56 protein-coding genes, 3 tRNA genes and 1 riboswitch (1 of these 60 running past the window's edge) are annotated in these 54767 nt (G+C 71.8%); of the genes, 41 read left to right on the top strand and 18 right to left on the bottom strand.

The genetic code is table 11. The annotated features are described in order from the left end of the window. Positions 1-37: 37 nt before the first annotated feature. Positions 38-661: a zinc ABC transporter ATP-binding protein AztA gene (gene aztA / locus ACWGPF_RS07695; protein WP_452332271.1), complete on the bottom strand. Its 624-nt coding sequence runs from the start codon at positions 659-661 to the stop codon at positions 38-40. A 55-nt stretch (positions 662-716) separates the two neighbouring features. On the opposite strand from aztA, the gene aztB reads away from it, so the two are divergent. The 9 genes from aztB to ACWGPF_RS07740 all read left to right on the top strand — a co-directional run bounded on the left by aztB (position 717) and on the right by ACWGPF_RS07740 (position 7957). Beyond that, a complete protein-coding gene (gene aztB / locus ACWGPF_RS07700) occupies positions 717-1643 on the top strand; it encodes a zinc ABC transporter permease AztB (RefSeq protein WP_452332272.1) in 927 nt (308 codons plus the stop codon). A gap of 14 nt (positions 1644-1657) precedes the next feature. Further along, positions 1658-2863, top strand: coding sequence for an ABC transporter (locus ACWGPF_RS07705; protein ID WP_452332273.1), 1206 nt, complete (start codon positions 1658-1660; stop codon positions 2861-2863). Beyond that, a complete protein-coding gene (gene aztC / locus ACWGPF_RS07710) occupies positions 2860-3780 on the top strand; it encodes a zinc ABC transporter substrate-binding protein AztC (RefSeq protein WP_452332274.1) in 921 nt (306 codons plus the stop codon). Before ACWGPF_RS07705 ends, aztC begins: the two co-directional genes overlap by 4 nt. 24 nt (positions 3781-3804) lie before the next feature. Next, positions 3805-5022: a zinc metallochaperone AztD gene (gene aztD / locus ACWGPF_RS07715; RefSeq protein ID WP_452332275.1), complete on the top strand. Its 1218-nt coding sequence runs from the start codon at positions 3805-3807 to the stop codon at positions 5020-5022. A gap of 96 nt (positions 5023-5118) precedes the next feature. After that, positions 5119-5192 (top strand) — tRNA-Ile (locus ACWGPF_RS07720). A 13-nt stretch (positions 5193-5205) separates the two neighbouring features. Then, positions 5206-5278 (top strand) — tRNA-Ala (locus ACWGPF_RS07725). Between the two features lie 405 nt (positions 5279-5683). Next, positions 5684-6742, top strand: a complete 1059-nt coding sequence (locus ACWGPF_RS07730; protein ID WP_452332276.1) for a hypothetical protein — start codon at positions 5684-5686, stop codon at positions 6740-6742. A gap of 228 nt (positions 6743-6970) precedes the next feature. Further along, positions 6971-7432, top strand: coding sequence for a hypothetical protein (locus ACWGPF_RS07735; protein ID WP_452332277.1), 462 nt, complete (start codon positions 6971-6973; stop codon positions 7430-7432). Between the two features lie 51 nt (positions 7433-7483). Beyond that, a complete protein-coding gene (locus ACWGPF_RS07740; protein ID WP_452332278.1) occupies positions 7484-7957 on the top strand; it encodes a hypothetical protein in 474 nt (157 codons plus the stop codon). 34 nt (positions 7958-7991) lie between these two features. Here ACWGPF_RS07740 and ACWGPF_RS07745 read toward each other — a convergent pair whose 3' ends face one another. After that, positions 7992-8249 carry a hypothetical protein gene (locus tag ACWGPF_RS07745; protein WP_452332279.1) on the bottom strand — a complete coding sequence of 86 codons (258 nt, stop codon included), beginning with the start codon at positions 8247-8249 and terminating at the stop codon, positions 7992-7994. 88 nt (positions 8250-8337) lie between these two features. Beyond that, positions 8338-9309 carry a LacI family DNA-binding transcriptional regulator gene (locus ACWGPF_RS07750; RefSeq protein ID WP_452332280.1) on the bottom strand — a complete coding sequence of 324 codons (972 nt, stop codon included), beginning with the start codon at positions 9307-9309 and terminating at the stop codon, positions 8338-8340. 107 nt (positions 9310-9416) lie between these two features. Between ACWGPF_RS07750 and ACWGPF_RS07755 the strand changes: the two genes are divergently transcribed. Both ACWGPF_RS07755 and ACWGPF_RS07760 read left to right on the top strand, forming a co-directional pair. Continuing rightward, positions 9417-10616 (top strand): Gfo/Idh/MocA family protein, encoded by a 1200-nt coding sequence (locus ACWGPF_RS07755; RefSeq protein WP_452332281.1) that lies wholly within the window; start codon positions 9417-9419, stop codon positions 10614-10616. Further along, positions 10613-11626, top strand: coding sequence for a sugar phosphate isomerase/epimerase family protein (locus ACWGPF_RS07760; RefSeq protein WP_452332282.1), 1014 nt, complete (start codon positions 10613-10615; stop codon positions 11624-11626). The genes ACWGPF_RS07755 and ACWGPF_RS07760 overlap by 4 nt, the downstream gene beginning before the upstream one ends. A gap of 43 nt (positions 11627-11669) precedes the next feature. Here the strand turns inward: ACWGPF_RS07760 and ACWGPF_RS07765 are convergent, their stop codons facing one another. After that, on the bottom strand, positions 11670-12227 hold the full coding sequence (locus ACWGPF_RS07765; protein ID WP_452332283.1) for an NUDIX hydrolase: 558 nt from the start codon (positions 12225-12227) through the stop codon (positions 11670-11672). Positions 12228-12413: 186 nt separating this feature from the next. On the opposite strand from ACWGPF_RS07765, the gene ACWGPF_RS07770 reads away from it, so the two are divergent. The 15 genes from ACWGPF_RS07770 (at position 12414) to aroQ (ending at position 25999) form a co-directional block, all read left to right on the top strand. Next, positions 12414-13163, top strand: coding sequence for a Rossmann-like and DUF2520 domain-containing protein (locus ACWGPF_RS07770; protein ID WP_452332284.1), 750 nt, complete (start codon positions 12414-12416; stop codon positions 13161-13163). Further along, a complete protein-coding gene (panC, locus tag ACWGPF_RS07775; protein ID WP_452332285.1) occupies positions 13160-14011 on the top strand; it encodes a pantoate--beta-alanine ligase in 852 nt (283 codons plus the stop codon). Before ACWGPF_RS07770 ends, panC begins: the two co-directional genes overlap by 4 nt. Continuing rightward, a complete protein-coding gene (gene panD / locus ACWGPF_RS07780; RefSeq protein ID WP_452332286.1) occupies positions 14011-14400 on the top strand; it encodes an aspartate 1-decarboxylase in 390 nt (129 codons plus the stop codon). The genes panC and panD overlap by 1 nt, the downstream gene beginning before the upstream one ends. Beyond that, entirely contained in the window at positions 14397-15269 is an 873-nt protein-coding gene (panB, locus tag ACWGPF_RS07785; RefSeq protein ID WP_452332287.1) for a 3-methyl-2-oxobutanoate hydroxymethyltransferase, read from the top strand. The genes panD and panB overlap by 4 nt, the downstream gene beginning before the upstream one ends. A gap of 49 nt (positions 15270-15318) precedes the next feature. Then, a riboswitch (TPP riboswitch) is annotated at positions 15319-15426 on the top strand. Continuing rightward, positions 15425-17155, top strand: a complete 1731-nt coding sequence (thiC, locus tag ACWGPF_RS07790; RefSeq protein ID WP_452332288.1) for a phosphomethylpyrimidine synthase ThiC — start codon at positions 15425-15427, stop codon at positions 17153-17155. Its footprint overlaps the riboswitch before it by 2 nt. Continuing rightward, a complete protein-coding gene (thiO, locus tag ACWGPF_RS07795; protein WP_452332289.1) occupies positions 17142-18419 on the top strand; it encodes a glycine oxidase ThiO in 1278 nt (425 codons plus the stop codon). The genes thiC and thiO overlap by 14 nt, the downstream gene beginning before the upstream one ends. Continuing rightward, positions 18416-18655, top strand: coding sequence for a sulfur carrier protein ThiS (gene thiS / locus ACWGPF_RS07800; protein ID WP_452332290.1), 240 nt, complete (start codon positions 18416-18418; stop codon positions 18653-18655). Before thiO ends, thiS begins: the two co-directional genes overlap by 4 nt. Before the next feature lies 1 nt (position 18656). Further along, positions 18657-19448, top strand: coding sequence for a thiazole synthase (locus ACWGPF_RS07805; protein WP_452332291.1), 792 nt, complete (start codon positions 18657-18659; stop codon positions 19446-19448). 148 nt (positions 19449-19596) lie between these two features. Beyond that, the gene (locus ACWGPF_RS07810) at positions 19597-20706 is read left to right on the top strand and encodes a ThiF family adenylyltransferase (RefSeq protein ID WP_452332292.1); all 1110 of its coding nucleotides are present in this window, start codon (positions 19597-19599) and stop codon (positions 20704-20706) included. A gap of 63 nt (positions 20707-20769) precedes the next feature. After that, a complete protein-coding gene (locus ACWGPF_RS07815; protein WP_452332293.1) occupies positions 20770-22032 on the top strand; it encodes a histidine kinase in 1263 nt (420 codons plus the stop codon). Further along, positions 22020-22697: a response regulator gene (locus ACWGPF_RS07820; RefSeq protein WP_452332294.1), complete on the top strand. Its 678-nt coding sequence runs from the start codon at positions 22020-22022 to the stop codon at positions 22695-22697. Before ACWGPF_RS07815 ends, ACWGPF_RS07820 begins: the two co-directional genes overlap by 13 nt. Then, positions 22694-23572 (top strand): hypothetical protein, encoded by an 879-nt coding sequence (locus ACWGPF_RS07825; RefSeq protein ID WP_452332295.1) that lies wholly within the window; start codon positions 22694-22696, stop codon positions 23570-23572. Before ACWGPF_RS07820 ends, ACWGPF_RS07825 begins: the two co-directional genes overlap by 4 nt. Before the next feature lie 73 nt (positions 23573-23645). After that, positions 23646-25115 carry a threonine/serine ThrE exporter family protein gene (locus tag ACWGPF_RS07830; RefSeq protein WP_452332296.1) on the top strand — a complete coding sequence of 490 codons (1470 nt, stop codon included), beginning with the start codon at positions 23646-23648 and terminating at the stop codon, positions 25113-25115. A gap of 9 nt (positions 25116-25124) precedes the next feature. Continuing rightward, on the top strand, positions 25125-25544 hold the full coding sequence (locus ACWGPF_RS07835; protein ID WP_452332297.1) for an NUDIX hydrolase: 420 nt from the start codon (positions 25125-25127) through the stop codon (positions 25542-25544). A 14-nt stretch (positions 25545-25558) separates the two neighbouring features. Beyond that, complete coding sequence (aroQ, locus tag ACWGPF_RS07840) at positions 25559-25999, top strand: type II 3-dehydroquinate dehydratase (RefSeq protein ID WP_452332298.1); 441 nt, start codon at positions 25559-25561, stop codon at positions 25997-25999. A 39-nt stretch (positions 26000-26038) separates the two neighbouring features. Here the strand turns inward: aroQ and ACWGPF_RS07845 are convergent, their stop codons facing one another. Both ACWGPF_RS07845 and ACWGPF_RS07850 read right to left on the bottom strand, forming a co-directional pair. Further along, a complete protein-coding gene (locus ACWGPF_RS07845) occupies positions 26039-26596 on the bottom strand; it encodes an aminoacyl-tRNA deacylase (RefSeq protein WP_452332299.1) in 558 nt (185 codons plus the stop codon). A 154-nt stretch (positions 26597-26750) separates the two neighbouring features. After that, positions 26751-27281 carry a DNA helicase gene (locus ACWGPF_RS07850; protein ID WP_452332300.1) on the bottom strand — a complete coding sequence of 177 codons (531 nt, stop codon included), beginning with the start codon at positions 27279-27281 and terminating at the stop codon, positions 26751-26753. Between the two features lie 97 nt (positions 27282-27378). On the opposite strand from ACWGPF_RS07850, the gene ACWGPF_RS07855 reads away from it, so the two are divergent. The 3 genes from ACWGPF_RS07855 (at position 27379) to ACWGPF_RS07865 (ending at position 29809) form a co-directional block, all read left to right on the top strand. Continuing rightward, on the top strand, positions 27379-27936 hold the full coding sequence (locus ACWGPF_RS07855) for a peptidylprolyl isomerase (RefSeq protein WP_452332301.1): 558 nt from the start codon (positions 27379-27381) through the stop codon (positions 27934-27936). A gap of 13 nt (positions 27937-27949) precedes the next feature. Next, positions 27950-28846 carry a rhomboid family intramembrane serine protease gene (locus tag ACWGPF_RS07860; protein ID WP_345437878.1) on the top strand — a complete coding sequence of 299 codons (897 nt, stop codon included), beginning with the start codon at positions 27950-27952 and terminating at the stop codon, positions 28844-28846. Positions 28847-29167: 321 nt separating this feature from the next. Then, positions 29168-29809 carry a hypothetical protein gene (locus ACWGPF_RS07865; protein WP_452332302.1) on the top strand — a complete coding sequence of 214 codons (642 nt, stop codon included), beginning with the start codon at positions 29168-29170 and terminating at the stop codon, positions 29807-29809. A gap of 63 nt (positions 29810-29872) precedes the next feature. Here the strand turns inward: ACWGPF_RS07865 and ACWGPF_RS07870 are convergent, their stop codons facing one another. From ACWGPF_RS07870 to ACWGPF_RS07905, 8 genes are read right to left on the bottom strand one after another with little or no spacing between them, the layout of a single operon-like run. Beyond that, complete coding sequence (locus ACWGPF_RS07870; RefSeq protein ID WP_452332303.1) at positions 29873-30109, bottom strand: cell division protein CrgA; 237 nt, start codon at positions 30107-30109, stop codon at positions 29873-29875. Positions 30110-30151: 42 nt separating this feature from the next. Then, the gene (pknB, locus tag ACWGPF_RS07875) at positions 30152-31927 is read right to left on the bottom strand and encodes a Stk1 family PASTA domain-containing Ser/Thr kinase (protein ID WP_452332304.1); all 1776 of its coding nucleotides are present in this window, start codon (positions 31925-31927) and stop codon (positions 30152-30154) included. Positions 31928-31978: 51 nt separating this feature from the next. Then, positions 31979-33823, bottom strand: a complete 1845-nt coding sequence (locus ACWGPF_RS07880; RefSeq protein ID WP_452332305.1) for a serine/threonine protein kinase — start codon at positions 33821-33823, stop codon at positions 31979-31981. Next, positions 33820-35286, bottom strand: coding sequence for a peptidoglycan D,D-transpeptidase FtsI family protein (locus ACWGPF_RS07885; protein ID WP_452332306.1), 1467 nt, complete (start codon positions 35284-35286; stop codon positions 33820-33822). The genes ACWGPF_RS07880 and ACWGPF_RS07885 overlap by 4 nt, the downstream gene beginning before the upstream one ends. Further along, a complete protein-coding gene (locus tag ACWGPF_RS07890; RefSeq protein WP_452332307.1) occupies positions 35283-36656 on the bottom strand; it encodes an FtsW/RodA/SpoVE family cell cycle protein in 1374 nt (457 codons plus the stop codon). The genes ACWGPF_RS07885 and ACWGPF_RS07890 overlap by 4 nt, the downstream gene beginning before the upstream one ends. Then, on the bottom strand, positions 36653-38002 hold the full coding sequence (locus ACWGPF_RS07895) for a PP2C family protein-serine/threonine phosphatase (RefSeq protein ID WP_345437892.1): 1350 nt from the start codon (positions 38000-38002) through the stop codon (positions 36653-36655). Before ACWGPF_RS07895 ends, ACWGPF_RS07890 begins: the two co-directional genes overlap by 4 nt. 10 nt (positions 38003-38012) lie before the next feature. Further along, complete coding sequence (locus tag ACWGPF_RS07900) at positions 38013-38513, bottom strand: FHA domain-containing protein FhaB/FipA (RefSeq protein WP_452332308.1); 501 nt, start codon at positions 38511-38513, stop codon at positions 38013-38015. Then, the gene (locus ACWGPF_RS07905; RefSeq protein ID WP_452332309.1) at positions 38510-39244 is read right to left on the bottom strand and encodes an FhaA domain-containing protein; all 735 of its coding nucleotides are present in this window, start codon (positions 39242-39244) and stop codon (positions 38510-38512) included. The genes ACWGPF_RS07900 and ACWGPF_RS07905 overlap by 4 nt, the downstream gene beginning before the upstream one ends. Before the next feature lie 213 nt (positions 39245-39457). Here ACWGPF_RS07905 and ACWGPF_RS07910 point away from each other — a divergent pair. The 3 genes from ACWGPF_RS07910 to ACWGPF_RS07920 all read left to right on the top strand — a co-directional run bounded on the left by ACWGPF_RS07910 (position 39458) and on the right by ACWGPF_RS07920 (position 40313). Further along, positions 39458-39541 (top strand) — tRNA-Leu (locus ACWGPF_RS07910). A 93-nt stretch (positions 39542-39634) separates the two neighbouring features. Further along, positions 39635-39967 carry a DUF6804 family protein gene (locus ACWGPF_RS07915; protein WP_452332310.1) on the top strand — a complete coding sequence of 111 codons (333 nt, stop codon included), beginning with the start codon at positions 39635-39637 and terminating at the stop codon, positions 39965-39967. Positions 39968-40022: 55 nt separating this feature from the next. After that, a complete protein-coding gene (locus ACWGPF_RS07920; RefSeq protein ID WP_452332311.1) occupies positions 40023-40313 on the top strand; it encodes a DUF4287 domain-containing protein in 291 nt (96 codons plus the stop codon). Positions 40314-40352: 39 nt separating this feature from the next. Here the strand turns inward: ACWGPF_RS07920 and ACWGPF_RS07925 are convergent, their stop codons facing one another. Continuing rightward, positions 40353-41702 (bottom strand): protealysin inhibitor emfourin, encoded by a 1350-nt coding sequence (locus tag ACWGPF_RS07925; RefSeq protein WP_452332312.1) that lies wholly within the window; start codon positions 41700-41702, stop codon positions 40353-40355. Between the two features lie 322 nt (positions 41703-42024). Between ACWGPF_RS07925 and ACWGPF_RS07930 the strand changes: the two genes are divergently transcribed. The 5 genes from ACWGPF_RS07930 to ACWGPF_RS07950 all read left to right on the top strand — a co-directional run bounded on the left by ACWGPF_RS07930 (position 42025) and on the right by ACWGPF_RS07950 (position 47818). Then, positions 42025-43017, top strand: coding sequence for a LacI family DNA-binding transcriptional regulator (locus ACWGPF_RS07930; protein WP_452332313.1), 993 nt, complete (start codon positions 42025-42027; stop codon positions 43015-43017). Between the two features lie 438 nt (positions 43018-43455). Next, the gene (locus ACWGPF_RS07935) at positions 43456-45054 is read left to right on the top strand and encodes a xylulokinase (protein WP_452332314.1); all 1599 of its coding nucleotides are present in this window, start codon (positions 43456-43458) and stop codon (positions 45052-45054) included. Between the two features lie 7 nt (positions 45055-45061). Next, the gene (locus ACWGPF_RS07940) at positions 45062-45775 is read left to right on the top strand and encodes an L-ribulose-5-phosphate 4-epimerase (protein WP_452332315.1); all 714 of its coding nucleotides are present in this window, start codon (positions 45062-45064) and stop codon (positions 45773-45775) included. After that, positions 45772-47292, top strand: coding sequence for an L-arabinose isomerase (gene araA, locus ACWGPF_RS07945; RefSeq protein WP_452332316.1), 1521 nt, complete (start codon positions 45772-45774; stop codon positions 47290-47292). Before ACWGPF_RS07940 ends, araA begins: the two co-directional genes overlap by 4 nt. A gap of 319 nt (positions 47293-47611) precedes the next feature. After that, positions 47612-47818, top strand: coding sequence for a cold-shock protein (locus ACWGPF_RS07950; RefSeq protein WP_156242614.1), 207 nt, complete (start codon positions 47612-47614; stop codon positions 47816-47818). A 124-nt stretch (positions 47819-47942) separates the two neighbouring features. Here the strand turns inward: ACWGPF_RS07950 and ACWGPF_RS07955 are convergent, their stop codons facing one another. From ACWGPF_RS07955 to ACWGPF_RS07965, 3 genes are read right to left on the bottom strand one after another with little or no spacing between them, the layout of a single operon-like run. Continuing rightward, entirely contained in the window at positions 47943-49211 is a 1269-nt protein-coding gene (locus ACWGPF_RS07955) for a hypothetical protein (RefSeq protein WP_452332317.1), read from the bottom strand. Beyond that, on the bottom strand, positions 49208-49894 hold the full coding sequence (locus ACWGPF_RS07960; protein WP_452332318.1) for an HAD hydrolase-like protein: 687 nt from the start codon (positions 49892-49894) through the stop codon (positions 49208-49210). The genes ACWGPF_RS07955 and ACWGPF_RS07960 overlap by 4 nt, the downstream gene beginning before the upstream one ends. Before the next feature lie 44 nt (positions 49895-49938). Continuing rightward, the gene (locus tag ACWGPF_RS07965) at positions 49939-51171 is read right to left on the bottom strand and encodes an ROK family protein (RefSeq protein WP_452332319.1); all 1233 of its coding nucleotides are present in this window, start codon (positions 51169-51171) and stop codon (positions 49939-49941) included. Between the two features lie 120 nt (positions 51172-51291). Here ACWGPF_RS07965 and ACWGPF_RS07970 point away from each other — a divergent pair, with 120 nt between their 5' ends. The 4 genes in view from ACWGPF_RS07970 to ACWGPF_RS07985 are tightly spaced (at most 25 nt apart) and all read left to right on the top strand, a layout consistent with a single transcriptional unit that may run on beyond the window. Next, positions 51292-52638, top strand: a complete 1347-nt coding sequence (locus ACWGPF_RS07970) for an extracellular solute-binding protein (protein WP_452332337.1) — start codon at positions 51292-51294, stop codon at positions 52636-52638. Then, positions 52631-53587 (top strand): carbohydrate ABC transporter permease, encoded by a 957-nt coding sequence (locus ACWGPF_RS07975; RefSeq protein ID WP_452332320.1) that lies wholly within the window; start codon positions 52631-52633, stop codon positions 53585-53587. The genes ACWGPF_RS07970 and ACWGPF_RS07975 overlap by 8 nt, the downstream gene beginning before the upstream one ends. Further along, on the top strand, positions 53584-54426 hold the full coding sequence (locus tag ACWGPF_RS07980) for a carbohydrate ABC transporter permease (protein WP_452332321.1): 843 nt from the start codon (positions 53584-53586) through the stop codon (positions 54424-54426). The genes ACWGPF_RS07975 and ACWGPF_RS07980 overlap by 4 nt, the downstream gene beginning before the upstream one ends. A gap of 25 nt (positions 54427-54451) precedes the next feature. Beyond that, positions 54452-54767 carry the 5' portion of an alpha-mannosidase gene (locus tag ACWGPF_RS07985; RefSeq protein WP_452332322.1) on the top strand. The gene runs 2750 nt beyond the window's last position, so 316 of the gene's 3066 nt are visible here — the first part of the coding sequence; its start codon is at positions 54452-54454; the stop codon falls past the right edge of the window.

Below are 54767 nucleotides of genomic sequence, written 5' to 3' on the forward strand. Positions count from 1 at the left end.
CGGGATCCGCTCCCGGGGCCGGCTCTCTGCATCCCCGCTAGGCGACCAGCCGGCCGCTCTCGAGCCGGATGACGCGGTCGGCGGTGGCGATGGAGACCTCGTCGTGCGTGACGCACGCGACGGCGGCGCCTCGTGCCGCCTCCTCGGCGAGGATCTCCCGCGTGCGCTCCCTGCTGCGCGCGTCGAGTCCGGCCGCCGGCTCGTCGAGGAGCAGGATGGCGGGCCGCCGAACGATGCCCTGGGCCAGTAGCGCGCGCTGCCGCTGACCGCCGGAGAGCTCCGCGAACGGGCGGCGCTCGAGCCCGGACAGCTCGACCCGCGAGAGCGCGTCGGCGACCGCCGCGCGTCGCGCGCGCCTGGCCATCCGCCCGGCCCACGTGCCCATCGTGACGACCTCGGCGACCGTGAGCGGCAGGGCATCAGGGGCCTCGGGTCGCTGCACCACGAGTGCCAGATCGCCCTCGCGCGCAACGCTCCCGCTGCGCGGACGGCGCACACCTGCGAGCAGCTCGACGAGCGTCGACTTGCCCGATCCGTTCGCGCCGGCGACCGCGGCGACGGCACCGCGATCCAGGTGCACGGAGACGTCATGCAGCACGTCGGAGCCGTCGTAGGCGTAGCAGAGCGAGCGGGCGAGGACGGCGGGTCGGTGGGAGCGCATCCGCCCCACTATAGCAATTGATAATCGTTCTCATTTTGAGCTAGAGTCGGCGATCGTGTCCTGGCTCCTCGATCCCCTCCGCGCCGACTTCGTGCTGCGGGCGCTCCTCGGCGGCGCGCTCGTGGCCGTCATCTGCGGCGTCGTCGGAACGTGGGTGGTCATCCGCGGGATGGCCTTCCTCGGTGAGGCGATCGGGCACGGCATGCTGCCCGGCGTCGCTCTCGCGACCGTGCTGGGCGCCCCCGTGCTCATCGGCGCCGCGGTCTCGGCTGCCGTCATGAGCGGCGCGATCGGACTGCTGCAGCGGCGCGGCCGGCTGTCGTACGACACGAGCATCGGCCTGCTGTTCGTGGGGATGCTCTCGCTCGGCGTCATCATCGTGTCGCACTCGCGCAGCTTCGCCACCGATGCGACGGCGATGCTCTTCGGCGATGTGCTCGCGGTCGACACGGGCGACATCGTCGTGCTGGCGGGCGCGCTCGTCGTCACGATCGCGGTCGCCGTGTCGTTCCACCGCGCGTTCGTCGCGGCCGCGTTCGACCGGCGCATCGCCCGGACCCTCGGGCTCCGCCCGCAGGCGGCGCACGTCGCGCTCGTCGGGCTCGTGACCCTCGCCGTCGTCGCGTCGTACCAGGCGGTCGGATCGCTCCTCGTCGTCGGGCTGCTGCTCGCGCCGGCCGTGGCCGCGCGCCCGTGGACGACGCGGATCCCCGCCACCATGGCGCTCGCGTCGGCGGTCGGCGTGCTCGCCGTCGCCACGGGCCTGGTCGTGTCGTGGAACGCGGGGACGGCGGCGGGCGCGTCGATCGCGTGCGCCGCCATCCTCTTCGCCGGCGCGTCCGGCGTGCTCAGCGGGGTGCTCGACTCCGTGCGCCGCCGGCCCCACGGCCGGCAGGTGGGGGGAACCGACCGCCTCCTCGCCGCCGAGCCGGCCGGAACCACTCACCAGCGAGCCGTCGCGTCGTCGGCGGTGTCGCGATGACCCGGAAGGAATCCATGACCCCGCTCCGCTCGTCCGTCCTCCTGCTCGCCGCGGGTGCCGCAGCCGTGCTTCTCACGGGATGCGCCGCCGCGACGCCGGGCACGGCCGCGCCGACTCCGACGTCGGCTGCGGAGGGCGACGGCCACGGCGCGATCTCGGGAGCCGTCGAGGTGGCGGAGCCCCCTCTGCAGCTCGTCGCGGTCGACGACGCCGGCACCGTGGGCATCCTCGACCTGCTCGACGGGACGGCGGCGCCACTCGACGCGATCGGAGCGCCGCACGCGGTCGCCACCGACGGCCGGTACGTGTTCGCGACGACCGACGCCGGCGTCGAGATCGTCGACAGTGGCGTGTGGACGTGGGACCACGTCGACCACTTCCACTACTACCGGGCGACGCCGGCGGTGCTCGGCGCCGTGGAGGGGGCCGGGCCCGCCGTCGTCGCCACGGGACCGCTCTCGACCGCGGGGGCGACGGGCGTCTTCTTCTCCGGCTCGGGTGAGGCGGTCCTGCTCGACAACGCCGCCCTCGCCGACGGCGCGATCGTCGAGCTGTTCCGGCTCGAGACGGGCGCCGCATCGGGCGTCGTCGCGCCGATCGACGACGGGGCCGTCGTCGCGACGGACGACCGCGTCCGCGTCGTGACGTCGAATGGCGCGGACACGGGCGCCGAGACGTCGTGCCCCGACCCTTCCGGCAGCATCACGACGCGGGTGGGCCTCGTGATCGGATGCGCCGACGGGGCCGTGCTCGCGACAGAGGCGGATGGCGAGGTGGTGTTCGAGGACATCCCCCTGCCCGAGGGCATGGAGCGGCCGACCTCGTTCGACGGCAGGAAGGGCCGGCCGACGGTGGCGGGGCTCCTCCCCGGAACGGGCTACGCCCTCCTCGACACCCGGGAGCGGACGTGGCAGGTCGTCGAGACCGACCCCGACCTGGTGCGGGTGAGCGCCGTCGACGACGCGGACGGACACGTCGTCGCGCTCGACGCGTCGGGTCGCGTCAGGGTCTACGTCGACGGTGCCGAGATCGCCGCGACCGAGCCGCTCGTGGACGTCCTCGACGAGGGGGTCTCGCTCACGGTCGACGCGCAGCGCGCCTACGTCAACGCCCCCGGCGCGGGCGTCGTCCACGAGATCGCCTACGCCGACGGCGCGCGCGTCGCGCGCTCGCTCGAGACGCCCGTCGCCCCCGACTTCGTGGCGGAGGTCGGGCGATGAAGCGGATGGCGATGGTCGCGGCGGCGGTGCTCCTCGCGCTCACGGGGTGTGCGACCGACGCCGCGGCGGACGGGACGCCGCACGTCGTGGTGACGACGAACATCCTCGGCGACGTCGTGCAGGAGGTGGCGGGCGATGCGGTGGAGGTGACGACGCTCATGAAGCCCAACGCCGACCCTCACTCGTTCGAGATCTCCGCCCAGGAGGCGGCCCTCCTCCAGGAGGCCGACCTCGTCGTGTCGAACGGCCTCGGTCTCGAAGAGGGGCTGCAGCAGCACCTCGACCGTGCCGCGTCGGCGGGGGCGGACATGATCGTCGCTGGCGACGAGATCGACGCGCTCGCCTACTCGGAGGAGACGGCCGAAGGGGCGCCCGACCCGCACTTCTGGACGGACCCCGCGCGGATGGTCGACGTCGTCGACGCCCTCGAGGCCGCGCTCATCGAGATCGACGGCATCGACGTCGGCGCCGTGCGCGACGGCGCGGACGCCTACCGCGCGGAGCTCGCCGCGCTCGACGCGCAGATGACCGACGCGTTCGCGGCCATCCCCGCCGCCGAGCGTGCGCTCGTGACGAACCACCACGTGTTCGGATACCTCGCGGACCGTTTCGACTTCCGGGTCGTGGGTGCCGTCATCCCGGGTGGGACGACGCTCGCGGCGCCGAGCGCGGCCGACCTGCGCGATCTCGCCGAGGCGATCGACGACGCCGGCGTCGCCGCGATCTTCGCGGAGTCGTCACAGCCCGACCGCCTCGTGCAGGTGCTCGCGAGCGAGGTCGGCATCGACGTCGACGTCGTCGAGCTCTTCACGGAATCGCTCACGGAGCCCGGAGAGGGCGCCGACACCTACCTCGCGATGATGCGCGCGAACACCGAGCGCATCGCCCAGGGACTGACACCGGACCTCACGCACTGAGGGACATCCAAGGAAAGGGAAACGATGACACGACACACGCGCATCACGGCAGCAGCAGCCGCGCTCGCGGGGATCTCGCTCCTCGCGACGGCGTGCGCGAGCACGGCAGGCGAGGCGGCGCCCGAGGACGCCGCGGCCGAGGAGGTCACGGCGACGACGTCGCCGGAGGCCGCGACGGGCCGCGTCGCGGTGGCCTACGAGAACGGCATCGCGGTGCTCGACCCCGAGACCCTCGAGGTCGTGGCGGAGTTCGACTCCGAGGAGTTCACGCGCCTCAACCCGTTCGGCGACGGCCGCACCGTGGCCGTCACGACGTCGTCGGGCTTCCAGGTGCTCGACACCGCCGAGCCCGCGCTCACCGACCTCGTCTTCGACGCGACGACCCCCGGGCACGTCGTCATGCACCACGGCAAGACGGTGCTCTTCGACGACGGCACCGGCACCACGACCATCCTCGACACCGACGCGTTCGCGGACGGCTACGGCGCTCTGCCCGAGGGCGAGACGTACACGGCGGAGGCCGCGCACCACGGCGTCTCGATCGTGCTGGAGGACGGCACTCTGCTGACCACGGTGGGTGACGAGACCGGCCGGACGGGCGCCGTCGCGCTGCATGCGCACGACGACCACTGGGATGAGGCCGCGTCGAGCGACCAGTGCCCCGGCATCCACGGCGAGGGCACGGCGCAGGGCGAGGCGGTCGTGTTCGGCTGCGAGGACGGCGCGCTGCTGTACCAGGACGGCGCCTTCACGAAGCTCACGGCGCCCGACGCGTACGGCCGCATGGGCAACGCGTTCGTCTCGGACACGAGCCCGATCGTCGTCGGCGACTACAAGAACGACCCCGACGCCGAGGGGTACCTGCTGAACGCCGTCACGCTCATCGACACGGCGGCGGCCGCCTACGAGGTCGTCGACCTGCCGGACGAGGTGCAGTACACGTTCCGTGACGTGGCGCGCGGCCCCGGCGACCTCGCGTACATCCTCGCGACGGACGGGCAGATCCACGTGCTCGACCCGGAGACGGGCGAGCTGACCGACGCCTTCCCCGTCGTCGAGGCCTGGGAGGGCCCCGCCGAGTGGCAGGACGCGCACCCCGCGATCAAGGTCGACGGCGACATCGCCTACGTGACCGAGCCCGCCGCGAACACCGTGCACGCCGTCGACCTGACGACGGGTGAGACCGTGGCGAGCGTCGAGCTCGACCACACCCCGAACGAGCTCGCGGTCGCCCTGGGCTGACCCGGCGGCGACGCGCCCGGTGGGCCTGCGCCGATTGGCGTCGGCCCACCGGTTCGGGTATGCTCTTGCAGGTTGAGAACTTCGGTTCTCGCAGACGGGGCTATAGCTCAGGCGGTTAGAGCGCTTCACTGATAATGAAGAGGTCCCAGGTTCAAGTCCTGGTAGCCCCACTCTCCTCTTCTCGGGGCCTTAGCTCAGTTGGTAGAGCGCCTGCTTTGCAAGCAGGATGTCAGGAGTTCGAATCTCCTAGGCTCCACACTAAAAGCCAGGTCAGAGAAGTTTTCTGACCTGGCTTTCTCGTTGTCGCCTCGCGCGCCGTCCCGCTCGCGACCTCGCCGGTGTGAATTTCCGTGAGCGCTGGCCTGCGCCCGGCAGTAGCGATCGCGCTGGCTACGCGTGGAGATGAGCGTCCGCCACGACGACGGCTCGTACTCTGTCCTCTCGCGCAAGAGCACCTCAAAGAGTCGCTGGCACAGTTCGAGACCGCGTGGGCTGCATTCGAGGCTGGGACGAACGCCCGGCGCGACGAGAGCTCAGGGCGGTGATTGTCCGGCGACCCGCTTGCCGGGCCTCGGGAGGAGCAAGTTCGTGATTGAGGACGTGCCATATGCCGGTAGCTTGGATGAAGTCTCCAGTCACCCCGGGTAGCAGAGGAACCGAAATGACCGACCCAGCGCAGCCAGCTCAGCCGCAGCATCGCCCGGGGGACATCGTCAATGGATGGCTGCTCACAGAGGGCGGCCAGTGGGTCCCCGCGACGCCCCCGCCGGCGCCTACCGGAGGCGCTCAGCCCCTGCACGGTTCAGCCGTGCAACCGCCGGCATTCGGCAATGTGCCGGCAGCACCACCAGTCAAGCGTCGGCGAAAGTGGCCATGGATTGTGGCGGCTGTCGTGGTTGGTGCGCTGATCGTGGGGAACGTCGCCGATCAGCTGATCTCGTCGGCGATCACCACCGCTCGCGAGGAGGCCTCGAGCGATGAAGGCGCCGCCTCGTCGGGCGGCACCGCCTCGAGTGGGGAGGGAACTGCGGAGTCTGAGCAGGAGGAGTCCGCGGTCGTCGAAGAAGAGCCCGCCGAGTTCGCGATCGACCTGTCCGACTTCTCCGAGATCGATGCGGCCACATGGGATGCGATCGCAGCGGATGGCGAAAGCCATGTGGGCGAGTACGCGATCGTGTACGCGGAAGTGACCCAGTTCGATTCCAACACAGGTGACCAGGCTGTGCGCGCGAGTGTGGGCAGCAGTCAGCCCGGCGGCGAGTACGAGCTCGAGACGAACACGATCGTGAACGCGGAGGCCGATCTGCTCGATGGCGTGGTCGTGGGCGACGTCCTCAAAGTGCACGCGATCGTCGACGGAACGCTCGAGTACGACTCGACTTTCGGCGGCACGAACGTGGTGCCGTCGCTCACGGCCGTGGCGATCGAACGTGTGGGGTACAGGGACCTGTCAGCCGATGTCGTGCTCGGCGCGGCTGTTTGGAGCGGCTATGGCGGCGTCGATGTGCCCGTGACCATCACCAACTCGTCCACCGCCGCCATGGGCTACTCCGTCGAAATCGTTGCGGAGAGCCCGGACGGCGGTGTTCAGTATGACTCCAGCTACGCGTACGCCGATCATCTCCAGCCCGGCCAGGCGAGCACCAATGAGGCATCGTTCTACGACATCCCCGGAGACGCTGTATTCCGCGTCGTGGAAGTCACCCGCAACGCGGAGTAGCGTCGCGCTGACGTCGCTCAAAGACACGGATACCAACGCCTTATCGTGCCTGCAAACAACCACGACAGCCTTGACCTGCCTTCGCAGGACGAAGTAATGCGGTCCCGGAGCTGGAGATGGTCTTGCTGTCCGTCATGCGGCTCATGCTATCCGCGGCGCCGACGTTCGCCGGCCCCGCCGGTGAGCGCGTTGTCGGCGCGCGTCGGCGATGGCCGTTACGCTCACGGCATGACCCTGCCCGACCCGGTTTCCGCTGTCGATCATCCGTCAGATTCAAAGGCGCAGCGAGACGCTGAGGTGGTCATCCTCGCCTCTCTCAGCGAGCAGATCGCTGTCCCTCTGTCGAAGGCGTCCATTCCGACCGGGAACGGCGGCCGCGTCGAGATCGATGGCGCAAGCGACGACCTCAGCGTGCTCGTGGAGGTCTACGCGCGGCAAGGAACGCTCGCCGGCGCGCAGCCCAAGAAGCTCGCGACCGACGCACTCAAGCTCACGTGGATTGGCGCGCACGTTGGGGCGAAGCGCCTCATCCTCGCCGTGGCCGACGCGCGCGTCGAGGCATACTTGCGCAGACCGACGGCTTGGCTGACGCAGGCGCTGATCGATCTGGGTGTGGAGGTCATCCGAGTCGAGGTCGGCGAGGCGACGGCCGAGGCGCTCCACCGTGCACAGCAGACCCAGTACCGCTGATTCAGCTCAGTCGACTCTGCGCCGACGCACGGTAACGACCGCACTCAACATATGACCAGCGCACGCGAGCAGTGGGGACGCCTCCTCGAAGAGATCGCGAACGTCGAACGAGGAAGCGCCGAGCAGCCCATCGTTCAGGCAATCGACCTGAGTCACGAGATTCCGAAGTTGAGGCTGTTCGACGGCCGAACCATCGACGTCACGCCCTCCGCGTCGCGGGACGAGATCGCCCACGCGATAGGCGGGTCCCTCATCGCCAATACAGATGACGCGTTCGCGCCCGATCGCTACGCGGTGAACCTGTGGTGGGCGGAGCTGCTGTACGACCTCGGTGGTTTTGCCGACAATCTCGCAGGGATGGTCCCCGACGCGCGCGTCGAGAGAGTCGAGCGCGCTGGCAAGCGAGCGGTCATCCACGGCCGCGGACCTGCGGGAACCGCGGCGCTCGAAGTCCGCCTGGACACCCCGCACCCGCCGACCGATCTCGCAACAGATCTCGCACCGCTCCTCGCGAGGCGCGCCTGAACGCCGCGGCGCCGTCGGAAGGGGCCCGCCTGCGTCAGCTCCAGCGGGCGAGGACGGTCCAGCGGTCGTGCTCGTCGACGGCGAGGTCCATGACCTCGCAGCTGCCGTCTTCGCGTCGAGCGGTCAGTCGCCATCCCTCGCCGCCCGGGCGCCCGTCGACGCGCGGCGCCGTGCCGAGACGTGTCGGGCGATCGGCGACGCGGTACCGCTCGCCGCCGAGCACGAGCCGCAGCGGGCGGCCATCCTCCGCGCACCAGACGACGGCCGGGACGGGTGCGGGTGCGGTGCGCATGAGACCTCCTCGAGAGAACGGATATTCGCCAGAGTAGGTGTGACCACCGACATCACATCGACCATCCATTCGACCGAAGAGGCTTCCGTCACACCGCCCGCGTCGTCCCCCGGTCGATCAGCGCGGGCTGCACGAGAACGTGCTGCGGAGGCGCCTGCGGGTCGTCGATGCGGGCGAGCACGGCGCGCGCCGTCGCCTCGCCGACCTCGCGGCTGCGGTCGTCGATCGTGGTGAACGACAGATAACGGCTGTTCGCGAGCGGCGAGTCGTCGTACCCCACGACCGAGACGTCGTCGCGCACGCGCAGGCCGCGATCGCGGAGCGCCGCGGCCGCGCCGAGCGCCATGATGTCGTTGGAGGCGAACAGCGCCGTCACGTCGGGATGGCGCTCGAGCAGCTCGTGCGCGGCACGGTAGCCGCCCTCCTCGGTCGTCTCGACATCGCGACCGGCGACGATCGGCTCGAGCCCGCCTCGCTGCATCTCCTCGGAGTACGCGTCACGACGCAACGTCGCCGATCCCCCGAGCCCCGTCAGGTGTCCGATCCGGTGGTGCCCGAGGTCCCTCAGGTGCCGCGTCGCCATCCGCGCCCCCACCGCGTCGTCGTTCGCGATCGTGTCGGCGCCGGGGATGGACGATGCTCGGCCCCCGACGAGCGCCGTCGGAACCGGGATGCCCCGGGCCGCGTCGTCGGGCTCGGCCGCGACGACGATCGCCTCGGCGTGCGTCGCGATGAACCCGTCGACCGCGTGCGCATCGCGGCGCAGATCGGCGACCGACACCTGATAGCCGCGCTCGTCCAGGACGTCGCGGAGCCCGTCGAGCAGGTCGACGAACCACAGGTTGCGGAAGTCGTCGATGACCAGCCCGACGCTGCGCGTGCGCACCCCCGCGAGCGCCGTCGCCGCGCGACTCGGTCGGTAGTCGAGCTCGCGGATGGCCGTCTCGATCGCCGCGCGGCTCTCGGCCCCCACCCTCGGCGAGCCGCGCAGCACGAGCGACACGAGCGACTTCGAGACGCCGGCGCGCTGCGCGACGTCATAGATGGTGGGCCTCGCCACAGAGAACCTCCTCGACACCCTTTGACAGGACATATGGTCCTGTCCTATCGTACCTGTTGTAGCGCTCCAACGCTTGTCACAGCCCCCGTCTCGAAGGAGAGAGCCCGATGCCCGCATCACTCGGAGTCGCCGTCATCGGCGCCGGAATGGCGGGGCGCGCCCACGCCGCCGCCTACCGCACCGCCCCCACCGTCTACGCCTCCACGCTGCCCGACATCCGTCTCGTCTCGATCGGCGACGTCAGCCCCGAGTTCGGCTCGCTCGCCGCCCGGCGCTTCGGCTACGAGCGCAACGACACCTCGTGGCAGGCGATCGCCGAGGCCGACGACATCGACGTCGTGAGCGTCGTCGTCGCCAACCACCTCCACCGCGAGATCGTCGAGGGGCTCCTCGCCGCCGGCAAGCACGTGCTGTGCGAGAAGCCGCTCAGCGACGGCATCGACGACGCCATCGCGATGGCCGATGCTGCGCGCGCCGCGACGAGCATCGCGCGCATCGGGTTCACCTACCGCCGTTCGCCCGGCATCGCCTACATCCGCGATCTCGTGCGCTCGGGCGTGCTCGGCCGCGTGCTGCACGTGAGCGGCCGCTACTGGACCGACTACGCGGCCGATCCGCACATCCCGATCAGCTGGCGCTTCAAGGGCGCGCAGGGATCGGGCGCGCTCGCCGACGTCGGCAGCCACCTCGCCTACATCGCCGAGTTCATCGGCGGCGACATCGCCGAGGTGTCGGGCGGGCGCTTCGCCACCGTCATCCCCGAGCGCCCGAAGCCGCTGGGCGCCGTCATCGGCCACGAGCACGGCGCCGTCTCCGACGAGATCGACACGGTCGAGAACGACGACTACGCGGCGTTCTCGTTCTCGTTCGCGGATGGCGGCGCCGGGGCCGTCGAGGTCTCGCGCGTGGCCTCGGGGCACGCGAACTCCCTCATCCTCGAGGTGTTCGGCGAGAAGGGGTCCGCGACGTTCGACTTCCGCACGCCCACCGAGATCGGGCTCACCCTCAACGAGGGCCCCGCCGCGCAGCGCGGCTTCCGCCGCGTGCTCCTCGGCCCCGACCACCCCTACATCCGCGGCGGCCTCGCGATGGACGCGACCACGGTCGGCTTCGGCCAGAACGAGGGCTTCGTCTACCAGGCACGCGCGTTCCTCGAGGAGGTCGCCGGGCTCCCCGAGGAGACCTCGCTGCCGCGTTGCGCCTCCTTCGACGAGGGCGTCCACAACATGCGGCTCCTCGGTGCCGTCGCCGAATCGGCCGCGCGTGGCGGCGCATCCGTCTCGATCCGCCAGGAGGTCTCGGCATGAAGCTCGGCGTCTACAACGCGATCCTCCACGACCGCACCCTGCCCGAGGCCATCCGCGTCGTCGCCGACCTCGGCCTCACGGGGATCGAGCTGAACTCGGGCGGCTTCCTGCCCGCCACCCACATCCCGACGTTCGACGACATCCTCGTCTCGGATGCGGCCCGAGACGACTTCCTCGGCCAGTTCGAGGGCACGGGGGTCGAGATCGCCGGACTCAACGCCAACGGCAACCCCCTCCATGCCAAGGCCGGCATCCGCGAGAAGCACGCCGAGGACATCCGTCGGTCCATCCGCCTCGCCGCGCGCCTCGGCCAGACGCGCCTCGTGACGATGTCGGGCCTCCCGGGATCGGACGCGACGGCGAAGTACCCGAACTGGATCGTCAACGCCTGGAACTCGGCGCACCTCGACGTGCTCGACTACCAATGGGGCGTGGCGGCCGACTTCTGGCGCGAGACCGACCGCCTCGCCGCCGACCACGGCGTGAAAGTCGCCCTCGAGCTGCATCCGCAGAACGTCGTCTTCAACACGCGCGACGTCCGCCGCCTCATCGAGCTCACGCGCGCGACCCACGTGGGCGTCGAGCTCGACGCGTCGCACCTCTTCTGGCAGCAGATGGATCCCGTGGCCGTCGTGCGCGAGCTCGGCGACCTCGTCTTCCACGCCGCCGCGAAGGACGTGCGCGTGAACCCCGAGACGGCCAAGCTGCACGGCGTGCTCGACAACGGGTTCCGCCGCCTCGACCCCTCCGAGCCGCGCACGAGCCTGGGCGGCGACGAGTGGGTGAACGAGTGGCCGAAGCCGGCCGCGTGGGACTTCGTGGCGCTCGGGAAGGGCCACGACACGGCGTACTGGACCGAGTTCCTCCGGGCGCTGCACGACGTCGACCCCGACATGCGCGTCAACATCGAGCACGAGGACGTCGAGCTCGGGCGCATCGAGGGGCTGGAGGTCGCCGCGCGCGTGCTGATCGACGCCGACCGCGCCCTGCAGGAGTCGCTCGCAGCCTGACACGCGCTCCGGCCCCGGATGGCGTCGTCGACGGACGGCGGCGTCAGTCCCGGGGCCGGTACGCGGCGCGCACGCGCGCGAGCCGCTCCTCGAACGCGTGCGGAAGCGGCGACGGGAGCGCATCGAGGGGCCACCAGCGCAGGTCGTCCGACTCGTCGCTGATCCGCAGCTCCGCGCCCTCGCGAGAGATCGTCGCCGCCAGGCCCACGTCGAGGTGCGAGGCGCAGCGGCCGAAGCGCGCGCTCAGCGCGTGGTGGTCGAGGTCGACCACCCTCAGGTCGTCGACGAGGTCGCCCCCGATGCCGGTCTCCTCGGCGAGCTCCCGCAGGGCCGCGCCGGCGATCGACGCGTCACCCGGCTCGAGGTGGCCGCCCGGCTGCACCCAGAAGCGTCCCTTGCCGTGCAGGCAGAGCAGGATGTGCGAGGCGTCGCGGTCGAAGAGGAAGAGACTCGCGGTCAGGTGGCTCGGAGGGCCGCCGCGTTCGAGGGCGGCCGTGCCGTGTTCGGCGAGCGCCGAGACGAAGTCGCCGTGATCGGGAGACGACGCACCCGCCATAGCGACGGCGTCATGAGCGGAGGCGAGGAGGGCGTCGGCAGTCATCCTCCGAGGGTCTCACGTCGCCAGCATCGACAGATGCTGACGAAATCAGGATGATCAGTTCAAGTCGCCCAATGTGCCTGAAACGCGCAGTCTCGCGCCCTCGAGATCGTGCACATTGGCACCTGATTTTGCCGTCCCTGCTCGGAAGGCGGATACTCATGACGCGCTCGACCGCGCAACCCCGCCATGAGCATCCTCCGCACCCCTTCCCATCCACCCGCGTCCGTCGCCGTCGTCGGCCGCGGACGCCTCGGCGTCGTCCTCGCGCGCGCGCTCCGCGAAGCGGGGATCGAGGTGCTCGGCCCGACCGGGCGCGGCGAGCCGGTCGGCGACGCGGACGTCGTGCTGCTGTGCGTTCCGGACAGCGGGATCGCCTCCGCCGCCCGGAATCTGCGCGGGCACCGCGGTCTCATCGGCCACACCTCCGGAGCGACGCCGCTCGATGACGTCGACCTCGGCGTGCATCCGCTGCAGACGTTCACGGGTTCCGAGGGTCCCTCGGTGTTCCACGGCATCGCCTGCGCTGTCGCCGGCCGCGACGACGACGCCCTCGCCGCCGCCACGGGCATCGCGGAGCTCCTCGGCGCCCGACCCGTCGCGATCGACGACGCTCGGCGCGCCGGGTACCACGCGGCGGCGTGCATCGCCTCGAACTTCCTCGTCACGCTGCAGGACACGGCCGAGCGCGTCGCCGTCTCCACCGGGATCGACGCGCCGACGGCGCGCGCGATGCTCGCCCCGCTCGTGCGGCAGACGGTCGAGAACTGGGCGGCGCTCGGACCCGCCGCGGCGCTCACGGGGCCCATCGCGCGCGGCGACTCCGGCACCGTCGCACGTCAGCGTGAAGCCGTGGCCGAGATCCCCGACCTGCTGCCGCTGTTCGACGAGCTGTGCGCGCGCACGGCCGATCTGTCCCAGAGGAAGGACGTCGCATGATCATCCTGCGCACGATCGCGGAGGTGAGGGATGCCGTCGCCGGTGCCCGGAAGGACGGCCGCAGCATCGGCCTCGTCCCCACCATGGGGGCATTCCATGAAGGGCATCTGTCGCTCATGCGCCGTGCGCGCGGGGTCGACGGCTTCGTCATCGTCTCGCTCTTCGTCAACCCGACGCAGTTCGGCGCGAACGAGGATCTCGGCGCGTATCCCCGCGACGAGGCCCGAGACGCCGCGCTCGCCGAGACCGAGGGCGTCGACGTGCTCTTCGCCCCGCCCGTCGACGAGGTGTATCCCGACGGATTCGCCACGACCATCCATGTCGCGGGCGTCACCGATGTGCTGTGCGGGGCCTCACGCGGGCCGCATCACTTCGACGGCGTCGCGACCGTCGTCGCGAAGCTCTTCGGCATCGTCGCGCCCGACACGGCGTACTTCGGGCAGAAGGACGCCCAGCAGGTGCTCGTCGTACGGCGCCTCGTGCGCGACCTCGACATCCCCGTGCGCATCGAGGCGTGCCCCATCGTGCGGGAGGACGACGGGCTCGCCCTCAGCTCGCGGAACGTCTACCTCGACGCCGAGTCGCGCGCGCGGGCCACGGCGCTGAACCGCGCGCTCGCAGCGGCGGACGACGCCGCGCAGCGCGGCGAGCGGGATGCCGGCGCCCTCGTCGCGACGGCCCTCGCGGTGCTCAGCGAGGCGGGGATCGTGCCCGACTACCTCGAGCTGCGCGACGCCGCCGACCTGCGCCCGCTCGACGCTCTCGAGGGTGACGCGCTGCTCGCCGTCGCCGCCCGGGTCGGCGCCGCGCGCCTCATCGACAACCGCATCCTGAGGGGAGGCGCCTGATGCGCCGCACCATGCTGAAGTCCAAGATCCACCGCGCCACCATCACGGCCAGCGATCTGCACTACGTCGGCTCCATCACGGTCGACCCCGACCTGCTCGAGGCGGCCGACATCCTCGAGCACGAGCAGGTGCACGTCGTCGACGTCGACAACGGCGCGCGCTTCGAGACCTACACGATCGCGGGAGAGCGCGGCTCCGGTGTCATGCAGGTCAACGGCGCGGCCGCGCGGCTCGTCCACACGGGCGACACGATCATCGTCATCTCGTACGGCGAGTACGACGAGGCCGACCTGGAGTCCTACGAGCCCGTCGTCGTCCACGTCGATCGCGGCAACGGCATCATCGCGGTGGACGACGCCGTCGCGCGTCTGCTCACGGAGGCGGTGTGAGCACGCGCCCCGATCAGGCGCGTCGCCGCACGGGCATCGGCGACCTCACGGCGAAGAAGGCGGCCGGCGAGCCGATCGTCATGGTCACGGCGTATGACCATCCGAGTGCTCAGGTCGCCGACGCCGCGGGCGTCGACGTCGTGCTCGTGGGCGACTCCGCGGCGATGACGGTGCTCGGCTACGACAGCACGGTGCCCGTGACGGTCGACGAGATGATCATGCTCGCGCGCGCCGTCCGACGGGGGCTCGACGGGCCGCTGCTGGTCGTCGACCTGCCGTTCGGCTCGTACGAGGCCTCCGACGAGGCGGCCGTGGCGACGGCGCTGCGGTTCGTGAAGGAGACCGGGTGCGACGCCGTCAAGATCGAGCGCGGCGGCAGCTCGGTCGACAGGGCGCGCGCCATCGTGCGGGCGGGCGTGCCCGTCATGGGCCACGTCGGTCTCACCCCGCAGACGGCCACGGCGCTCGGCGGCTACCGTGCCCAGGGGCGCACGGCGGAGGAGGCGCTGGCCGTGTGCGAGGGAGCGCTCGCGCTGCAGGAGGCGGGATGCTTCGCGATCGTCTTCGAGGCCATCCCGAGCGACGTCGCCGCCGCCATCATGCCGCGCGTGCACGTGCCGGTCATCGGCATCGGCGCAGGTCCCGCCGTCGACGGACAGGTGCTCGTCTTCCATGACCTTCTCGGGATATACGGAGGTCGCGCCGCCCGCTTCGTCAAGCGCTACGACGACCTCCGCGGGCGCATGATCGCGGGCGTCGCCGCGTACGCGGACGATGTCCGGTCGTCCGAATACCCCGGACCCGAACACGGCTACTCCATTCCCGAGACGGAATACGTGCGGCTGCGCACCCTCCTCGACGCTCTCTGATCCGCTTCCCGCCGCCGACTTGCGCCCGGTCGGGCCCCTGCTACTCTGATCCGGTCCACACGGGAGTCCCAGCAGGGGCTGAGAACGGGCTGACGCTGCCCGCGACCGTCGAACCTGTACGGGTCATGCCGGCGTAGGAAGTAGGAGCAGCTCTTTTGCGCACCCTGGAAGCGACGCACTCGCTCGCGTATCTGCACGACGACGAGCACGGGATCCGGGTGCCTGTCACCCGCATCGCCCTCGAGCCATCCCCCAACGGCGAGGTCAACCCGCCGTTCATGGCCTACCGGACGCAGGGGCCCGGTGGCGACCCGGTGCGCGGCATCGAGCGCCTGCGCGAGCGGTGGATCTCCGTGCGCGGTGACACCGAGACGTACGACGGACGCCCTCGCGATCTGCACGACGACGGCCGCTCGGCCGCGCGCAGGGGAGCGGCGTCCGAGGAATGGCGAGGTGACGCGCACCGCCCCCGCCGTGCGCGCCCCGGGCGCATCGTCACGCAGATGCACTATGCGCGCCGCGGGATCGTCACGGACGAGATGCGCTTCGTGGCGCTGCGGGAGGGATGCGACGTCGAGCTCGTGCGCTCGGAGCTCGCAGCCGGGCGCGCGATCATCCCGCTCAACGTCAACCATCCCGAGGCCGAGCCGATGATCATCGGCCGCGCGTTCCTCGTGAAGGTGAATGCCAACATCGGCAACTCCGCGGTCACGAGCTCGATCGCCGAAGAGGTCGACAAGCTGACGTGGGCGACGACGTGGGGCGCCGACACCGTCATGGACCTGTCGACGGGCGACGACATCCACACGACGCGCGAGTGGATCATCCGCAACGCCCCCGTGCCCATCGGCACCGTGCCCATCTACCAGGCGCTCGAGAAGGTCGACGGGCAGGCGCACCGACTCACCTGGGAGGTCTTCCGCGACACCGTCATCGAGCAGTGCGAGCAGGGCGTCGATTACATGACGATCCACGCCGGCGTCCTGCTGCGGTACGTGCCGCTCACGGCCGAGCGCGTCACGGGAATCGTCTCGCGCGGCGGCTCGATCATGGCGGGGTGGTGTCTCGCGCACCACGAGGAAAACTTCCTCTACACGCACTTCGACGAGCTGTGCGAGATCTTCGCCCGCTACGACGTCGCGTTCTCGCTGGGCGACGGGCTGCGGCCCGGTTCGACCGCCGACGCGAACGACGCGGCGCAGTTCGCGGAGCTCGACACTCTCGCCGAGCTCACGCACCGCGCGTGGGAGCACGACGTGCAGGTGATGGTGGAGGGTCCGGGCCACGTGCCGCTGCATCTCGTGCGCGAGAACGTGGAGCGGCAGCAGGAGCTCTGCTCGGGCGCCCCGTTCTACACCCTCGGCCCGCTCGTGACCGACGTCGCCCCCGGGTACGACCACATCACGTCGGCCATCGGAGCGACCGAGATCGCGCGGTGGGGGACGGCGATGCTCTGCTACGTCACGCCCAAGGAGCACCTCGGCCTGCCCGACCGCGACGATGTGAAGACGGGCGTCATCACGTACAAGATCGCCGCGCACGCCGCCGACCTCGCGAAGGGCCATCCCGGCGCGCGCGAGCGCGACGACGCGCTCTCGAAGGCTCGATTCGAGTTCCGCTGGCGCGACCAGTTCGCGCTCTCGCTCGACCCCGACACGGCGGAGGAGTTCCACGACGAGACGCTCCCCGCGGAGCCGGCGAAGACCGCGCACTTCTGCTCCATGTGCGGGCCGAAGTTCTGCTCCATGCGCATCTCGCAGGACATCCGCGACCGCTTCGGCGGAGCCGAGGAGCAGCAGGCGATCGCCGCCATGCGCCGCAAATCGCAGGAGTTCGCGGCGGCCGGGTCGACGGTGTACCTCGCCGAGCCCCGTGTGCACGGCTGACTCCCGGGAGGGCGCCGGGCACGAGGACGCGAGGGCGGCCGGGCGGGCGGGCGATGCCGGCGCCGTCGCCGACGTGATCGTCATCGGCGCGGGCGTCGTCGGCACCGCCATCGCGGCGGAGTGCGCCCGCTCGGGGCGCTCCGTGCGGCTCGTCGACCCGGATCCGGGCGGCGGCGCGACGTATGCCGCTGCCGGCATGCTGAGCCCCGTGGGTGAGTTCGAGCCGAGCGAGCCGGCCATCCTGCCGTTGCTGATCGAGGCCGCCCGGCGGTATCCCGCCTTCGTCGACGCGCAACCCGGCGGGGCAGCGGCGTGCGGGTACGCGCGGCACGCGACGCTGCTCGTCGGGGTCGATGCCGCCGACCGCGCACGCCTGTCGGCGCTGCTCGCGTCGCCGGCGGCCGCGCCGTTGCACGCCGAGCGGATGGCCGTGCAGGCGGCCCGTCGGGTCGAGCCCCTGCTGGCACCCGGCATCGCGTGCGCCTACACGGCGCCCGACGACCATCGCGTCGATCCGCGCGCGCTCACGTCCGCGCTGCGCGCCGCGCTGCCGGCGGGCGCGGTCATCCGGCGCGCGGTGCGGGCGCTGCGCCGCGGCCGCTCGGGCGCCGCCTGCGGCGTCGTCCTCGACGACGGCACCGCCCTCGCGGCCGCCGAGGTGGTGCTGGCGACGGGGCTCGACACGACGGGTCTCCTCCCATCCGGCATCGTCCCGTCAGGCGTCGTCCGACCGGTGCACGGCGACATCCTGCGTCTGCGAGGGGCGGGGCGCGGGGCCGTGGCGCAGACCATCCGCGCGTCGGTGCGCGGACGGCCGGTCTACCTCGTCCCGCGTTCCGATGGCGATCTCGTGGTGGGGGCGACACAGCGCGAAGACGGCGACGACGACGTCTCGGCGGGAGGGGTCCTCGCACTCCTGCGCGATGCGGCGGAGGTCGTCCCCACGATCGAGGACCACCGCTTCGTCGAGGCGACCGCCCGTGCGAGGCCGGCGACCCCCGATCATCTGCCGCTCGTCGGGCGGATCGACGACGGCCTCGTCGTCGCGACGGGCACCTACCGGAACGGCGTGCTGCTCGCCCCGCTCCTCGCGGCGCTCGTCAGGGACGAGCTCGACGGCGCGCGTGCGCACCCCCTCGCGGCGCTGCTCGACCCCGCTCGTTTCGCCCGAAGCCGCTTCACCCGAAGCCCCTTCACCCCCGCGCGCGTCGGCCGTGAGCGCCGCGCTCCCGTCCCCCTCCCGTTCGAAGGAGCACCTGCATGATCGAGATCACCGCCAACGGCAGTACCCTGCGTGTCGCGTCGGGCTCGGCCGTCGACGCCGTCGTCGAGGCGCTCACGGGCCGCCGGCTCGACGCGGACGGCGCACCCCTCGACGGCGCCCCGCTCGGCGTCGCCGTCGCCGTCGACGGCGGCGTCGTCCCTCGCGCGGCGTGGTCGTCCCGCCTCCTCGTCGCCGGTGCGCGCGTCGAGGTGCTGACCGCGGCGCAGGGAGGCTGACGTGGATGCGCTCGTCGTCGACGGGGTCGCCCTCGGCTCCCGGCTCATCCTCGGCACCGGCGGGGCGCCGAGCCTCGAGGTGCTGGGCGACGCGCTCGACGCCTCGGGCACAGAGCTCACCACCGTGGCCGTGCGCCGCTTCGGCGCGTCGGGAGCCGACGCCGCCGGCTCGCTGTACGCGATGCTGCGCGAGCGCGGCATCCGCCTGCTGCCCAACACCGCGGGCTGCCGCACGGCGCGCGAGGCCGTCCTCACGGCGGAGCTCGCGCGCGAGGCGTTCGGCACGCACTGGATCAAGCTCGAGGTCGTCGCGGACGACGAGACGCTGCTGCCCGACCCCGTCGAGCTGCTGGACGCGGCGGAACGGCTCGTCGCCGAGGGGTTCGCCGTCTTCGCCTACACGGGCGACGACCCCGTGACGGCCCTGCGACTCGAGCAGCTCGGGGTCGCCGCGGTGATGCCGCTCGGCGCGCCGATCGGCACGGGCCTCGGCATCCTCAATCCCCACAGCATCGAGCTCATCGTCGATCGCGCATCGGTGCCGGTGGTCCTCGACGCCGGCATCGGCACGGCCTCCGACGCGGCGTTCGCCATGGAACTGGGGTGTGACGCCGTCCTACTCGCGACGGCCGTCACACGCGCGCACGACCCCGTGCGGATGGCCGCGGCCTTCCGGCACGCCGTCGTCGCCGGACGGCTCGCGGCGAGCGCGGGGCGCATCCCTCGCCGTCGGCTCGCACGCGCGTCGTCGGACGCGGCCGGGATGCCCGAGTTCGCGGCGGCCGGGGCATGAGCACATCCGAGTGCCGAACGGCCATCCGTTCTCGCGCAATCCGCTGTCTTCTCGGCAAACGGATATCCCTTTGCCGAGAGGACACGGGAATGGTCGCAATCAGGTGTGGGCTGGGCGATCGGATGGCCGTTCGAGAGGGGGACGCGGGATGAGCCTGCCCGCCCTCGTCGCGGCCGGGCCCGCCCTCACCGCGGCGCAGCGTGAACGCTATGCCCGGCAGACGATGCTGCCGGGGATGGGCGAGGAGGCGCAGCGGCGGCTCCTCGCCGCGCGCGTGCTCGTCGTGGGGGCGGGGGGCCTGGGCGCCCCGGCCCTGCTCGGCCTCGCCGCCGCCGGCGTCGGCACGCTCGGCATCGTCGACGCCGACACCGTGGAGGTGTCGAACCTGCAGCGCCAGCTGCTCCACGGCGTCCGCGACATCGGCCGCCTCAAGGTCGACTCGGCGCGCGAGGGGATCCACGCGATCGATCCCGCCGTGGTCGTCGAGACGCACGCGGAGCGGCTCACCGCGGCGAACGCCGCCGCCATGCTCGCCCGCTACGACCTCGTCGTCGACGGCTCCGACAACTTCGCCACGCGCCTCCTCGTCGACGACGAGGCAGCGCGCGCGGGCATCCCCGTCGTCTGGGGCTCCGTGCTCCGGTACGAGGGGCAGGTGAGCGTGTTCTGGGGCGCCCGCGGCGTGAGGTTCCGCGACCTCTACCCCGACGTCCCCGACGGCGCGCCCGACTGTGCGACGGCCGGCGTGCTCGGCCCGCTGTGCGCGCTCGTGGGTGCGCAGCTCGCTGCCGAGGCGATCAAGCTCGTCACGGGGGTCGGGCGGACCCTGCTCGGCAGGGTCGTCGTGGTCGACGCGCTCACGGCGGGATGGCGGGAGGTCTCCCTGCGCGCGGAGGAGCCGGCGCCCTCTCCCTCGCTCGTGACCGCCGCCGCGTTGCGCGCCGCGCTCGATTCCGCGCGCCCGCCCCTCGTGATCGACGTGCGCGCGCCCTCCGAACCGGGAGCCGTGCCGACAGCGGTGCGCTGGGAGCTCGACGCCATCGAGGCGGGGGAGGGCGAGCCGTCCGCCGTCGCGGACGCGCTCGCCGCGGGGCGCGAGATCGTCGTCCACTGCGCGGCGGGCATCCGCTCGGCGACGGCCGCCGGCATCCTCGCCCGTCGGCACCCCGGGCATCCGATCGGATCGCTCGCGGGGGGCATCGCAGCGTGGAACGCGCTGCACGACGCCTCGAGGGCGGGGTGCGCGGTTTCGGGATAACCCGAACCACGCCTCCGGAATCCCCCGCTGTCCGTCGGACGCCCCCGCCCTAGCGTGGAGGACATGACCGCACAGCTCACCGCGCCGACGCCCGTCCGGACGTCGTCGCCGCTCCGCGTCGCCGGGGCCGTCGTCCATCTCGCGGCGCTCGGCTTCCTCGGCGCCCTCGCCTTCTCGGCCCTCGCCGGCCTCCTCGGCTTCGGCGTCGGCCTGCTCTTCGTCCTCGGGTTCGGCCTCGTCCTGCTCGTCGGCTTCGTCTACGCGCTGTTCGGCGTCGCGTGGCTCGAGACGGCCCGCGTCGAGGGCCTGTACGGGTTCGGGATCCCCCCGCTGCGCTGGCGCGAGCGCGTCGCCCCCGGCTTCGGCGGATGGCTCCGCACGCTTCTGCGGCAGGTGATCGACGGCCGCCAGTGGCGCGCGATCGCGAACCTCGCGATCGCGACCCTCCTCGGCGCCATCGTCATCGCGCTCTTCCGCGCCGCCGTCTGGAGCGTCGTGCTCGCGTTCGCGCCGCTCTTCGCCGACGACACCGTGCGCGGCTTCCTCGGCCTCGAGATCGCCGTCGCCTGGGCGCCCGTCGCCGGAGTCGTCGGCCTCATCGTCTCGCTCGCCGGCATCGTCGGTCTCGCGCTCCTGCACGGCGTGCTGAGCCGCGCCATCGTCGTGCCGTCCCGCGAGGAGCAGCTGGTCGCGCAGGTACGTACCTCCGACGCGCAGCGCGCCGGCGCCGTGCGGGCATCCGAGGTGGAGCGCACGCGCATCGAGCGCGACCTCCACGACGGCGTCCAGCCCCGCCTCGTGTCGGTGGGCATGACGCTCGGCCTCGCGCAGCAGAAGATCGACAGCGATCCTGCCGCGGCGAAGGCGCTCGTCGCGGAGGCGCACACCTCCACGAAGGCCGCGATCACCGAGCTCCGCCAGCTGGCCCGCGGCATCCACGCGTCTGTCCTCGACGACCGCGGTCTCGACGCCGCCCTGTCGGCCCTCGCCGGCCGCTCCCACATCCCCGTGCACCTCGACGTGCGGATCGACGGCCGGTGCAGTCGAGAGGCGGAGGCCGCCGTGTACTTCGCCATCGCCGAGTCGCTCACGAACGCCGCGAAGCACTCGCGTGCCGCGGAGTGCCGGGTCGTCGTCCGCCGGCGCGACGACGGCAGCCTGTGGGCGCGCGTCGAGGACAACGGCGTCGGCGGTGCCCGCGTCATCCCCGGCGGCGGCCTCGACGGCATCTCCAACCGCATCCTGTCGGCGGGCGGGACCGTCCGCCTCGACAGCCCGAACGGCGGCCCGACCGCCCTGGAGGTGAGCGTCCCGTGCGCATCCTGATCTGCGAGGACTCCGTCCTCCTCCGCGAGGGCCTCGTGCGCCTCCTCGAGGACGCCGGGCACGAGATCGCCGCAGCGCTCCCCGATGCCGGCGAGCTCGCCGATACGGTCGCGGCCGAGCGCCCAGACCTGTGCATCCTCGACGTGCGCCTCCCTCCCACCTTCACCGACGAGGGCATCCGTGCGGCGCTCGACCTGCGCCGCGCGCATCCCGAGCTCGCGGTGCTCGTGCTCTCGCAGTACGTCGAGGAGCGCTATGCGAGCGACCTCATCGCCGCGCAGGGCGCCGCGCTCGGCTACCTGCTGAAGGACCGCGTCGCCGACGTCGCCGACTTCCTCGAGTCGGTCGATCGCATCGCCCAGGGTGCGACCGTGCTCGACCCCGAGGTCGTCGCACAGCTGCTGAGCCGGCGCATCCGCGACGAGCGCATGACGCGGCTCACCGAGCGCGAGCGCCAGACGCTCGCACTCATCGCGGAGGGCAAGTCGAACCACGCGATCGCCGCGGTGCTGTTCGTCTCCGAGGCGAGCGTCGAGAAGTACGTCACCGCCATCTTCCAGAAGCTCGGCCTCGAGCCGGACGAATCGGGCAACCGCCGCGTGCTCGCGGCCCTCGCCCACATCGAGAACGCCGGCGGCTCGCCGCAGACAGGAACGACACGATGAGCACTCCCACCCCGCAGAACATCCCTCCCCGTCCGCCGGCTCCGCCGCAGCAGGCCGCGCCGCAGCAGCCCGCGTCGTCGGCGCCGAAGGCCGTCGCGATCGTCACGGCCGTCGTCGGCGGCCTCGCCCTGCTGGGCACCGCCGCCGGCATCGGCGTCTCGGCGATCGTGGGAGGATCCGCCTCCGACGACGTGCAGACCGCCGACGTCTCCGGCGTCACGGCCCTCGAGATCGACTCGACGGCCTCGTCGTTCTCGATCGTCTACGGCGACGTCGACGACGCCGTGCTCGAGGTCGTCGATTCCCAGGGCGGATGGCGCCTCGCGCGCGACGAGGACGAGCTGCGCGTCGAGCGCCGCGACTTCGGAGGGTGGTGGCTCGGCGGCGACTGGTTCGACGGCGACGTCTTCGAGTCGGACGAGACGGTCGTGCTCACGCTGCCCGAGCGGCTGCGCGACGCGGGTCTCGACGCCGACCTGCGGCTGTCGAGCGGGTCCCTCTCCGCCGATGGCGTGTTCGGCGAGGTCGACGTCGAGGTGGCGGCCGGCTTCCTCAGCCTGCAGGGGGCCGCGCGCGCCGTCGACGTCGACCTGAGCGCCGGGCGGGCCGAGGTGGCGCTCGCCGATGTGCGCGAGGCCGACCTCCGCGTCGCCGCCGGCCGCCTCGACGCCGAGCTGACGGGCGATGCCCCATCCGAGGTGTCGGTCGAGGTGAGCGCCGGCCACCTCGACCTCGTCCTCCCCGCCGCCTCGTACGCGGTCGAGTCGGAGGTCACCGCCGGCACGTTCGACAACGGCCTCGAGGAGTCGTCCTCCTCTCCCCGCGAGGTGTCGGTCGCCGTCACCGCCGGCGAGGCGCGCCTGCGCAGCGAGTAGCGCAGACGGCCGAGCGATGGCGGGCTCCGGGTGCCGCACCCACCCGGAGCCCGCCATCGGCGAGGATGGATCCATGGTGCAGGACCGGAGACGGCGGGTGATCGAGAGCGTCCGGCGGGCGGTGTGGTCGGATCCCGCCACGGCGGCGCCGACCGAGCTGCTCGCCGTCGTCGACGACGCCATGGCGGTGCGCATCATCGACCTCGCCATGCGCATCGCGGAGGTCATGCTCTCGGTCGGCGCCTCCGCGAAGGAGGTCGTCCTCGCGGCGCTGCGCATCACGCGCGCGTACGGCTTGAAGAGCGTGCACGTGGACGTGACGTACAACTCCGTGACGGTGTCCGACCACCGCGGGGGGGACGACCGGCCCATCACGCTCATGCAGGTGGTGCGGTCGGCCGTGCCCGACCATGCGAAGCTGCAGCGGCTGCAGGCGCTCGTCACCGAGATCGAGGAGGGCCTCGAGCTCTCCGACGCCCGGGCGCGGTTCCGGGCCATCCGCCGCACGCCGTTCCTCTACCAGCCGAGCGTCGTCGTGTTCGTCCAGGCGCTGCTCGCGGTCGGCGTCGGCCTCATGTTCGGCGCGTCCTGGACCATCCTCGCCGTGACGTTCGTCGCCGCGCTCGGCGTGGCGGGCGCGCAGCTCGGGCTCGCACGGCTGAGGGTCCCCATGTTCTTCAGCCAGATCGTCGGCGCGTTCGTGCTCACGGCGATCACGGTCGCGACGGCGCTGCTCGGGCGCATCGGCGTGCAGGCCTTCGCCGACGTGCGCCCCACCATCGTCGTGTCCTCCGGCATCGTCCTCATGCTCGCGGGGCTCGCCGTCGTGGGCGCCGCGCAGGACGCGATCGACGGCTTCGCCCTGACGGCAGGAGGGCGCATCCTCGAGCTCACCCTGCAGACGCTCGGCGTCGTTCTCGGCATCGTCGTCGGCCTGCAGCTCTCGACGGCGCTGGGCGTGGGGATGGACCTGCCGAGCGAGGCGCTCCCGTTCGGCACGCTCGCGGGGCAGATCTCCGGCGCGGTCATCGTCGCCGTGACGGTCGCCGTCATGAACGGGGCGGGGCTGCGGATCATCCTCGTGAGCGCCGGCCTCGGCTTCATCGCGTGGATCGGCTACGCCGTGCCGGCGCAGGCCGGGGTCGACGCCGCCTCCGCGAGCTTCGTGGGGGCGTTCGCGGCGAGCCTCGTGGGCGGTCTCATCGCGCAGCCGCTGCGGGTGCCGTCCGTCGCCGTCACGACCGCGGCGATCGTGCCGCTCGTGCCGGGTTCGGCGCTGTTCCGGGGGCTCCTGGGGATGGTGGAGGCGGGAGGCGACACGGGCGAGCTCATCGTCGCGACCCAGGGTCTCGTGTCGGCGGCCATGATCGGCGTCGCGCTCGCCGCGGGGGCGACCCTCGGCCTGTTCGTCGGCTCCCCGCTGCGCACGACGCTCGGCGGCGTGCGGATGCGCGTGCGCACGACGGCGCGCCCGCGCGCGGCGGCGGGCACGGGCGTCCTCGTGCCCGTGCCGCCCCGTGGCGACGACGGCTCCGGTCACTAGGCTGACGTCATGGACCTGCGAGTCGCCGCCTACGCCGTCATCGTCGACGGCGACGAGCGCGTGCTGCTGTCGCGCTGGATCGAGGGCGCGAAGCCTGCCTGGACGCTTCCCGGCGGCGGCATGGATCCCGGCGAGCACCCCGAGCGCACGTGCCGACGCGAGGTGAAGGAGGAGACCGGCTACGACGTCGCGGTCGGCGAGATCCTCGGCGTCGACTCGATCGTCATCCCGGCGCGCCGCCGCCTCTCCGGAACGGGCGACCAGCAGGGCCTGCGCATCGTGTACCGCGCCGAGATCACGGGCGGTTCGCTCGCCTACGAGATCGACGGCTCCACCGACATGGCCGAATGGATCCCCCTCTCCCGGGTGCGGTCGATCGAGCGGGTCTCGCTCGTCGACGTCGCCCTGCGGATGGCGGGGCTCGCGTGACCGGAAGGACCATCGTGAACGACCGCATCCTGCTCGTCAACGGGCCGAACCTCAATCTGCTCGGCACCCGCGAGCCCGAGATCTACGGCTCCGACACCCTCGACGACGTCGTCGCGCTCGTCGAGGGCGCGGCGGCCGCCCGCGGGTTCGCCGTGCGCGCCGTGCAGAGCAATCACGAGGGCGTGCTCATCGATGCCATCCACGCCGCGCGCGCCGACTGCGATGCCGTCGTCATCAACCCGGGGGCGTTCACTCACACTTCGGTCGCCCTGCGCGACGCCCTGACGGGCGTGCACCTGCCGTTCGCCGAGGTGCACATCTCGAACGTGCACGCGCGCGAGCCGTTCCGGCACCACTCGTACCTGTCCGATGTCGCGAGCTGCGTCATCGTGGGCGCGGGCGTGCAGGGATACGGCTTCGCGGTCGACCGCCTGGCGACGATCCTCGGGCGCTGATCCTCGGGCGCGGGTTCCTGGCCGGTCGGCCGTCCGGGGTCAGCGGATGGCGTCGATCGGCTCCGTGATGTCGGCGACGGTCGCGCCGTAGGCGGCGACGAGCGCCTCCGCATCGACGAAGAGCGTGTACCCGTGCGCGCCGGCGCCCATCGACACGCGCCTGCCGAGGATGCGCTCGTCGGCGTACACCGGCCAGTCGGTCGTCGAGCCGAGCGGCACGATCGTGCCCCGTTCATATCCCGTCGCCGCGAGGGCGAGCGGTGCTTCCGGAAGGCGCAGCTTGTTCACGCCCACGACGCTCCGCAGCTTGCCCCACGAGATCGACCGGTCGCCCGGAACGAGGGCGAAGTAGTACTGCTCGCCCTTGCCCTTCACGACGAGCGTCTTCACGATGTCGGACGGCTCGATGCCGCGCAGCGCCGCGGCCTCCTCGAGGGAGGATGCCCGCGGCGACGCCTGCACGTCGATCTCAAGCCCGCGCTCGGCCGCCGCCTCCCGTACGCGCCTGGTCGCCTCCGCCGTGCTGCCGCGTCCGTCCGTGCTGCCGCCGTTGTCCGTGCTGCCGCCGCTGTCCGTGCTGCCGCCGCTGTCCGTCATCCCCTCATCCTCTCCCAGAGCCCTTGACCGTCCGCTGGCCGTCCCCGTGAACGCGCAAAAGGACATCCGTTCGTCGAAACCGCATCGGATGACGTGCAATTCCCTGCGGTCTCGACGAACGGATGTCCGTTGGCCGAGAAAAGTCGGTCAGGCGTCAGGCGTCGGGTGCCGCGAGCGGGTCGTCGGCCACCCACAGCTCGTCGTCGGCGCGCAGGGTCTGCCACGCGGCGTAGAGCACGCCGGCGGCGGCCGCGATGCCGAGGATGAGCGCGATGACGGGGCCGGCGCTCGACGACTTCTTGGGCGCGACGGCGGGGAGGCCGGCGCGCGAGCGCGCGAGCTTGATGCGCGTCTCGTTGGCGACGTCCCAGGCGGAGAGGGCCTTGCCGACGACGGCGCCCGCGACGGGGACGACCGAGCTGTCGACGAACTTCCTCGACGCCTTCACGCCCTTGTCGACGTACGGCCGCGCCTTGTCGACGTACGGCTCGACGTACTCGTGGTAGCCGCCCTCGACGGCGGGGGCGACCTGCTTGCGGCCGAAGACCTCGAGCTGGCGCCCGGCCTCTCGCGCGACGTCGGCTGCGCCATGGGCGACGACCTGCTGCGCCTCCCAGAGCTGCGCCGCGGACTGCTGGAGCTTCTTGAGCTCCTTCTTCTGCTTCCTGCTGAGATCGAGGCTCACGTGTGCCCTCCCGCGTCGATGGGGTCTGCTTTCGACCATCCTGCCAGATCGACTTCGCGATCAGCCCGGGTCTTGCGGACTCTGAGAGAATGTGCCCATGACTCAGCACACCGCCGTCGCGACCATCCACACGAACCACGGCGACATCGTCGTCAACCTCTTCGGCGACCACGCACCCAAGACGGTGCAGAACTTCATCGGCCTCGCAGACGGCTCGGCCGACTGGACCGACCCGCGCACGGGTGCGGCGGGCGAGGGCCCGCTCTACAAGGACGTCATCTTCCACCGCATCATCAGCAACTTCATGATCCAGGGCGGCGACCCGCTCGGGCAGGGCGTGGGCGGCCCCGGCTACACGTTCGACGACGAGATCCACCCCGAGCTCGCCTTCGGCACCCCCTACCTCCTCGCCATGGCGAACGCCGGCAAGCGCCCCAACGCGATCACGGGCCAGCTGAGCGGCACGAACGGCTCGCAGTTCTTCATCACGACCGTTCCCACCCCGCACCTCAACGGCAAGCACACGATCTTCGGAGAGGTCGCCGACGACGCGTCGAAGGCCGTCGTCGACGCCATCGAGGGCGTGCCCACCGGGCGCGGCGACCGCCCCGTCGACGACGTCGTCATCACGTCGATCGACGTCGTCGCCGTCTGACACCGCCGACAGCGTGACGACGGCCGACCGCCCCCGCAACGCCGACGACTACTGCTACCGGCACCCGTCGCGGCAGAGCTTCGTGCTCTGCCAGCGATGCCTGCGCACGATCTGCGCCGAGTGCCAGACGCAGGGCCCCGTCGGCGTCATCTGCCCGGAGTGCATGAAGGAGCAGCGCAAGAACCGCACGACGGCGCAGAAGCGCGCCGAGCGGCGCTGGCGCGGGGGCGGGGCGGTCGCCGTCGCGGGCGGCCGCCCGCGCGTCATGGGATGGATCGCCGGCCTCACGGCGGCCGTCTTCCTCCTGCAGATGGTCCAGCGGTACGCGCTGCCCGCGTTCGACGTCACGGGCTCGCTCATGTTCTTCGCGCCGTACCTGTACCCGCAGTTCGGCGCCTTCGAGCCGTGGCGCATCGTCACGGTCGCACTCGTCCACGGGCAGATCTGGCACATCGGCCTCAACCTGCTGTCGCTGTGGATGATCGCGCGCGTGCTCGAGCCCGTCGTCGGCAGCTGGCGATTCCTCGCCCTCTACGTGCTGTCGACCATCGGCGGCTCCGCGGCCGTGGCCGTCCTCGCGTTCGACAGCGCCGTCGTGGGCGCTTCCGGCGCGCTCTTCGGGCTCCTCGGCGCCCTGCTCGTCATCGGTCGTCGCCTCGGCGGCGACATCCGGGGCATCCTCGTCGTGCTCGGCATCAACCTGGTGCTCGGGTTCGTCCCGGGCTTCAACGTCTCCTGGCAGGCGCACGTGGGCGGTCTCGTCACCGGTCTCGTCGTGGGGCTCGTGCTCGCGCGGACCAGCGGCCGCGACCAGCGGGGTCTCCAGATCGGCCTGCTCGTCCTCGTGCTCGTCGGACTCCTCGCGCTCTTCGCCGTGCCGCCGCTGCTGGGATTCCCCGTCTTCACCTGACCCGTCTTCGACGCCGGCGGGGTCCGGGTTATCCACATGCCCTCCACAGGGTGGGAGGGTTTGTCCACGGTTAACCTCCCGTTCTCCACCGGCCGTCCACGGCGTTCTCCACCGCGAAACGGCACTTCTCCACCGGGTTATCCACAGGCTTATCCCCATTGGGGATGAATTACACGACTGTTATTCACAGGTGTGGGTCGTCCTGGGGATGAATCACACGGCTGTCATTCGACCGCCGTCCGCCGCGACGGGGCGGGTCACCCCCTGATGGCGTCCATATGCGTGGCGTATGCTCGGCCTCGAATCGTGAAAGGACCCGCGATGACCGACGACATCCAGCGGCTGATGACCGAGGCGGAGCCCGAGCCGCCGGCCTCGCGCCGTGACCGCTCCGGCCGCCGCGGCGCGGCGAAGCGGCGGCGCGGCGCATGGAACGCCGTCATCACCGTGTTCGGCGTCCTCCTGCTCGCGGGCGGTGTCGCGCTCGGCGCGGGTACGCTGTTCGCGCCGCAGGCGGTGGAGCAGGCGTACGGGACGATCAAGGTCGGCTTCGCCGAGAAGGTGCAGCAGGTCCAGGAGCAGGTCTTCGAGGAGCTTCCGACCGTGAAGCTCGGGGTCTCGGGCGGGCAGACCGAGCTGGACTACTGCGATGGCACCTTCACCGAGATGCTGTCGTACGAGCGCGAGGGAGTCCCGCCCGTGTGGGCTGCGCACAACAACTGCGGCGGTGACGTCATCCTGCCGTGGGAGGTCGGGCAGCGGATCCAGGTCGAGGGCGATGACACGGTGTACGAGATCGTCGACATCCGGTACACCTCGAAGATCTGGTCGTCGACGGCCGACCTCGTCGGGCTCGGCGGCGATCTCGCGCTGCAGTCGTGCTTCTACGGCGAGGACCGGATGAAGTTCATCGGGCTGAAGGCCGTCGACGACCAGGGGTCGACGACCGCCTCCGACCGCTGATCCGCCGCGACACGACGAAGCCCGCCTCCGAGGAGGCGGGCTTCGTCGTGAACGGGAGCGGCGTCAGCGCCACTGCGTGGTCATGAGGAATCCGATGAAGGCGATCCCGAACCCGATGACGAGGTTCCACGCGCCGATGTCCGGGATGGGGAACGCCATGCCGGAGAGGTAGAAGACGAGGATCCACACCAGGCCGATGAGCATGAACGCCACCATGACCGGCTTGAACCAGACGGGGTTCGGGCCCTTCGTGCTCTCGCTGCGCTCGACGGGTTCTTCGCCCTGGGATGCTCGTGCCATGCCCGCGATTCTACAGGGGTGCCGCGGGGGCTCCGAACCGCGTCAGTTCGCCTCGGTCGACACGGTCGTCGTCGGGCTCGGGGTGGGCGACGGCGTCGCCTCCTCGCCCGTGCACACGCGCAGCGAGATCGTCGACGAGATCGGGACCGACCCGATCGCCGACTGGGAGATGACGCCCGGCTGCGTGCAGTTCGGGTCCTCGACGACCTTGGGGGTGAGCCCCAGGCTCTCCACGGCGCTCTGGGCGGCGGTGAGCGAGAACCCGGTGAGGTCGTCGAGCTTCACCCGGCCCGTCGCCACCTCGAGGTCGACGGCCGTGCCGGCCGGCAGCTCGTCTCCCTCGTCGAGCTCGTCGGTGCCCGCGTGCGCGGCGAGGACGGTGTCCTCCGCGCTCTCGGCGTCGTCCACCGGCAGGATGGCGCCCAGCGCGAGCCCGGCATCGGAGAGGGCGGCGCGCGCCTCAGACTCGGTGAGACCCACGAGCGCCGGCACGGAGGCGACCTCGGGTCCCTCCGACACGTGCACCTCGATCTCCTGATCCGGGGTCACGGCGACGCCGTCGGCGGGATCGGTGTCGACCACGACGCCCTCCTCGACCTCTGCGTTCGGCACGTCGACGCGCACCGGGACGAGGTCGTCGGCCTCGAGCTCCTGCACGGCGCGCTCCCAGGTCATGCCCGCCACGTCGGGGACGACGCGCGCGTCCGCCGGGACGATGTTCCACGGCTGGATCCGCGCGACCCAGAACACGAGGGCGATGAGGAGGACGGCGATGAGGGCGACCGCCGACCAGATCCAGACGACGGGCGGGCCCGACTGCGTGCGCGACATCGTCGTGTCGCTCGCGAGCTGCTCGAGGGTGCGTGCGGTCTCCTGCGCCTGCCGGGGCGAGGGGCCGAAGAGCTCGTTCGTGAGGGTGTCGAGCTGGCGCTTGGTCGGCGCCGGGCCGTCGAGAGCCGCGTCGAGCGCCTCGCGGAAACGTGCGGCGTCGGGGTAGCGCTGCTCGGGGTCCTTCGCGAGCGCGCGCAGCACGACGAGGTCGAGGGTGCGGGGAAGCGCGGGGTTCGCCGCCGTGGGCGGCGTCGGCGTCTCGCTGACGTGCTGGTAGGCGACGGCGACGGGGGAGTCGCCGCGGAACGGCGGGCGGCCCGTCAGCAGCTCGTACAGCACGATCCCCGCGGAGTAGAGGTCGGCGCGCGCGTCGACGGGGTCGCCCTTCGCCTGCTCGGGGGAGAAGTACGCGGCCGTGCCGAGGATGGCCGTCGTCTGCGCGACGGTCGACGAGGAGTCGGACACGGCGCGTGCGATGCCGAAGTCCATGACCTTGACCTGACCGGAGTCGGTCACCATGACGTTGCCCGGCTTGATGTCGCGGTGGATGACGCCTGCCCGGTGCGAGTACTCGAGCGCCTCGAGGATGCCGTCGACGTAGCGCACGGCCTCCTTCGGAGGCACCGGACCGCGCGCCGCGATGTCCTTCAGGAGCGTTCCGGTGACGAGCTCCATGACGATGAACGGGACGGGGCGGGTGCCGCCGACGGCGTCGGTCTCGGTGTCCTCGCCGGCGTCGAAGACGCGCACGATCGAGGAGTGGGCCATCCGCGAGGCCGCCTGCGCCTCGAGCCGGAAGCGGGTGCGGAACGTGCTGTCGCTCGCGAGGTCCTTCTCGAGGACCTTGATGGCGACCTCGCGGCCGAGCTTCTCGTCGTATCCGCGGTAGACGCTCGCCATCCCGCCGCGGCCGATGAGATCGTCGACGCGATAGCGCTCGTTGAGCACGCGCTTCTCGTCCTGCACGGATGTCCCCCCTGATGACACGGACAGGTCAGCCTAGCCCGCGCCCCTGAACGTCGAGTCGCGAGCCGGGGCTCACTCCCCGGATGCTCCGTCCGACGACGACGAGCCGTTGCCGGAGTTGCCCGAGTTCCCGGAGTTGCCCGACGGCGTCTCGGTGGGTTCGGGGGTCTCGGGCGTCGACGACACGATCTGCGCCGTGGTGAGCGCCGACGGATCGGAGTCGCGCACGGTGCCGTCCTCGCCCTCGCACTGCGCGATGTAGCTCGCGCTGATGTAGCTGCCGAGACCGCCCGTCACGGTGAGGGCGGCGTCGGTCTCGCCGGGGAGGAAGTCGCGCGTCGTGCTGCCGTTGTCGGCGAACTGCGCGTTCTCGAGGGTGACCGAGTATCCCGCGAGGCTGCCCGTCCCGCTCGGGCACGTGAAGGGCGGCCACGTGATCGTGAACGACGCGCCCTCGGGGATCTCGGTGGCGTTGGTCGTCGCGCCGTAGACGAACGTCGGCGAGTTGGGGGCGCCGACGGGCGTGACGGCGTCGTACACCGTGAGCGCGATGGCGGTGCCGACCGTCTGGTTGCCCTGCGGGCTCACCTCGTAGACGACGCCGACCTGATCGTCGGACGAGGCCGCATTGCCGGGGGTGCAGCTGGGGACGAGGCCGGCTTCCGACAGCGTCGCCGTCGCCTGGTCGCACGTCTGCCCCACGAGCCCCAGCGCGCTGACGTCGACGGTCGTCGGCGTGGTCTGCGTCGGGGTCTGCGACGGCGATGGCTCGCTCGACGGCGTCGACGCACTCGACGTCGTCTCGACGGGGTCGGGCTCGTCCTGGTTGAGGAGCAGCGCGGCGACGGTTCCGCCGAGCACGAGCACGAGCAGCACGATGAGCGCGACGAGAGGCCACGTCCACGGGCTCTGCTTCTTCTTCTTCGGCGGCTCGCTCTCGGCGTCGTCGATGCCGTCGGCGCCGAACGGGATGGGGCGCGTCGCGTTCAGCAGCCGTGTCGTCTGGTCGTCGCCGGAACCCAGCAGCTGCGTGAACGCGTCGTCCGCGAGAGCGGCGCCCGCGGCGACGGCCGGCACGGCGGCGGCCGCCGCTGCGACATCGCCGCGGCGCAGGGCGTTGGCGGCGCGCGCGACGGCGGCCGACGACGCAGGTCGGTCGTCCGGCTTCTTCGCGATCATCGCCATGACGAGGTTCTGCACCGGCTGGGGGATGTCGGAGGGCAGCGGAGGCGGCTGCTCGTTGATCTGCGCCATCGCGATCGCCACCTGCGACTCGCCCGTGAACGGGCGCTTCCCGGCCAGGCACTCGTACGCGACGATGCCGAGCGAGTAGGTGTCGGTCGCGGGGCTCGCGGGATGACCGGACGCCTGCTCGGGCGACAGGTACTGCACCGTGCCCATGACCTGCCCGGTCGCCGTGAGCGGCACCTGGTCGGCGATGCGGGCGATGCCGAAGTCGGTGATCTTCACGCGCCCGTCGGGTGTGATGAGCAGGTTGCCCGGCTTGATGTCGCGGTGCACGAGTCCCGCCGCGTGGGCGGCCTGCAGCGCGGCGGCCGTCTGAGCGGTGATGTCGAGCGTCCGCTCGGGCGGCAGGGCCCCCTCGCGCTCGAGGATGGTCGAGAGCGCCTCGCCCGGGACGAGCTCCATGACGAGGAAGGCCGAGCCGTTCTCCTCGCCGTAGTCGAACACGCTCGCGATGCCCTCGTGGTTGACGAGCGCGGCGTGGCGGGCCTCGGCGCGGAAGCGCTCGAGGAACCCGGGGTCGCCCATGTACTCGTCCTTGAGGATCTTGATCGCGACCGATCGTCCGATGACGTGGTCGGTCGCCTCCCACACCTCGCCCATGCCGCCGATGGCGATGCGCGAGTTCAGCTCGTAACGGCCCCCGAAGGAAACACCCCGTGTCGGTCTCATCGTCCCAGCACCGCCTCCATGACTTCCTTCGCGATGGGAGCCGCGATCGTGTTCCCGCTTCCCGACTGCCCCTGCCCGCCGCCGTCCTCGACGACGACGGCGACCGCGATCTGCGGGTCGTCCGCCGGCGCGAAGCCGGTGAACCAGAGCGTGTAGGGCTCGTCGGCGTCGCCTTCGGCGGTGCCGGTCTTCCCGGCCACGTCGACACCGTCAATTCTTGCATTGGTGGCGGCGCCATCCTGGACGCTCGCCGTCATCGCCTCGGTGAGGGCATCCGCGAGATCCGCGTCGAGCGCCGTGCCGAACTGCGTGGGGTCGTAGGTCTGCTGCACCGACAGGTCGGAGCCGATGACGTCGTCGACCATCCACGGGTTCATGACCACGCCGTCGTTCGCGATGCCCGCCGCCACCATCGCGATCTGCAGCGGCGTCGCGGTCACCTGCCCCTGCCCGAAGCCCGTGAGCCCCGTCTGCGCGTCGTCGCCGCCGAGACTCGGGTACGACGACGCCGTCGAGACGAGCGGCGTCTCGAAGCTCGTGTTGAAGCCGTACTTCTCGGCCTCCTCGCGGATGGCGCCCTCGCCGAGCTCCACGGCCAGCTCGGCCATCGGCACGTTGCACGACAGTCGGATGGCGTCGTGGAGGGTGACCTCGTCGCCCGACCCGCACGTGCCGCCCGAGGCGTTGCTGACGACGTGCGTGGAGCCGGGGAGCGTGTAGGAGGCGACGTTGTCGAACGTGGAGTCCATCGTGTAGTCGCCCGACGCGATGGCGGCCGACGCTACGACGAGCTTGAACGTCGAGCCGGGCGCGTACAGGTCGCCGGCGATGGCCCGGTTCTGCAGCGGCGACGGATCGGCCTGCAGGAGACCGTCGTAGCTCGTGTTCACCGCGTCGGAGTCGTGGCTCGCGAGCTGGTTCGTGTCGTACCCGGGCGTCGAGACCATCGCGAGGATGCGCCCCGTGGACGGCTCGATCGCGACCACCGCGCCCGTGTATCCGCGGCTCGTCAGCCCGTCGTACGCGGCCTGCTGCACGGCGGCGTCGAGGCTCAGCTCGATGCTCGACCCGCGCGGGTCCTGCCCCGAGATGATCTGGTCGAGGCGCTGGAAGAAGGCGGAGGCCGACTGGCCGGAGAGCTCCTGGTTCATGGCCTGCTCGAGGCCCGTGGCCGACTGCAGGACGGGGTTGATGTAGCCCGTGATCGTCGACCAGACGTCGGGGTTCTCGTACTGCCGCTGCCACGCGTAGATGTCGTCGCTCGCCGTCGACGTGGCGATCTCCGTGCCGTCGGCGATGATCGATCCGCGCTGCACCTCGAAGCTGTCGTACAGCGTGCGCCGGTTGAGCGGGTTCTCGTTGAGCTCGGCCGCCGAGACGACCTGGATCCAGCTCGTCGCGACGAACAGCGAGAGGAACATGAACAGCACCATGATGCCGAGCCTGCGCAACTCCTTGGTCATCCGATCACCGCCCTGGGCTGCTGGCGCACCGCGTCGCTGATGCGCAGGATGAGGGCGACGATGAGCCAGTTCGACACGAGCGACGAACCTCCCGCCGCGAGGAAGGGGGTGGTGAGGCCGGTGAGCGGGATGACCCGTGTGACGCCGCCCACCATGATGAACACCTGCAGGGCGAGCGTGAACGACAGCGCCGTCGCGAGCAGCTTGCCGAAGTCGTCCTGCCCGAGCACGCCGATCCGCAGACCGCGGGCGGTGAAGACGAGGTAGAGGCAGAGGATCGCGAACAGTCCGACGAGGCCGATCTCCTCGCCGAGGCTCGGGAAGATGTAGTCGCTCTGCGAGACGGGCGTGAGGTAGGGGCGGCCCTGTCCGAGGCCGGTGCCGAACAGGCCGCCGTGCGCGAGGCCGAAGATGCCGTTGACGAGCTGGAAGCTGCCGCCGTCGGTCGCGTCGTAGAGCGACTCGTCGAAGGCATTGAGCCAGGTGTCGAACCGGTTCTGCACGTACGAGAGCACGAACGAGGCGCCCACGGCGCCGCCGACGGCGAGCACGACGCCCGTGAGCATCCATCCCGTCTTGCCCGTCGCGACGTAGAGGGTCGTCGTGAACATGCCGAAGATGAGCAGGCCCGTCCCGAGGTCGCGCTGCAGCACGATGATCGCCATGGAGATGAGCCACACGACGATGAGCGGGCCGAACTCGCGTGCGCGGGGGAAGGTGAAGCCGAGGATCTTCGTGCCCGTCGACGCGAGGCTCTCGCGCGTGCGGACGAGGTAGCCGGCGAAGAAGATCGCGAGGCAGATCTTCGCGAGCTCGCCGGGCTGGAAGTTGAACCCGAACACGTTGATCCACACGACCGCGTTCCCGCCGCCGTTGAGGAACGGGACGAACGGCAGCACGAGGAGCAGGATGCCCGTGAAGCCGAAGACGTAGGTGTAGCGGAAGAGCACGCGGTAGTTCACGAGCGACCAGACGAGCACGATGGCGAGCGCGATGGAGATCGCCGAGTAGGCGATCTGGCTCGGCGCCGCGATGCCGCGGTCGACCGTCTCGTTGTACAGGTCGATCCGGTGGATCATGGCGATCCCGAGCCCCGACAGCAGGGTGGCGATCGGCAGCACGAAGGGATCGGCCTGCGACGCGCGGATCCGCAGCACGACGTGCAGCGCGAGCGCGAGCGCCGCGACCACGGCCATCCCCGCGAGGATGCCAGGACGCAGCTCGTCGACGGCGCCGAACTGCACGAGGACGACGGCGCCGGCGGACAGCGCGAAGGCGAACAGCAGGAGCAGCAGCTCGCGGTTGCGCAGCGGCTGCGGCCGTCGCACCCGGCGGAGCGCCTTCTGGATCTGGGTGTCGGCGGCGGTCATCCCTCGCCCTCCGGGGTCGCGGTGGGGCTCGGGGTCGGAGTCGTCGTGGGCGCGGGCGTCGAGAGGTCCTCCGCCTCGTCCTCGGCGTCGTCGAGCGTCTCGTCGACCTCGCCCGGCTCGAGCTGGTACGAGCGCAGCCGCTCCACGATCGCCTCGGCGTCGGCGAGCGAGCGGGCCGAGATCGTGCGCTCGACCTGGGTGCGGTAGGCCTGCGGCAGGTCGGCGAGCAGCACGTCGGTGTCGTCGTGCACCTCGGAGAGCGAGATCGGGCCGAGCGACTGCTGGATGCCCTGGTAGATGACCACCGAGTCCTCGTCGGCGCCGACGTAGTAGCGCGTCTGCGTCCAGTTGAAGAAGAGGGCGAGACCCCCGGCCACCGCCGCGATGAGGAGCAGCAGCCCTCCGATGGCGCCGAGACGGCGTCGGCGGCGACGTCGCCTGTCCTCCGCGATGAGCTCCTGCAGGTACTCCGGCTCCGGCTCGAAGTGCGATGGCTCGTTCGCGGCGGCGCGGTTCGGGTGGAACCAGCTCGTGGGCAGCACGCTGCGGGCGGCCGGCACCTCGACGCCGCCCGTCGACGCCGACCCCACGATCGTGGGCGTGCCCGTGTAGAGGGGGTGCTGGCCGCCGACGTCGACGATGACGATCGTGACGTTGTCGGGTGCCCCGCCGTCGAGCGCGTTCTTCAGAAGGATGTCGGCGGTGCGGCCGGGCGCGTATCCCTGCCGCATGGCCTTCTCGATGTGCGCCTCGTCGACGACGCCGGAGAGGCCGTCCGAGCAGAGCAGCCAGCGGTCGCCCTCGTGGGTCGGCATGATGAACGAGTCGACCTCGGGATGGGCGTCCATGTCGCCCAGCACGCGCATGAGGACGGAGCGCCGCGGGTGGTAGCGGGCCTCCTCCGGCGTGATCCGCCCGGAGTCGACGAGCCGCTGCACGAAGGTGTGGTCGGTCGTGATCTGCGTGAGCTCGTCGTCGCGGAACAGGTAGATGCGCGAGTCGCCGATGTGCGCGATGACGGCGTAGTCGTCGACCATGACGATCGACGAGACGGTCGTTCCGAGGCCCGCGAGCTCGGGGCGCTTGGAGGCGATCTGGATGAGGTCGCCCGCCGTCGACGAGATCGTCGAGGTGAGGGCCCGTTCCGCCTCGGCGGGCGAGTCGTACACCTGGTCGAGCGGCGCGATCTTCTGGATGGCGACGGCGGACGCGACGTCGCCGCCGGCGTGCCCGCCCATCCCGTCGGCGACGACGAACAGGTTCGACCCGGAGTAGCCGGAGTCCTGGTTGTTCGAGCGCACCTTCCCGGTGTGGGAGATGGCGGCGCTGGAGCCCGTGAAGACCATCGGCCGGGGGTTACTTCCGCAGCTCGAAGGTCGTGGCGCCGACCTTGACCGGGACGCCGAACGGAACGGGGACGGGGGTGTTCGGCGAGACGCGCTGGCCGTCGAGGAACGTGCCGTTGGTCGACTCGAGGTCCTGCAGGACCCACTGGTCGCCGCGCAGGAGGAGTCGCGCGTGATGGCTCGAGGTGTAGTCGTCGCGGATGACGAGTCCCGACTCGCTCGAGCGTCCGATCGTGAGCGCGTCGCGTCCGAGGGGGAGCTCGAGCCCCGCCTTCGGCCCCGAGGTGATGACGATGCGCGTGCCCGGCGAGGCGGCCGCGACGGGCGGGGAGGGACGCGGGGGAGTCGACGGCGCGCTCGCCGCGGGCGGGGCGGCGGCAGCCGACTGCGGGAGCTTCCGCACCCGGACGCCGAAGATGTCGGCCCGCAGCGAGAACACGACGGCGAAGACGAAGAGCCACAGCACGAGGAGGAACGCGTACTGGAGCAGCAGCTGGGTGAGCTCGTTCATCGATCCCCTCCACGGAAGTCGTACAGCTCCGTGACCGCCTCGTGGCGGGCCACGCGCTGCTCGGGGGCGGTGAGGGGGACGAGCCGGAAGACGATGTCGGTGCGTCCGATCGTGATGACCTGCCCGTTCTCGAGGGGGGCCTGCTTCACGGTGCGGCCGTCGAGCTTCGACCCGTTCGTGGAGCCGAGGTCGCGCACCATGGCGCGCTCGCCGTCCCACAGCACCTCGACGTGCCGCCGGCTCGTGCCGGGGTCGGGGATCGTGATGTCGGCGTCGCTGCCTCGCCCGATGACCGTGCGTGCCCGGGCGAGCGGATGGCGGCGGCCCGAGATCTCGACGACGGCGCGCCAGTCGACGCGGCCCTCGGCCGTGACGGAGTCGACGCCGAGCGTGCCCGTCGACACCTGGGGGTCGGTGCGCAGCGTGATCGCGACGGGACCGGGGAGGCTGTAGCCCTGCTTCGAGGCGTGCGCCCGCACGATCTCGTCGAGCTCGGTGGTGAGCGCGGAGCCGAGCGCGGCCATCCGCTCGGCGTCGGCGGGGCTGAGGCTGACGGTGAAGGAGTTGGGGGCGAGCACGCGGTCGCGGGTGACGATGGCGGCCTTCTTGTCGAGCTCGCTCCGCAGCGCGGACGCGATCTCGACGGGCTGGAGCCCGCTGCGGAAGGTCTTGGCGAACGCGCCGTTGACGACGCGCTCGAGTCCCTTCTCGAAGCTGTCAAGTAGTCCCACGGGGCTCCTCTGGCAGGCCGACTGGTCAGGGTCATGTTAGCCAGATCGCCTGGAAGCGCGGTGCCGTGCGGCGTCGGATGGCGACGCGAGGGGGATGAGGATCATCCTCTCGGGGGACATCGGGGTGTCGACGCGCCCGCCGTGGCCCGGTTTCGCGGGTGCTCGCGGCCCGTGATATCCTCGGGAAGTTGGGTCCGGAGCGATTCGGACTCTGCGCGAGTGGCGGAATTGGCAGACGCGCTGGCTTCAGGTGCCAGTGCCTTCACGGGCGTGTGGGTTCAAGTCCCACCTCGCGCACAGGCAGAGCCCCGGTCTTCGGACCGGGGCTCTTCTCGTCTGCGGCGCCTACGATCGAGGGATGCGCGCTCACGACTCCCGGCCGGCCATCCGATGAGCGGGAAGAAGGAGCCGGCGCCGCAGCGCAACGCCTTCGCGCCCGGCCTCATCGGCGCCGCGGCGCTGTTCGTCGGGCCCGCGCTGCTGGAGTCGGACGCGTACCTCGTCATCCGGTTCGTCGTCGCGATCCTCGCCGCGATCGTCGCGTGGTTCTCGTTCTCTGCCGGTCAGTGGTGGTGGGGAGTCGTGTTCGTCGCGGTCGTCGTGCTGTGGAACCCGGCCTATCCGATCGACCTGCCGAACGAGGCGTGGGCGCCGCTGCACATCGCCGGGGCGGTGTGCTTCATCGTCGCGGGCGCGCTCGTGAAGACGCCGCCGCGGGAGTAGCCGTCCGCGGCCCTTCCCGCCATGCTGATGGTGTCCGCACACCGATCGGAGACCCATGTCGTTCCAGGCCTACCTCGACAACATCGAGACGAAGACGGGGCTGACCCCGCGGCAGTTCATCGACCTCGCCGCGCAGCGCGGGTTCGGCCCCGGGACGAAGGCGACGCCCATCCTGGAATGGCTGAAGGACGAGCACGGCCTCGGCCGGGGCCACGGGATGGCCCTCGTGCACGTCATCACGAAGGGCGCCGTGATCGACGCGAAGCACGTCGGGTCGGGCGGCGCGCACGCCGACGCCTCCGACACGCTGTGGCTCGACGGGATCGCGACGAAGCCGGCGGGCTGAATCTCCGCCGTGCGGGTGGCGCGGGCGCGTGCGGGTCGGTCAGCGGCGGCGGTCGCCGCGGTCGAGGATGCTCCGGAGCAGCGAGAGGACGTCGTCGGGGAGCTCGCCCTCGCCGACCGTGATGTCGATGCGCTGGGAGATCTCGATCCGCCACGTATAGGCGTCGGGCTTCGGCGGGGCGTCGGTCAGATCGGCGAGCGCGCCGGAGTCGACGAGCTCCTCGAGGCGCTCGCGCTCGGGGTCGGGAAGCGCCGACTCCGGCACCTCGGCGACGTGGACCCGGCCGAGGAGGCCCCCCGACCGCTCGACGCGCACGGTCTCGTCGCCCACGGCCGGGCCATCCGCTGCCGACGCGCTGTCGAGGTCGACGCCGACCTGCGCCCAGGCGTCGGACACCGCAGCTCTCTCGCGCGAGTCCGCGCCGAACCGGGCGGCGGCCGCGGCGACGGTGGCGGCCGCGAACGTCGCGAAGTCGGCGTCGGGCGCCACGGCGCGCTGCTCGAGCACGTCCATCCACACGCGGCCCGCGCCCTCCCACGCGGGGCCGCCGATCGCGGTCGCGGCGAGGAAGAACGCGTGGTTCGGGATGCCGGAGTTGATGTGCACGCCGCCGTTGTCGCTCGATGTGACGACGTAGCCGGCCATCGTGGCGGGCTGCGGGTCCTTCCCGAGCACGTCGTCGTCGTACGCCGTTCCGGGGGCCGCCATCGAGCGCAGGGCGACGCCCTCGACCCGATCGGTGAAGAGCCCGGCGCCGATGAGCCAGTCGGCCTCCTCGGACGTCTGCCTCAGGAGGTGCTGCTTGACGAGGCTGCCGACGACATCCGCGATCGACTCGTTGAGGGCGCCGGACTGCCCCTGGTAGACGAGGTCGACGGTCGCCTGGACGAGGCCGTGGGCGAGCTCGTGCCCCACGACGTCGACGGCGGCGGTGAACGAGCCGAAGATCTCGCCGTCGCCGTCGCCGAACACCATCCGCTCGCCATCCCAGAACGCGTTGTCGTAGCGCTCGCCGTAGTGCACCGTGGCGAGGAGCGGACGGCCCGCGCCGTCGAGCGAATCGCGGCCGAACGCGGAGTGCAGCAACTCCCAGGTCGCGCCGAGGGCGTCGTACGCCTCGTCGACGGAGCGGTCGCCCGTCGCCGGATCGCCCTCGCGCCGCGCCGTGCGGCCGGGGAGGGCCGTGGATCCGCCCGCGTCGGAGATCGTGCGCTGCGGGCCCGCTTCTGCGGTCGCCGTCGTCGCGAACATCGGCCGGGCAGCCGACGCCGATCGGCGGGTGCGCAGCGAGCCGTCGACGGCGAGCGTCTGCTGCGCGCAGGTCGCGACGGCCGGCTCGGCGTGGTCGGCGAGGCGCTCGAGCAGGAAGGGCGGCACGATTCCGTTCATGCCGCGACCATACGGCGCGGCGCCGACATCCGGGCGGCGGGATGGGTGGGGGAGTCGGGCGGCGGGGCCGAGCCAGGCTGCGCGCGGCGTCTGGGCGGGCCGGGATTCGGATGCGTGGGACGGGCGTGGGCGTGTCGGGTGACAGGAGTGGGTGTCTGCATCACGGGTCCGACGGGCGGTGCGGGCGATGACGGCATCGGCGGGTGCGTCCTGAAGGCGGATGGCCCGCATGGCGGATGCCCTTGAAGGCGGATGGCCCGGACGGCCGGGAGTACGGTCCGCGCACCACGGCCCGCTACCGTGGTCGGGACGGGAGGGCAGGATGGCGCAGCAGCGGCGGGTGCCGAGCATCTACGACGTCGCGCAGCGCGCGGGCGTCTCCCACCAGACCGTGTCGCGCGTGCTCAACGACTACGAGGGCATCCGGCCGGCCACGCGCGAGAAGGTGCGCGAGGCCATCCGCGATCTGGGGTACCGGCGCAGCGTCGCGGCGCGCACGCTCGCGACGAACCGGACGGGGTCGATCGGCATCCTCGCGCCCGCGACCGCCGCGTACGGCGCCGTGAGCACGCTGCTCGCCGTCGAGCACGCCGTGCGCGACGCGGGGTACCGTCCGCTCGTGACGAGCGTCGTGCCCGAGTCGGATGCCGCGCGCGCGGGGATCGAGTTCCTCCTCGACCACTCCGTCGAGGCGCTCGTCGCGATCGCGCCCTATCGGTCGATGCTGGCTGAGCTGGAGGGGGCGGGTCTGCCCGTGCTCGCCCTGCAGGCGGGCGGCGAAGGCCCCGACGCGGTGGCCGTCGATCAGCGCGCGGGGGTCGACGCCCTGCTCGACCACCTCGTCGCGCTCGGGCACACGGCCATCCAGCACGTGGCAGGACCGAGCGGCTACATCGAGGCCGACCTGCGGAGGGACGCGTTCGAGGCGGCGGTCGCCGACCGCGGGCTGCCGGCTCTCCCGGTGCTCGCGGGCGACTGGACGGCCGACGCCGGGTACGCGCTCGCCGCAGCTCTCGCGCCCGAGGCGACCGCGGTGCTCGCCGGGAACGACCAGATGGCGCTGGGGATCGTGCACGGTCTCGCCGATCGCGACGTCACGGTGCCGCGCGACATCAGCGTGACGGGGTTCGACGACATCCCGGAGGCGGCGCACAGCCTGCCCCCGCTCACGACCGCCCATCAGGACTTCGCCGAGATCGGCCGGCTGGCGGTCGCGGGGCTCGTCGCGCGGCTCGACGGCGCGGACGGTCCGGTGTCGGACTCCGTCGCGCCGCGGCTCGTCGTGCGCGGTTCGACGGCCTCTCCGCGTCGCTAGCCCGCTGCCGTCGTCCGGATGGCGGCTGTCGTCCGGGTGGCGGTTCGCGTCCGTATCGCGGCGCTTGGGGCCGCGAACTGCGACCCGGGCGGGCGGTGCTGTCGTTCGGGTGGCGGTTCGCGTCCGTATCGCGGCGTGTGGGGCCGCGAACTGCGACCCGGGCGGGCGGTGCTGTCGTTCGGGTGGCGGTTCGCGTCCGTTTCGGGGTGTGTGGGGCCGCGAAGTGCGACCTGGGCGGAGTGTCCAACCGGGATGGTCGGAGCCGGGAGGGGACGCCCGGAGCCGGGAGGGGATGGCCGGAGCCGGGATCGGATGGCCGCGGCACGCGCCCCCGCCGGCGCAGTCGTCGTGCCGGCGCGCGATTGCACGGGATGCCGACGGCGGGTACGCTGAGACGCGCGCTGATGTGAGCGCTCACATGCATGTCGAGGAGGACGGATGGCGGAGGCGATCGCGCAGGCGGCGCTCGGGATCGAGTTGGGATCCACGCGGATCAAGGCGTGCCTGGTCGCGCCGGACGGCACGACGCTCGCATCGGGCGGGTACACCTGGGAGAACCGGCTCGTCGACGGCCTGTGGACCTACGGGCTCGACGAGGTCCGCGCGGGCATCCGCGCCGCCTATGCCGAGCTCGCCGCGGAGGTCGAGCGCAGCCACGGCGTGCGCCCGTCGGAGGTCGCGGCGATCGGCGTCTCGGCGATGATGCACGGCTACCTCGCCTTCGACGAGGCGGGCGAGCTGCTCGTGCCGTTCCGTACGTGGCGCAACACGAACACGGGAGCGGCGGCGGCCGAGCTGAGCGACGCGCTCGACTTCGCCATCCCGCTGCGGTGGTCCGCCGCGCATCTCTACCAGGCGGTCCTCGACGGCGAGGAGCACGTCGCCCGCGTCGCGCACGTGACGACTCTCGCCGGCTACGTGCACGAGCTGCTCACGGGCCGGCGCGTGCTCGGCGTGGGCGATGCGTCCGGCATGTTCCCCATCGACACGGTCGCCGGCGGATACGACGCCGGCAAGCTCGCCGTCTTCGACGAGCGGGCCCGCGCTCACGGCTTCGCGCGCCCCCTCGCCGATCTCCTCCCCGCCGTGCTGAGCGCGGGCGACGACGCGGGCTCGCTCACGGCGGATGGCGCCGCCCTGCTCGACGAGACCGGCTCGCTCCGGGCGGGCGCGCCGCTCTGCCCGCCCGAGGGAGATGCCGGAACCGGCATGGTGGCGACGGGAGCCGTGGCTCCCCGCACCGGCAACGTCAGCGCGGGCACGAGCATCTTCGCCATGGTCGTGCTGGAGGGCGCACCCGGCGCGCCCCACGACGAGATCGACATCGTCACGACCCCCGCCGGCGACGCCGTCGCCATGGTGCACTGCAACAACGGCGCGAGCGAGCTCGACGCGTGGGCCGGTCTCTTCGGCGAGTTCGCCGCGGCCCTCGGCCACCCCGTCGCCCCCGACGCCGTGTTCGGCGCCCTCCTGGGCGGCGCGCTCGACGCCGACGCAGACGGCCTCATCGCGTACAACCTGCTGTCGGGAGAGCCGATCGCGGGCCTCGACGAGGGCCGCCCGCTGATCGTGCGCGCGCCCGGCGCGGCGCTCACGCTCGGCGGCTTCGCCCGCGCGCAGCTGCAGGGGGCCTTCGCCGCGCTGAGCGTCGGCATGCGCACGCTCGCCGACGAGGGCGTCGCGATCGACGAGCTGCGCGCCCACGGCGGCGTGTTCCGCACGAAGGGCGTCGCGCAGCGCATCCTCGCCGCCGCGCTGGATGCCCCGGTGTCGGTCTCCGAGACCGCGTCGGAGGGCGGCGCGTGGGGCGTCGCGGTGCTCGCGCACTACCGTCGTGCCCGCCTCGACGGCGAGCAGGCGGGGCTCGCCGCCTGGCTCGACGCCGGCATCCTCTCGGACGCGGCGTCGGAGACCATCCGCCCCGAGCCCGCCGAGGTCGCGGCGTTCGACGCGTACCGCGCCCGCTGGGTCGCCGGGCTCGCCATCGAGCACGCCGCCGTCGCGGCCGTCCCCGTCACGACCCCCGAATCCGAGTGAGGACAGAATGACCGACTTCAGCCCCGAGGTGCAGAGCGCGATCGAGCGCGTCCGCGCCGACGTCGCCGCGCTCCATGCCGAGCTCGTGCGCTACCAGCTCGTCGTCTGGACCGGCGGCAACGTGTCGGGCCGCGTGCCCGGCGCAGACCTCTTCGTCATCAAGCCCTCTGGCGTGGGCTATGACGACCTGGCACCCGAGAACATGATCCTGTGCGACCTCGACGGCGCCGTGATCCCCGGCACGCCCGGCTCCGACCGCAGCCCGTCGAGCGACACCGCGGCGCACGCATACGTGTACCGGAATATGCCGGAGGTCGGCGGGGTCGTCCACACCCACTCCACCTACGCCGTGGCCTGGGCGGCACGCGCCGAGCCCATTCCGTGCGTCATCACGGGGATGGCCGACGAGTTCGGCGGCGAGATCCCCGTCGGTCCCTTCGCGGTGATCGGCGACGACTCCATCGGACGCGGCATCGTCGAGACGCTGCGCGGGCACCGCTCGCGCGCCGTCCTCATGCAGAACCACGGCCCGTTCACGATCGGCAAGGACGCGAAGGACGCCGTGAAGGCCGCCGTCATGGTCGAGGACTCCGCCCGCAGCATCCACATCTCCCGGCAGCTCGGCGAGCCCGTCGCCATCCCGCAGGAGAAGATCGACCACCTCTACAACCGCTACCAGAACGTGTACGGCCAGACGCCCCAGGGAGGCATGAACCGATGAGCCGAAGCATCATCCCCGATCTCGCACAGCACGAGGTGTGGTTCCTCACGGGGAGCCAGCACCTCTACGGAGAGGAGACGCTCCGTCAGGTCGCCGAGCAGTCGCAGCAGGTCGCGCAGGGCCTCGTCGACTCCGCGGATGTCCCGGTGCGCGTCGTGTGGAAGCCCGTGCTGACGGGCTCGGACGAGATCCGCCGCGTCGTGCTCGAGGCCAACGCCGACGACAACGTCATCGGCCTCATCGCCTGGATGCACACCTTCAGCCCCGCGAAGATGTGGATCGCGGGCCTCAACGCGCTGCAGAAGCCCCTCCTGCACCTGCACACGCAGGTCAACGTGGAGCTGCCCTACGCCGACATCGACTTCGACTTCATGAACCTCAACCAGGCCGCCCACGGCGACCGCGAGTTCGGGTACATCGAGACGCGCCTCGGCATCCCGCGCACGACCGTCGTCGGACACGTCAGCGACCCTGCCGTCACGGCGCGGGTCGGCGTGTGGACGCGGGCCGCGGCGGGCCGCGCGGCCTCACAGGGCCTCAAGCTCGCGCGCTTCGGCGACAACATGCGCTACGTCGCCGTGACGGAGGGCGACAAGACGGAGGCGGAGATCCGCCTCGGCGTCCAGGTCAACACCTGGGGTGTGAACGACCTCGTCGAGGCCGTGGACGCCGCGAGCGAGGCGGACGTCGACGCGCTCGTCGCGGAGTACCTCGACCTCTACGACGTCGCCGACGAGCTGAAGCCGGGCGGGGAGCGTGCGGAGTCGCTGCGGTACGGCGCGAAGGTCGAGATCGGCCTGCGGTCGTTCCTCGAGGCCGGCGGCTTCAGCGCCTTCACGACGTCGTTCGAGGACCTGGGCGGGCTGCGCCAGCTGCCCGGCCTCGCGGTGCAGCGCCTCATGGCCGACGGGTACGGCTTCGGCGCGGAGGGCGACTGGAAGACGGCGGTGCTCGTGCGGCTCGCCGCGGTCATGGGCGCGGGCCTCCCGGGCGGCGCGAGCCTCATGGAGGACTACACGTACCATCTCGAACCGGGCAACGAGCTCATCCTCGGCGCCCACATGCTCGAGGTCAGCCCGAGCCTCACGACCGCGAAGCCGCGCCTCGAAGTGCACCCGCTTGGCATCGGCGACCGCGAGGACCCCGTGCGACTCGTCTTCACGGCCGACGCCGGCCCCGCCGTCGTCGTCGCGATGAGCGACCTGCGCGACCGGTTCCGCCTCGTGGCGAACGTCGTCGAGAACGTCGACCTGCCCGCCCCGATGCCCAAGCTCCCGGTGGGCCACGCGCTGTGGAAGCCCGCCCCCGACTTCCACACCTCGGCGGCAGCCTGGCTCGCCGCGGGCGCCGCCCACCACACCGTCATGTCGACGCAGGTGGGCGTGGAGGTGTTCCGCGACTTCGCGAAGATCTCGGGCATCGAGCTCGTCACGATCGACGACGCGACGACCCTCGACGGGTTCGAGCGCGAGCTGCGCTGGAACGCCGTGTACTACCGCGTGGCGCAGGGGCTCTGACCCCCCGCGGAGGGCCTCCCGTCCGGGCGGGCGGCCCTCCGCGGACGCAACTTATGAATCCGCTCCGTGTCCCCCATTTGGGGGACACGTGCGCTACACTCGTACGCAGACGTCCCTCTCGGTCGTCCAGCCCTCATCGCTATCCCCCCTAGTCGATGAGGGCTGATTCTCTTTCCGGCGGATGCGACGCTCGGCGCCACGAGGCGACGCGGCGCGTCATCTGCGGGAAAGCCCCCTATCATTTCCGGCCGCACTCCCGTAGCGTGGACGATGTCGGCGCGAGATCTGCGTCGGCACCCAACAACAAGAACGGCAGTACATGAGCACGCAGGGCACCGTCAAGTGGTTCAACTCGGAGAAGGGCTTCGGCTTCATCGCTCCGGACGAGGGCGGCTCTGACGTCTTCGCGCACTACACCGCAATCACCGCGAGCGGCTACCGCTCGCTCGAGGAGAACCAGCGCGTCGAGTTCGAGATCGCGCAGGGTCCCAAGGGACTTCAGGCGGAGAACATCCGCCCGCTGTAATCCACAGCGACACAGAAGGGCCCGTGCGAGCGATCGCACGGGCCCTTCGTCGTGCGCGTGCGCGTGGGCGCTCGGGCGCGCTTTCGTGCGCGGGGTGCGCTCGCGCGCTTCGTGCGCGGGGCGATCAGGCGCGCAGGGGCGTCGCGAGCGCCTGCGCGTCCTCGGCGTGGCGGATCGCGCGGCGGGCGTCGTCGAGCGCCGCCACCGGGTCGTGCGCCTGGCGGGCGCGGGCGAGCTCGTCCCGCGCCGCATCGAGGCGCACGCGCGCCTCGAGCGAGGCGCCGGGCTGCACCGCCGCCTCGGCGCGCGCGAGGGCGCTGCGTGCCGCGGCGAGCGTGCCGGGCAGGGCGCCTCGCGCGCCCAGCAGGCGCTGCTGCACGGTGCGCGCGTCGGCGAGAGCGCGATCGAGCCGGTCGCGCAGGCGGGCGATCTCCTCGTTCACATGCACCGGCCGGGCCTGCGCCTCCGCGCGGAGCTCGTCGAGCCGACGGGCGGCCGCGTCGATCTCGCGGCCGAGGCGGTCGGCGTCGGGGGGCGGGAGTGCGGCGCGGATGCCCGTGGCCGAGCGGATGGCGCCGGCCGCGCCCGTCAGCTCCCCCGCCACGGCCTGCGCCGACTGCACGACGATGCGGTGGCGCTCCTCGAGGACCCGGAACCCGCGTTCGGCGGACCGCAGCGCGCGCTCCGCGGCCGCGAGGTCGGCGAGGGCGGACGCGGACGGATCGGCCGCCTTGTCCGCGGCGGCGCGCAGGCTCTCGTCGGCCGCCTCGATCTCGCGGCCGGCGCGGTCGGCTGCGGCCTCGGCGTCCGCCCACTCCGCGCGATCCGCGCGCTCGGCGAGCTCGGCGAGGAGCGCGGCCGGGTCGCCCGTGCGCGCCCTCAGCGCGGCGAGCCGCCCGCGTGCCGCCGCGACCTGGTCGGCGGCGGCGGCATGCGTGCGGGTCCACTCCCGATGGTCGTCGCGCGCCGCCGCCACGCTCTGGATGGCGGCATCGACACGCGTGCGGAGCGTTCGCGCGTCGCGTCGCACGTGCGCCGGGAGGCGGTCGTCCTCGCGGAGCGCACGGTACGCCGAGAAGGCGTCGTCGCGTGTGTGCTGAGCGCTCATGCGCGCACGGCGCAGGCTCGCGGGCGGGTCGCCGTCGTACAGCGCGCCCGACAGCGCGATCTCCAGCTCGAGCTCGTCGAGATCGTCGTCGAGTGCGACGAGGGCCGCGCCGACGCCGTCGAGCGCCGTCGTCGTCTTCGTGCGGGCGCGTCTGCCCCGACGCGCGCGCTTCGTGATCCACGTGACGAGGACCACGATGGCTGCCGCCCCGCCGAACACGACCGCGGCGGGCAGCAGCCAGGCGAGGAGCGTCGCGGGGTCGATCTCGAGACGGGGCACGGTCATCCCCCTGGCGAGGCGAGGAGCAGCGCCCGCAGCTGGTCGATGTCGTCGACGACCGCGGCGGCGCCCTCCTCCTCGCCGGGCGTGCCGAAGCCCCATCGCACGTGGATGACGGGGATGCCGTGCTCGGCCGCGCCGTCGATGTCGTGGTGCCGGTCGCCGATGAGCACGGGCCGCGACACGTCGACGCCGGCGGCGGCCATCCGCTCGATCGCCTTCGCGATGACGGTCGACTTCGTGTCGAGCGCGTCGGCGGCGGGCGACGCGCCCGTCATCGTCACGAAGCAGTCGTCGACGCCGTAGTGCTCGAGGATGCCCGCGACCTGGTTCTCGGGCTTCGAGCTCGCGGTGGCCTGCGGCACGCCCGCCTCGTGCACCTCCCTCAGCAGCTCGGGCACGCCGGGATAGAGGACGACGGACGACGCGAAGCCCTCGCGCGTCGCGAGCGCGCGGTAGCGCTCGACGGCGTCGACCGCCTCATCCGGGCTCAGCATGGCGTGCACCTGGAACGACTCCAGGATGGGCGGGCCGATCCAGGCGGAGAGGTCATCCGGTCCCGGCGGGGTGCGGCCGAGGTCCTCCAGCACCCGGACGATCCGAGGGAGGATGCCCGCGGAGGCATCGGCGATCGTGCCGTCGACGTCCCAGAGGATGCAGGACCAGGGGGAGATGCCGGGCGACGCCATGCTCCCACCCTACCGACGCACCCGTCCGCGGCAGCGGAGGCGGATCAGGCCGACGCGGGGCGGAGCAGCGGCGTCGACGACGGCGCGAACGCGGCGCTCAGCACCTGGCAGCCGGCGCCCACCGCGGTGGCGTCGGCGCCGACCACGGAGGTGCCCACGCGCAGCGGATGCGGCAGCACGTACGCCTTCGACGCGTCCACCCTGCGGCGGATCTCGGCGAGCGCGACGGGCGCGAGGTGATTCCAGAAGGCGCCGCTCACCACGACGTCGGCGAGGTCGAGGAGGTTCGCGACGAGCACCACGGCGGTCGCGATGTCGCCGGCGATGCCGTCGACGATCGTCCGGACGCGGGCGTCGTCGTCGGCCGCGGCGCACGCCTCGGCGTAGGCGGCTGCCACCGCGTCGTGGTCGTCGAGCGAGACGGGTGCGATCGCGCCCGCCTCCGCCGCCTCGCGCACGAGCCGAGCCGGCGCGATGTTCTCGCCGAGGCAGCCGCGGTTGCCGCACGCGCACAGCGGGCCGTCGTGCGAGACGCGCAGATGGCCGATGTCGCCGAGGTTCGACGTCGCCCCGCGGCGCACGCTGCGGTCGAGCGCGATGCCGAGGCCCACGCCCGTTCCGATGTAGAGCACGGCGAAGTCGTCGCGGTCGGGATCGCCGGCCGACCAGAGCTCGCCGATCGTGGCCGCGGTGACGTCCTTCTCGAGCGCCACGGGCATCCCGAGCGCGTCGCCCAGCGCGTCGCGCAGCGGCACGCCGTCCCATCCCGGAAGGAGGGGCGGGTTGTCGACGGTGCCGCGCTCGAGGTCGAGGGGACCGGGTGCGGCGATGCCGATGCCGAGGAGCCGATCGCGGTCGACGTGCGCCGCGGCGACGAGCGCCTCGACCGAGCCGACCATGCTGTCGACGACATGCGCGGGCGAGAGCACGCGCGGCGTCGGCGTCACGGCACGGGCCACGACCGCGCCGGCGAGATCGACGACGGTGTAGGTGATGAACGACGGATCCAGGTGGATGCCGATCGCCGAGCGCGCTTGCGGGACGAGGTGCAGCGCCGTCCGCGGCTTTCCCGGGCCGATCGCGGTGCGCTCGCCCTCGCGGATGAGCCCGGCGGCGAGCAGACGCCGCGTCGCGTTCGTCGCGGTCTGCGACGACAGCCCCGTCTGAGCGGCGATCTCGACCCTGCTCACCCCGTCGCGGGCCATCCGGATGACGTCGAGCACGACCGACTGGTTGAACTCGCCGATCGACGGCAGATTCGCACCGCGTCGCGACATCGGGCACCTCCGAGACCAGTATCGACCCGTCGACCTCTTGACTTTAGTAAACCAAGACGATTTATTAATTCGCGACGGCCGCGCATCGGGGCGCCGGCCCGACGACAGAGGAGTCTCATGATGCGCAGGACGATGACGTCGCTGGCACTGCTGGGCGGAGGGGCGCTGCTGCTCTCCGGCTGCGGCGGAGGCGCGGGCGGCGACGCGGACACGATCCGCGTGGCGTACCAGAAGTTCGGCACGTTCACGCAGCTCGACGATCTGCTCCAGGAGGTGAAGAGCGACTTCGAGGAGACGCACGAGGGCATCACCGTCGAGCTCGTGCCGATCGAGGCGCAGCAGAACGACTACTTCACGAAGCTCGCGCTCATGAACCAGTCGCCCTCGACGGCACCCGACGTCATGTACGAGGACACGTTCATGATCAAGTCGGACGTCGACGCCGGATACCTCGCGCCGCTCGACGACTACGTCGCGGACTGGGACGAGTGGGACTCCTTCTTCGACAACGCCAAGCAGGCGGGGCTCGGCGACGACGGCGGCGTCTACGGCATCCCCATGGGCACCGACACCCGCGCCCTCTGGTACAACACCGAGCTCTTCGCGCAGGCGGGCCTCCCCGTGCCGTGGGAGCCCGCGACGTGGCAGGACGTGCTCGACGCGGCGGAGGCCATCCGCGCCGAGATGCCCGACGTCATCCCGCTCAACGTCTACTCGGGCAAGCCGCAGGGCGAGGCGGCGGCGATGCAGGGCTTCGAGATGCTGCTCTACGGGACGGGGGACACCCTCTACGACACCGCGACGTCGAAGTGGGTCACGGGCTCGCAGGGCTTCGTCGACTCGCTGCAGTTCATCGCCGACGTCTACCAGGGCGAGCTCGGTCCGACACCGCAGCAGGCGCTCGACACCAACGTCGGCACCTCGGTCGCCGCGGAATGGCTGCCGGCGGGCGAGCTCGCGATCGCGCTCGACGGCTCGTGGCTGAGCGGCACGTGGCTCGAGACCGGCACGGCGCCCTGGCCGGAGTGGGAGGAAGTCATGGCGCAGGCGCCCATGCCGACGCAGGACGGCCAGGAGCCCGGTGCCGTGAGCATGTCGGGCGGATGGACCCTCGCGATGGGCTCCGATTCCGACAACCCGGACGCGGCGTGGGACTTCATCGCCCTCGCACTCGACAAGGACAACTCGCAGGCCTACGACATCGCCGCGAGCCAGATCGCGGTGCGCTCGGACGTGGCGGAGGACCCCGATTACATCGCCGCGAACCCCTCGTTCGAGTTCTTCTCGTCGCTCGTGCCCGTCACGAACTACCGGCCGGCGACGAGCGACTACGCGCAGATCTCCAACGAGATCACGGTCGCCATGGAGGCCGTGATGACCGGCCAGCAGACCCCGGAGGAGGCGGCAGCGGCCTACGACGAGGCCGTCGTCGGCATCGTCGGCGAGGAGAACACGCAGGATGGCTGACGTCGCCTCCGAGACCGCCCTCGTCGTCGGCGTCGACCCGCGCCGACGGCGGGGCGGGCCGCGTCCGCGCGGCGGAGCGCTCCGGCGCGACGCCGTGCGCGCGCTCCCGCTGCTGCCCGCCGTCGTCCTGCTCGCCGTGTTCCTGCTCGGGCCGGTCATCAGCTCGTTCTACGGCGCGTTCACCAACGCGGCGCTGCGCGGGGCGGCGGCGCGGGAGGCCGAGTTCGTCGGCTTCCAGAACTACATCGACCTGTTCTCCGACCCCGACTTCCCGAAGTCCGTCTGGCTCACCCTGGTCTTCCTCGTCGGCTCGGCCATCCTCGGCCAGAACGTCCTCGGGATGCTCCTCGCCGTCGCGATGCGCTCGTCGGCACGGCCCGTGCGCGCGGTCGTCTCGACCATCGTGGTCGGCGCCTGGGTGCTCCCGGAGATCGTCGCGTCGTTCGCGGCCTACGCCTTCTTCGCGCAGGACGGCACCCTGAACGCGCTCCTGGCCGGCGTGGGGATCGAAGGGCCGTCGTGGCTCTACGACGCCCCCATGCTGTCGGTCATCCTCGCGAACATCTGGCGCGGCACGGCGTTCTCGATGCTCGTGTACTCGGCGGCCCTCTCCGAGGTGCCGCCCGAGATCACCGAGTCGGCGGAGGTCGACGGCGCACGGGGATGGCAGCGGTTCCTCTGGATCACCGTGCCGATGATCCGCCGCAGCATCTCGACGAACCTCATGCTCACCACGCTGCAGACGCTGTCGGTGTTCACCCTCATCTACGTCATGACGGGAGGCGGCCCCGGCACCGACTCGTCGACGCTGCCGGTCCTCGCCTACCAGGAGGCCTTCAAGTTCTCCGAGCTGGGCTTCGGAACCGCGATCGCGACCATCCTGCTCGTCGTCGGCGGCATCTTCTCCGTCATCTACATCCGCGCCCTTCGACCCGAGGAGGACCGATGACGCTCGCCCTCACTTCGCCGCGCGGCCGCGGGCTGCGCGTCGTCGCGAACCTCGTTCTCGTGCTCATCGGGCTGGCGTTCCTGCTGCCGATCGTCTGGCTCGTGCTGGCCTCGCTCGACCGCAGGGCGACGCTCTCGGTCGCGCTCCCGCAGGAGTGGACCCTCGACAACTTCGCCGCCGTCCTCACCCCCGACCTCGCGTTCGAGCCGCTGTGGAACAGCGTCGTGCTCTCGGGCGGATGCGCCATCGTGACCGTGGCGGTCGCGGTGCTGGCGGCCTACCCGCTCTCGCGGTACCGGCTCCGCATCAACAAGCCCTTCCTCTACGGCGTGCTCTTCGGCACGTGCCTGCCGATCACCGCCATGATGGTGCCCGTCTACATGCTGTTCGTGTGGTTCGACCTCATCGACTCCGTTCCGGGGACGATCCTGTTCCTCGCCGCGACGTCGCTGCCGATGGCGATCTGGATGACGAAGAACTTCATGGACGGCGTGCCCATCTCTCTCGAGGAGGCCGCGTGGGTGGACGGGGCGTCGATGCTGACGACCCTGACCCGGGTCGTCATGCCCCTCATGCGCTCGGGGATCGGGGTCGTGTTCATCTTCGTGTTCATGCAGGCGTGGGGGAACTTCTTCGTCCCCTTCGTGCTGCTCCTGAGCCCCGACCGCCAGCCGGCCGCCGTCAGCATCTTCGCCTTCTTCGGGCAGTACGGGGCCGTCGCCTACGGACAGCTCGCCGCCTTCTCGCTCATCTACTCCGTCCCCGTCCTCGCGCTCTACGTGCTCGTCACGCGGCTCTCGGGCGGCTCGTTCGCCCTCGCCGGCGCCGTCAAGGGCTGATCGCCCGCCGAAAGGAACACCCGTCATGCACGACGACTCCGTCCTCGTCTCGAGGAGGATCACCCGCACCTTCCGCGACCGCATCGCACCGGCCGTCCGTGCCGAGCGGATGCCCGTCGACATCGTCGCGTGGGAGGCGCCGGGCGAGCCGGTGCCGTTCGCGGAGGCGCGGGACGCCGCGTACGCGCCGCTCGCCGCGGGCACGCCCTGGGGCCGCCCGTGGGGCACGACCTGGATGCGGGTGCGCGGCGAGGTGCCGGCCGCCTGGCGCGCGCTCGCGGCAGCGGGCACGCACGCGGTCGAGCTCGTCGTCGACCTCGGGTTCACGGGCGGGCAGCCCG

The sequence above is a fragment of the Microbacterium sp. NPDC055683 genome, assembly GCF_053617895.1.

Coding starts and splice junctions, on each gene's coding strand:
- aztA (WP_452332271.1), bottom strand. CDS start 661: ATGCGCTCCCACCGACCCGCCGTCCTCGCCCGCTCGCTCTGCTACGCC.
- ACWGPF_RS07705 (WP_452332273.1), top strand. CDS start 1,658: ATGACCCCGCTCCGCTCGTCCGTCCTCCTGCTCGCCGCGGGTGCCGCA.
- aztC (WP_452332274.1), top strand. CDS start 2,860: ATGAAGCGGATGGCGATGGTCGCGGCGGCGGTGCTCCTCGCGCTCACG.
- aztD (WP_452332275.1), top strand. CDS start 3,805: ATGACACGACACACGCGCATCACGGCAGCAGCAGCCGCGCTCGCGGGG.
- ACWGPF_RS07730 (WP_452332276.1), top strand. CDS start 5,684: ATGACCGACCCAGCGCAGCCAGCTCAGCCGCAGCATCGCCCGGGGGAC.
- ACWGPF_RS07735 (WP_452332277.1), top strand. CDS start 6,971: ATGACCCTGCCCGACCCGGTTTCCGCTGTCGATCATCCGTCAGATTCA.
- ACWGPF_RS07740 (WP_452332278.1), top strand. CDS start 7,484: ATGACCAGCGCACGCGAGCAGTGGGGACGCCTCCTCGAAGAGATCGCG.
- ACWGPF_RS07745 (WP_452332279.1), bottom strand. CDS start 8,249: ATGCGCACCGCACCCGCACCCGTCCCGGCCGTCGTCTGGTGCGCGGAG.
- ACWGPF_RS07755 (WP_452332281.1), top strand. CDS start 9,417: ATGCCCGCATCACTCGGAGTCGCCGTCATCGGCGCCGGAATGGCGGGG.
- ACWGPF_RS07760 (WP_452332282.1), top strand. CDS start 10,613: ATGAAGCTCGGCGTCTACAACGCGATCCTCCACGACCGCACCCTGCCC.
- ACWGPF_RS07765 (WP_452332283.1), bottom strand. CDS start 12,227: ATGACTGCCGACGCCCTCCTCGCCTCCGCTCATGACGCCGTCGCTATG.
- ACWGPF_RS07770 (WP_452332284.1), top strand. CDS start 12,414: ATGAGCATCCTCCGCACCCCTTCCCATCCACCCGCGTCCGTCGCCGTC.
- panC (WP_452332285.1), top strand. CDS start 13,160: ATGATCATCCTGCGCACGATCGCGGAGGTGAGGGATGCCGTCGCCGGT.
- panD (WP_452332286.1), top strand. CDS start 14,011: ATGCGCCGCACCATGCTGAAGTCCAAGATCCACCGCGCCACCATCACG.
- thiS (WP_452332290.1), top strand. CDS start 18,416: ATGATCGAGATCACCGCCAACGGCAGTACCCTGCGTGTCGCGTCGGGC.
- ACWGPF_RS07810 (WP_452332292.1), top strand. CDS start 19,597: ATGAGCCTGCCCGCCCTCGTCGCGGCCGGGCCCGCCCTCACCGCGGCG.
- ACWGPF_RS07815 (WP_452332293.1), top strand. CDS start 20,770: ATGACCGCACAGCTCACCGCGCCGACGCCCGTCCGGACGTCGTCGCCG.
- ACWGPF_RS07825 (WP_452332295.1), top strand. CDS start 22,694: ATGAGCACTCCCACCCCGCAGAACATCCCTCCCCGTCCGCCGGCTCCG.
- ACWGPF_RS07830 (WP_452332296.1), top strand. CDS start 23,646: ATGGTGCAGGACCGGAGACGGCGGGTGATCGAGAGCGTCCGGCGGGCG.
- ACWGPF_RS07835 (WP_452332297.1), top strand. CDS start 25,125: ATGGACCTGCGAGTCGCCGCCTACGCCGTCATCGTCGACGGCGACGAG.
- ACWGPF_RS07845 (WP_452332299.1), bottom strand. CDS start 26,596: ATGACGGACAGCGGCGGCAGCACGGACAGCGGCGGCAGCACGGACAAC.
- ACWGPF_RS07855 (WP_452332301.1), top strand. CDS start 27,379: ATGACTCAGCACACCGCCGTCGCGACCATCCACACGAACCACGGCGAC.
- ACWGPF_RS07865 (WP_452332302.1), top strand. CDS start 29,168: ATGACCGACGACATCCAGCGGCTGATGACCGAGGCGGAGCCCGAGCCG.
- ACWGPF_RS07870 (WP_452332303.1), bottom strand. CDS start 30,109: ATGGCACGAGCATCCCAGGGCGAAGAACCCGTCGAGCGCAGCGAGAGC.
- ACWGPF_RS07880 (WP_452332305.1), bottom strand. CDS start 33,823: ATGAGACCGACACGGGGTGTTTCCTTCGGGGGCCGTTACGAGCTGAAC.
- ACWGPF_RS07885 (WP_452332306.1), bottom strand. CDS start 35,286: ATGACCAAGGAGTTGCGCAGGCTCGGCATCATGGTGCTGTTCATGTTC.
- ACWGPF_RS07890 (WP_452332307.1), bottom strand. CDS start 36,656: ATGACCGCCGCCGACACCCAGATCCAGAAGGCGCTCCGCCGGGTGCGA.
- ACWGPF_RS07895 (WP_345437892.1), bottom strand. CDS start 38,002: ATGGTCTTCACGGGCTCCAGCGCCGCCATCTCCCACACCGGGAAGGTG.
- ACWGPF_RS07900 (WP_452332308.1), bottom strand. CDS start 38,513: ATGAACGAGCTCACCCAGCTGCTGCTCCAGTACGCGTTCCTCCTCGTG.
- ACWGPF_RS07915 (WP_452332310.1), top strand. CDS start 39,635: ATGAGCGGGAAGAAGGAGCCGGCGCCGCAGCGCAACGCCTTCGCGCCC.
- ACWGPF_RS07920 (WP_452332311.1), top strand. CDS start 40,023: ATGTCGTTCCAGGCCTACCTCGACAACATCGAGACGAAGACGGGGCTG.
- ACWGPF_RS07925 (WP_452332312.1), bottom strand. CDS start 41,702: ATGAACGGAATCGTGCCGCCCTTCCTGCTCGAGCGCCTCGCCGACCAC.
- ACWGPF_RS07930 (WP_452332313.1), top strand. CDS start 42,025: ATGGCGCAGCAGCGGCGGGTGCCGAGCATCTACGACGTCGCGCAGCGC.
- ACWGPF_RS07935 (WP_452332314.1), top strand. CDS start 43,456: ATGGCGGAGGCGATCGCGCAGGCGGCGCTCGGGATCGAGTTGGGATCC.
- ACWGPF_RS07940 (WP_452332315.1), top strand. CDS start 45,062: ATGACCGACTTCAGCCCCGAGGTGCAGAGCGCGATCGAGCGCGTCCGC.
- araA (WP_452332316.1), top strand. CDS start 45,772: ATGAGCCGAAGCATCATCCCCGATCTCGCACAGCACGAGGTGTGGTTC.
- ACWGPF_RS07950 (WP_156242614.1), top strand. CDS start 47,612: ATGAGCACGCAGGGCACCGTCAAGTGGTTCAACTCGGAGAAGGGCTTC.
- ACWGPF_RS07955 (WP_452332317.1), bottom strand. CDS start 49,211: ATGACCGTGCCCCGTCTCGAGATCGACCCCGCGACGCTCCTCGCCTGG.
- ACWGPF_RS07960 (WP_452332318.1), bottom strand. CDS start 49,894: ATGGCGTCGCCCGGCATCTCCCCCTGGTCCTGCATCCTCTGGGACGTC.
- ACWGPF_RS07965 (WP_452332319.1), bottom strand. CDS start 51,171: ATGTCGCGACGCGGTGCGAATCTGCCGTCGATCGGCGAGTTCAACCAG.
- ACWGPF_RS07970 (WP_452332337.1), top strand. CDS start 51,292: ATGCGCAGGACGATGACGTCGCTGGCACTGCTGGGCGGAGGGGCGCTG.
- ACWGPF_RS07975 (WP_452332320.1), top strand. CDS start 52,631: ATGGCTGACGTCGCCTCCGAGACCGCCCTCGTCGTCGGCGTCGACCCG.
- ACWGPF_RS07980 (WP_452332321.1), top strand. CDS start 53,584: ATGACGCTCGCCCTCACTTCGCCGCGCGGCCGCGGGCTGCGCGTCGTC.